Here is a 56,046-nt window from a genome sequence, read left to right on the forward strand (position 1 = left end):
CGTACGGCGAGTCGTTGGCGATCGCGACCGCCTCCTCCAGCGAGTCGTAGCCGATCACCGCCATGACCGGTCCGAAGATCTCCTCCCGGGCGATGGTCATGTCCGGGCGGACGTCGGTGAACACGGTCGGGCGCACGTAAGAGCCGGTGTCGAGCCCGTCCGGCCGTCCGGTACCACCGGCAGCCAGGGTCGCGCCTTCGTCGATGCCGACCTGGATGTAGTGCTGCACGTCCTTCCACTGCCGCGGGCTGGCGACCGGGCCGATCTGCGCGCCGCCGTCGGGTGCCCCGACCGTGAGGGCGTTGACCTCGGCGACGATCTTCTCGACGATCTCCGCCTGCCGCGCCCGCGGCACCAGGGTGCGGGTGGCGGCGGCGCAGGTCTGGCCGCTGTTGCGCATCACCGACTCCACCGCGGTGTGCACCGCGGCGTCCACGTCGGCGTCCTCCAGGATGATGTGCGGCGACTTGCCGCCCAGCTCGAGACCGACCCGCTTGACCGAAGGCGCCGCGGCGCGGCTGACCTCGACCCCGCCCGCGGTGGATCCGGTGAACGTGACGATATCGACATCCGGGTGGCTGGCCATCGCGCTGCCGGCCACCGTGCCGGCGCCGTTGATCACGTTGACGACGCCCTGCGGCACGCCGGCGGCGTGCAGGATCTCGGTGAACACGATCCCGGAGAAGGGGGTCAGCCCAGCGATCTTCAGGACCGAGGTGCAGCCGGCGGCGAGCGCGGGTGCCACCTTCTCCGCGAGCTGCAGAGCCGGGTAGTTCCACGGTGCGATCAGAGCGGCGACACCGATCGGCTCGCGCACGACGGTGGTCCTTCCGCGCTGCTCGGTGAACGGGAACGAGCTCAGCTGCTGGGCGGCGATGGAGAACGTCGCGATGCCGCCCGGGACGGCGAGCTCCCGGCTGACGGCCTCCGGCGCGCCGATGTCCGCGACCATCGCGTCCACCATGTCCTCGGAGCGGCGCTGGTACTCGGCGGCGATCGCCTCGAGGAGTTCGATACGCTCGGCGATCGTCGTCTGCGAGTACGTGTCGAAGGCCCGCCTGGCGGCGGCCACGGCCCGATCGACATCGGCCGGCCCGGCGAGGGCGAACTGGCCGTTGGGCTGGTCGGTCACGGGGTCGATGTGCTCAAGTACCGCGGTGTTCTCGGGGGCGATCCACTGCCCGTCGATGTAGATGTGCGGGAACGTACGCATGTGCGGTTCTCCTGGGATAGGAACTCACTGGAACAGGAACTGAGGTGGGAGAGTGGTCAGAGCAGCGTCATGACGGCCTTGGCCTCGAGGTATGCCTCAAGGCCCTCGGCACCGAGCTCGCGTCCCCAGCCGGACTGCTTGTAGCCGCCGGTCGGCATCGCGACATCCGGGCTGGCGGCGCGGATGCGGTCGGCCGGGTCGGCATCGACGTCTCTCCTGGTGGTGAGGGGTATGCCTGGGGCCGGATCGCACGCGGGGCTGCTCTCGGCGGCCCTTCCCCGGGGAGTCAGCGAGGAAGACCCATGGACCGGGCCATCATGGTGTCGAAGGCGCGGTCGGGGAGGAGGCGCCGCAGGCCGATGAGGGGGCGTGCGCTGAAGCCGGTGGCGTAGCGGGTCTTGGGCCGGCGGGCCGTGACGGCCTTGGCGATGGCGTCGGCGATGACGGTGGGCGGGGACATGCGCTTGGCCATGGTCTCGGAGCGCATGGAGGTGGCGACGGCCTCGGCCTGGTCGGAGTAGGCGCCCGCGGCGGAGTACTTCTCCAGCTGGTCGGCGGCGATGCCGCTCCACTCGGTGCGGATGCCGCCGGGTTCGATGACGACGACGTCGATACCGAAGGGCTTGACCTCCATCCGAAGGCAGTCGCTGAGCGCTTCGAGGGCGAACTTGGTGCCGTGGTACCAGCCGCCGAGAGGGGTGTAGATCTTCCCGCCCATCGAGGTGATGTTGACGACCGTCCCGCTGCGCTGGGCACGCATGTGGGGCAGGGCCATCTGGATCAGGCGGACGGCGCCGAAGACGTTGACGTCGAACTGGCGGCGGGCCTCTTCCTGCGAGACGTCCTCCAGGGCGCCGTACGAGCCGTATCCGGCGTTGTTGACCAGGACGTCGATGCGGCCGGTCTCGGAGATGACGCGGTCGACTCCGCTGCGCATGGAGTCGTCGTCGGTGACGTCCATCGCCAGCGGGCGCACGCCGTGTTCGGCGAGCTTGTGCAGGCGGTCGGTGCGGCGGGCTGCTCCGTAGACGGTGTAGCCGAGGTCGATCAGCTTGAGGGCGGTCGCTTCGCCGATGCCGGAGGAGGCGCCGGTCACGAGGGCGGTCTTGGTGGTCATGGAGTCCTCACAACTAGGGGGGTGTGGTTCGTCGGTACCGGCCGGTCAGATTCCGAACTGGGCCTTGATGCCGCCGATGAAGGTGGCGTCGTCGGCGGCGGCGCGGTTGGCGATCAGTTCGGCTGCGGACGAGCCCGCGGGGTAGCGCAGCTGGTCGGTGCCGTCGGTTGCCGCTCGGTAGATGGTCTCGGCGATGACTTCGGGTGCGTCGCCGCCGACGGCGAGCTGCGCCTGCCCTGCGAGGACCGCTTCGACGAGCTTCTGGTACTCGGCGAGGGTCTCGTCGTTGCTGAAGTCGAACGAGCGGCCGCCGAAGTCGGTGTCGACGATGCCCGGCTCGACGATCTTGACGTTGACGCCGATCGCGGCGAGTTCGTAGTGAAGGGCCTCGCTCAGTCCTTCGACGGCGAACTTGCTGCCGTGGTACAGGGTGCCGAGCGGGAAGGTGACCTTGCCGCCGATGGAGGAGACGTTGATGACAGTGCCGCTGCCGTTGGCACGCAGGTGCGGCAGGACGGCCTTGGTCGTCTCCAGCAGGCCCATGACGTTCACGTCGAACTGTCGGCGGACCTTCTCCATCGGAGTCGCCTCCAGCAGACCGTAGGCGCCGTATCCCGCGTTGTTGAGCAGCACGTCGATCCGGCCGAACCGCTCCAGGCCGGCGTCGACGGCCGAGGTGATCGAGTCGGAGTCCTGCACGTCGAGCCGGGTGACGAGCACGTTCTCCAGCGCGGTGAGCTCGGTCTCCTGCTCGGGGCTGCGCATCGTGGCGATCACGTTCCATCCGTGCTCATGGAAGTGCTTCGCGGTCGCCCTGCCGATACCGCTTGAGCTGCCGGTGATGAGGATGGTCCTGGTCACAGTCGTCTCCGTTCCTTCGTCGTGCCCACCGCTGTAGTGGTTCGTGGCTTCCACGCTAGGCGGACAAACCCGACGAAGAACTAGCGAATGACGCCTGCTTTCTTGCTGTTCACGCCACCGGGAGGTGGCGTCTTCTGCGTGTCGAATGGCGCATGTGGCATCCCCGCCGCTGCATGCGGGAACTACCCTGAAGGGATGACATCAGAACGGTTCACCCTGGACCCGGGTACTCGTGCGCTCCTGTACGACCTCGGAATCTCCGTCGCCCATGTGCTGCGGCGGGCGCAGCTTCCGGCCGGCGTCTTCGCGCACGGCCCGGTCATGATGACGGCCGAGGAGTACTACCGGTTCTGGGACGCGCTGGACACCGAGGCGGCAGATCCCGACCTGGCGGTGAGGATCGGGCGCGCACTGTCGGCCGAGGCGTTCAACCCGCCGATCTTCGCGGCGCTGTGCAGCGCGAATCTGCGCACCGCGGCTGAGCGCATCGCCGCGTTCAAGCCGCTCATCGGCCCAGTGAACCTCGGCGTCACCGTCGACCACACCGGGCTGACGATCGCACTCCACTGGCCCGGGGGGCCGACGCCGCCCCCGCTGCTGGTCGCCGCCGAACTCGCCTTCTGGGCAGCACTGGCACGCATGGGCACACGGCGCGATGTGAACCCGACCCGCGTCGCAATGCGCCGGGCTCCGCAGCCTTCACCCGCGACGACCTCCTACTTCGGCACGCAGATCCGCGAAGGGAAGACCGACGCCGTCACCTTCTCCGCCGAGGACGCCTCGCTGCCGTTCCTCACCGAGGACGAGTCCATGTGGAACTTCTTCGCACCAGAACTGCGCCGCCGCCTGTCCGAGCTCGAAACGTCCGCCACCACGGCCGATCGGGTGCGTGCCGCACTCCACGAGCGCCTGCCCGCCGGCGAGAGCTCGATCAACGCCATCGCCGGCCAGCTCATGCTCAGCCCCCGCACGCTCCAGCGACAACTTCAGGCAGAAGACACCAGCTACCAGGCCGTCCTCAGCGACACCAGGGAAAAGCTCGCCCGCCGCTACCTGGCAGACCGATCCCTCCCCACCTCCCAAGTCGCCTACCTCCTCGCCTACGACGACACCAACTCCTTCTACCGGGCCTTCCGCCGCTGGACCGGACTCACCCCGGAAGCCGCACGCGCCGGCGGCCACCTCACCGCTGCGTGATCGGTGTACTGCCACTCAGAAGCTGTTGTCCTTCCGGACGTGATCGACGCGTTTCCGCTGGTCGGAGATGTGGGCGGCGGTTGGTGGACGCCGTCGACCAGCCCGATGAAGTCGCGTTCGCCCGCGCCCTGCCTTCCGTTGTGCCGGGGTGTGTAAAGACAGTGCGCTGGTGCCGGGTCCGGGTCCGGGTCCGGGTGCCGATGACGCGGGCGAAGTCGTTCGATCGGTAGCCGGTGCCGGTGATGATCCGGTCGATGTGAGTGATGCCATGCGCGGCGAACCACACCTTGGCGCGGGCCAGGAATGCGGCGGCGGTCTTGCCCTTCTCGTCGGGGAGTGGCTCGGTGCAGGCCAGCCGGGAGAACCCGTCGATGGCCGAGTGCAGGTAGACGTGGCCGGCCCTCGCGCCAGCGTCCTTGGCCCTGCTCGCGGCCCGGTTCAGGGCGCTGTCGCGGCCGTGGACGCACCATCCGCCGCCCTCGGGGATCCGGCCGACCTTCTTCACGTCCAGATGGACCATGTGGCCGGGCCAGTGGGCGGTGATCTTGCCCGGCACACGGTTCGACTCACTGGGGTCGAGGAAGCGCCGGTGTCCCAGCCGGAGCCGGGTCAGGTGCCGGGCCCACGGTCCGGCGGTTGATGCTGATGCCGTGGGCGGCGAGCTCGTGAGTGATCCGGGAGGCCGACCACTTCTTCTCCCGACGCCAGGTCTCGATCAGGGTGATCCCCTCGGCCGGTGTCGCTCGGGGGCTGCGGTGCTGGGTCGAGGACCGGTCGAGCAGACCGAGATCGCCCTAGCGACGCCACCGGTTGACCCACTTCGAGGCACAGGCGCACCAGATCCCCATCTCGGCGGCCACGTGGGCGATCGGCCTGGCCTGGAGGGCCTGCCCCTCCTGCTACCCCGGTCCTACCGGCCGGTCTTTCAACGTCCTGCCCCGCAACAACAGGCCGGACATCAGACGACGAACACGCATGACGTCTCGTGACCAAACGGTTGGCGGTTGCGGCACTGGTCTGAGAAGCCAACCACAGACAAGGGGGGCTTCCGTAGAAACCCCCATCAGCGCCGCCGAATCGGCGGTGCAGCGGATCCCATTTCACCAAGCGATCGGTTGGTAGGCTGCCCTCATGCAAATGGACTCATCGATCGGCCGGGGCGTGACCGTGGCCCGGACCCCCGACGGCGTCGCCACGATCACCATCGATAATCCGCCGGCGAACACGCTGACCGACGAAGTGATCACGCAGTTGAGTAGCGAGCTCGCCGCGATCGCGGTCGACGCGGAAGTGCGAGCGGTCGTGATCCGCGCCGTCGGTGCCAGAACGTTCGTCGCAGGAGGCGATGTGGGCGAACTGCTTGCCACGGCGGGCGACGCGGAGGCAGCTCGCCAGCACGTGGCCAAGACTCGGAACCTGTTCGATTCACTGGAAGCGCTCCCTCAGCCGGTCGTCGCCGCCGTCAGTGGTCATGCCGTGGGCGGGGGCCTTGAGCTCGTGCTCTGCTGTGATCTGGCGATCGCTTCCGCGCGGGCCCGGTTCGGCCTGCCCGAGGTCGGTCTCGGGCTCATCCCCGGTGCGGGAGGGACCCAGCGTCTACCTCGCGCGATCGGACTCCAAGCGGCGATGGGGATGGTCCTCACCGGAACGCTGATCACCGCCGATGAGGCACTGGCCAGAGGTCTGGTGACGCAGGTTGTCCCTGTTGACGAAGTCCAAGAGGCCGCGCACCTGCTGGCTGCCCGACTGGCAGCCGCTCCCCCGGCCGCGCTGCGCGCCGCCAAGCTGGCGATTCGAAGCACGACGCGGCTTCCCCTTGACGAAGGCCTCGACGGCGAGGCCGATCTCTTCCTGCCTCTGCTGCGGGATCCGGCCACGACAAAGACGCTGCGAGCCTTCTTCGACCGGCGCTAGCGGAGCATGGCCAAGGAGAGGAGGAGAGGTGACCCAGTCCGGGGCCGGTCACAACGTCGTGCGGTCCAGCACCTCCACCACAGACTTCGACAAGTGGCGCGACCTTATCGCCAAGGCTGTTGTCCCGATGTCGAGCGAGCTGACGTCACCGACGCCGTTCAGCGGCGCCATCGCCGCTCTGCGGGTCGGCGACGCAGCGGTCATGCGTGTCCAGTCGGTGGGGCAGGTGGTCGGTCGGGACGCAGCCACGTGCCGACGCCATCCGAGTGGGCTGGTGAAGGTACTCATTCAACGACACGGTCGCGTCGCCACGAACCAGGGCGATCAACGGTCTCTCAGTACGCCGTGCAACATGACGCTCTACGACGTGGACACGCCGTACACGGTGATCGAGTCCGAACACTTCATCGTCGACGTCCTCTTGGTGCCGCGAGCACGCCTGGGCGCCGACGCGCGGATACTCGCGGCGACGCAGGCTCGTCCGATCTCCCTCGAAACCGGGCCCGCCGCCATCTTCGCGTCACACGTCGATCAGTTGCTCACCCGCATCGATGACTGCCATACGGACGTGGCGCTCCGCTTGGCCGATATCGCCATCGACATGCTCGACGTCGCGTTGGGCGCTGCCGTCGGCGTGGGGGTTCCCGGCGAATCGATGCGGAGAACGGCGATCGACTGGATTCGTGCCCACCTGAGTGATGAGGATCTGGATCCCAGTGCTGTCGCGGCCGCGACGGGTCTCTCGCTACGTCACCTGCACCGCGTGTTCGGATTCGCCGGCCTCAGGGTCTCCTCGGTCATCCGGCAGGAGCGGTTGCGTCGCATTCGTGCCGATCTCAGGGATCCGTTGCTCAGCAACCAGACGATCGGAGCCATCGGCGCGCGATGGGGATTCACCGACCAGGCGCAGCTGAGCCGACTCTTCCACCAGGAGTACGGCCTCACTCCACGTGCGTTCCGCAGCATCCTGGCCGACGAAAGGCGCTGAGAGACAAATACGCGGCACTGACGAGCAAACAGTGTGTGACACCGGCCACTTACCGTCGAGGGGTCCTGCTCGCTCCGCACGAGCGCCGATCGCCAAGAGGAGAATTCATGACAGCGACCTCTCTGTCCGGTGCACTCCAGAGTGCCGAGATTCCCAGCTTCGACCGCATCTACATCGGGGGCCAGTGGGTCGATTCGCATGGTGCCGGCCGCATCGAGGTGGTCTCTCCGAGCACCGAGCAGGTCATTGGACACGTGCCCGACCCCGTGACGGCGGATATCGACGACGCGGTGCAGGCGGCCCGCACGGCTTTCGAGTCGACGGCCTGGCGTGAGACCACGCCGGCGGACCGCGCGGCCCTCATCGATCGGATCGCCGACGAGGTGGAACGGCGCATCCCCGCGTTCGCCCACACCTTCGCGGCCGAGATAGGCGCCCCGATCCCAGTCGGAACCGACTTCCACCAGAAGGCGGTCGACATGCTCCGCCAGTACGCCGACCTGGCTCGCTCGACCTCCTATATCGAGGACCGCGACGACCACGGCTCCGCGGTTCGCGTGATCCGCGAGCCCGTCGGGGTGGTCGCGGCGATCATCCCGTGGAACGGCCCCATCGCGGCGGCTGCGTTCAAGATCGGGCCCGCGCTCGCTGCCGGATGCACCGTGGTCTTGAAGCCCTCGCCCGAGGGGCCGCTGACCAGCTACCTGTTCGCGCAGTGCCTGGAAGCCGCCGGCGTTCCGGCTGGTGTCGTCAACGTGGTGGCCGGCGGCCGCGAGATCGGCGAGCATCTCGTGGCCCATGAGGGGATCGACAAGATCGCCTTCACCGGGAGCACCGCCGCCGGACGACAGATCATGCGTCAGGCGAGCGAGCGCATCGCCCGGGTCACACTCGAGCTGGGCGGTAAGTCCGCAGCAATCGTGGCAGAGGACGCCGACGTCGCCGAGGTCCTTCCTGCGTTGCTGCCGGCCGGCATCGGCCACACGGGCCAGGTCTGTGCCGCTATCACGCGCGTCCTTCTGCCCCGCGGCCGCTACGACGAGTTCGTCGGCGCCATGGCCGCCGCGCTGGACTCCATACCGGTCGGCGACCCTTTCGAGCCGACGACCATGCTCGGCCCGATCGCGATGAAGCGCCAGCGCGACAGCATCGAGGAGTACATCCGCGTCGGCGTGGCCGAGGGCGCACGCATCGCCGCCGGCGGTAGCCGTCCCGAAGGGCTCGAGCTGGGCTACTACCTGAGGCCGACGCTGTTCGCCGACGTTCGCAACGACATGCGGATCGCGCGCGAGGAGATCTTCGGCCCGGTGATCGTCGCGATCGCCTACGACGACATCGATGACGCCATCCAGATCGCCAACGACTCGCCCTACGGTCTCTCCGGCGCCGTCTTCACCAAGGACCCCGCCATCGCCGAGAAGGTTGTGCACGGTGTCCGCACCGGGCAGATCTTCGTGAACGGCGCCGGCATGTCCGTGACGCAGCCGTTCGGCGGCTTCAAGCAATCTGGGCTGGGACGCGAGGGCGGCCCTGAGGGACTCGAGGGCTACCTGGAGACCAAGTTCGTCTCGCTCGGGACGGCAGGTGCCGTCTGATGGCCACGAAGACGACCGGCGCCCTGCTGTAAGAACCCGGGACGGGCTCCGGTCGGAGCGTCGAGGAGATCGAGCTCGACCCGCCCAAGCCCGACGAGGTTCTCATCAAGCCGGCCGCCTCGGGGCTGTGTCACTCCCCCGACCATCTCGACCCCGGCGACATCTCGCTGCCGTTCGCACCGGTCCTGGGCGGCCACGAGGGCGCCGGGGTCGTCGTCGAGGTCGGAGACGGCGTCGTGGGCGTCGCCGGGGCGATCATGTCGTGCCGACGTTCCTGCCCTCGTGCGGTCAGTGCCGGTGGTACGCTCTCGGCCTCTCGAACCTGAGCGACGTCGGAGCGGGAGTGCTCGGCGGCAAGGCACCCGACAGGACCAACCGGATCCACGCCCGTGCACAGGCCGTCGGCGCGATGTCGTTCTTCGGCGCCTTCTCGCCCTACGTCGCCCTCTATGAACGGAGCCAGCGGGCCCCGACATTTGCCACCAACGGCCCGGCGCCTCCAGGGTCGGCATCCGTCCCTGGAGCGCGGTCGAGCACGCTGTCCCTCACCGACTCCCGTCGGTGAGGGAGTCGTCAGGCCATCCGGTCCGCTCCGGTACGGACCGCGTCACGAATCCTGGAGTACGTGCCGCACCGGCAGACGTTGCGGATGGAGTCCAGGTCGTCTTCGGTGATGGCGCGACCCTCCGCACGCACCCGATTGACCAAGGCGACCGCGGCCATGATCTGGCCGGGCTGGCAGTAGCCGCACTGGGCGACGTCGCGCTCGATCCAGGCCTCCTGCATCGGGTGCAGTCCGTCCCCTTCGACGGTATCGGCCAGGCCCTCGATCGTGGTGATCTCATCGTCGGGACTGATCGCCCCGATCGGCACGGAGCACGGGTTGAACGCCTTGCCGTTGATGTGCGACGTACAGGCCTTGCACACGTTGATCCCGCAGCCGTACTTGGGGCCGGTGACGCCGAGCAAGTCGCGCAGCACCCACAGGATTCGCACGTCGTCCTCGACGTCGACGGTGACGCGTTCGCCGTTGAGCTGGAAGGTGTGAGTGGGCATGGAGCACCTCAGGAGACGTAGTCGAGACCGTTGGTCGGCGACGCGGGGACGGACGGGATGAACGGCTTCGGCTCGAAATGGAGCGGGGCTGCGAAGTTGATGGGGAACTCGGTCGGCATCTTCCCGGTCGCCCTCGTGTAGGCACAGGCCACCGCGGACATGGACGCAGCGACCCCGGCCTCACCGACGCCGCCGGGCTCCTCCCGGTCGGAATCGACGACCTCGCACACGAAGTCCAGGGGTACGTTCCACTGCCGCGTGTAGGCCGAGTTGTCCCAGCTGGCCTCGAGGAAGTGTCCGTCGACGAGGTGGTTGCTGTACGTCAGGGCCTGCGCAACGCCGTCCATCAGGCCGCCCATCATCTGGGCCTCCACGCCGCGCGGGTTGACCACCAGCCCACAGTCGACGACGACCACTGCCTTGGTGACGCGCGGGCCCGTCACCGCGTCGCGGACCTTGCGGTTCATGGTCTCCGGCCTGCAGTCGATCTCGACGAGCACCGCGGTTGCCCCCTTGTACTCCTTGTGGATGGCGATGCCCTGAGCGGTGCCCGCCGGCATGGGCCGTCCCCAGTTACCCAGGGCGGCGGCGCGGCGGAGCACGTGCTTGACTCTCTCGTGCTTGAGGTGCCGCAGCCGGAACTCGAGGGGGTCCTCCTTGAACCGCTTGGCGAGCTGGTCGATCATCAACTCGTTCGCGCAGCGGACCTCGGGAGAGAAGACGTTGCGCACCGAGCTGGTGTTGAACCGGTGGACGTCGAGGCTGCTCTCGTTGAGAAGCTGGGTGACGATGCCGAAGTTGTAGGGCAGCTCCTGACTGAGCGTGAAAACCGCCTCGGAGAACGTGAGTCCCGCCAGACCGGGGGGTAGGGCGGACGCCTGTGCGGTGAGCCGCTCGCCGAGACCGTGCGTGAAGTCGGTCGGAACGGCGGTGTGTCGCTGCTCGAAGGTGACCACACTGCCGAGCAGCACGGTGGCGCGAATCCGCGAGGTGATCATCGGGTGGACCCGGCCCTGGCGGGGCTCGTCGGCGCGGTGCCACATCAGCTTGACCGGTGCGCCGAACGCCTTGGACGCGCGGGCGGCCTCGATGGCCGCGTCGCTGAACAGCTTGCGTCCGAAGGAGCCGCCGCCCTGGACGACGTTGACGGTGACCTTCGACTGTGGAAGGCCGAGCTCGTCGGCAACCTTCGACTGCGTGTCGATCGGTGACTTCAAGCCCGCCCAGATGGTGGCGGCGTCGGCGCGCACGTCGGCGACCGCACAGTTCGGTTCGAGTGCCGACCCGCTGCGGAAGTGGAAGACGAAGTTGCCCTCGACAGTGGTCGAACCCAGCGGCGCGGGTGCGGCCAGCGGCAGCTCCGCACGGCGCAGCTCGGCGAGGACATCGGTGGATGACTTGCCTGGCACCGTGCCCGGCGCCCAGGAGACGTCGAGGGCGCGGACCGCGTCGATGCACTGCCCGAAGGTCCGTGCCCGTACGGCGACGCCGGTCGCGATGATGGCGACGTGGGTAACACCGGGCATCGCCTCGACGGCTGCCTGGTTGCGGATCTCCCGGGGCTTTCCGTTGAGATCCGGGGCGCGACAGACCATCGTCGGCAGCGCGTCCGGGACGTCGAGGTCCATCGCGAACTGCTTGCGGCCGGTCACGGCGTCTCGTGCGTCGATCCGTCCTTGGGGGATTCCGACCAGTTCTCGGGCAGACAGCGGCTTGAGGGAGACGCTCACCTGGCGGTCGGTCGGGCTGGTCGCCAGGGCGGCGGCCTCGCCGTAGGACAGGGAGTTGCCCAGCGTGTCGAAGATGACGCCTCCCTTGACCACCAAAGTGCTGGCCAGCGCGCCGAGCTGGATCGCGGCGGCGTCGAGCAGCGCCTTGCGGGCCACGGCGGCTGCGACCCGGAACGGTGTGTAGGTGGAGATCGTCGTGTTCGACCCACCGGTGAGCTGGTTGAAGAGCAGCTCGGGCCGCGCCGGTGCCAGCGAGACATGGACGCGCTCCAGCGGCAGGTCGAGCTCTTCTGCGATCAACATCGCAGTCGACGTCGTGATGCCCTGGCCCACCTCCATCCGCGGCATCGCAAAGTGCGCATCCCCGGCCTCATCGATGTGAATGGTGATCAGGTGGGCCGTGGGCGTCCCCGCCTGCGTCACGAGGTCGTTGAGATCGTAGATCTCGGGGATTTGAGGGGCCGAGGAGATCGGAAGGGCCTGGGCCGGCGTGGCTCCGAGGCCGAGGTCGGCCGCCACCACGAGGGTGGCGCCGCCGAGGACGTAGCCGACGAAGGAGCGGCGGCTGAGGCGGCCCGACGGCTGCCCGGATGGATCCTGTGACGGGGAGGTTCCCATGAAAATCTTCTCCGCGCGAGACGACAGTCACGCAAGTGAACCACCAGACGGTTGGTTGGTAAATGATTTCCAACGACATGGCCTGCGGCCCTTTGGCCCCCGGAGCGAGCGGACGGCTACCCAGTCACCCCGGGGGGAGCCGAACCGAAGCACCACCGAAGGCCATGACGTCCACCTGATCCAGAACCTGACACCGACGACCGTGTTCCCGCACGAGTTCGAGCGCCTGCCGGAAGGCCGGCGGGCGGACCTCTCCGCCTCATTCGACTTCGCGCAGGAGATCCGGGACCTGATCGCCATCGGCCACGACCAGGGCGGCTTCCGCCAGGACGTAGATGCGGATTCCATCTCCATCGCGCTCCCCGTTCGCCAGATATGCTTACCAAACGGTTGATTGTTATGTATTCTGGTGCACATGACAACGACGGATGCCACCCTTCGTAACGACGCAGAGCCGAACTCCCCCTCCCTCGCGGAGGTCCTCTGGACGTATGCGTACGCGTATACCGCCGCTCACGACTTCGCGGTGAGCGACCGGATCATGGTGGATGACTACGTCTTGCGGATGGGGTTCCATGCTCTGCGGGGACGCAACGAGCAGTACCAGCCGGCAACCCAGCGCCAGTACAGGCAGTACCCGACTCTCGGGTTCACCGTGCACCGACTGGTGACCAACGGCGAGCGCGCCGCGCTTCACTTCACCGAGCACGGTCGCTCCATGCACGGCGGCGGTGCCGCGGCCTGGCAGGGCGTCAGCCTGTACCGCTGGGACGGCGAACGGCTGACCGAGTGCCGCGTCGAGCAGGACTACTGCTCACGGCGCCGGCAACTCGATTCCGGCGAGCCCCTCCCCGTCGCTTCGCCGGGGATCGACCCCTGGGCGACCGAGCCGATGGCGTCGGACGAGAGCGCCGTGGCCACGGTGAGCGAATGGCTCTCATCGGGGTCATGGCTCCACGACCGGGCGGTGAGCTGGGACGACGGATCGGGTCGGGCCCGCTGGGCCGGCCCGGAGACCGAGGTGCTCGACATCTTCAGCGCCGGGACCAGCGTGGCGTTCCACGCGGTCGTGACCGGGATCTACGCGGGCGGTGTCCCTGGCAGCGATGCCTGTCTCGGAGCCGACGCGGAGATGTTCACGACCGGGATCGTCGACGTGAGCGCTGATGACAGCACCGACTCCGGGAAGGTCGTCGCAGGTCAGCTCGTGACCGATCGTCACAGCATGTTGGCCCGACTGAACAGCTAGGGGTTGCCGCCGACCTGATACTCGTCGGCAACGAGGCCCCGCACGGCGATGTCGGCGAACTCTCGGCCGATCTCCTCCGGCGCCCGCGCGCCGGCGTGGTACCAGCGGTAGATCCAGTTCGTCGAGCCCAGTACCGACAGCGCAGCCAGCGCGGGGTCAAGATCTCGGCGGAAGCCGCCCTGATCCTGGCCGATCACGATGAGGTCGCGAACCTCCTTGACGTAGTCAAACTCCGCCAGCTTGGCCTTGGCTTCCTCAGAGAGTCGCTCGTATTCGTGCAGGTACACGGTCGTGGCGGCAAGGTGCTCGATGAGGTAGACGACATGGCCTTCGACGGCACGGCGCAGGCGTTCGACCGCGTCTCCCCCGCGCCCGGCAAGTGCCCGGAAGTTCTCGACACCGCGAACGTAGACCTCGCGGATGACCTCGTAGAGCAGGTCATCCTTGGAGGTGATGTAGTAGTAAAGACTCCCCTTGAGCAGTCCGAGATCGTCGGCGATCTGCTGCAGCGATGTCGCGGCGTAGCCCTTGTCGGCGAACATTCGGGTGGAGACCTCAAGGATCTCCTTCCAGCGTTCGTCGCTGGGTTTGCGCGAGACCTCCCGGCTACCCGCAACGGCCTTACGGCTGCGCTGGCGCGGAGAGCCAGCAGCCGTCACCTCTGCCTTTGCCACGGTCGACCACCATCCGTTCAGTAGAAGCCCAATCTACCCCAGGACGCCGACGGCCAGCACGGCTGGGGCACGGCACCACAGCATCAGGGGCCTGTTCTACCAAACGTTTGTCTGACAGGATGAGTGACCAGCGTCGCACTAACGCCCGGGGCGATCATTTCTCCGCCCCCCGGTCCGATGGGAGAACTGGCCATGGCTGCACCGACCGATGAGCTCACGATCGTGGGGTTGCTCTCGAAAGGAGCGCGGGAGTTCGCCGATCGCACCGCTTTGGTCGTTGACGAGGACCGTGAGACCTACGCAGGTCTTCTGGATTCTGCGCTGCACGTGGCACGCGCGCTGTCCGGGCTCGGGATCCAGCCGGGCGACCGGGTCGGCATTGTCATGCACAACTCGCTGGACCTTCTTCATGTCCTCTTCGGCTGTTCACTGGCTCGAGCGATCGCGGTCCCGGTCAACAACCGTCTCTCGGCGCGCGAACTCGCCTACATCGTCAACGACTCCGGCATGAGCGCTCTGTTCGTCGGCGACCACGCCCGTGAGGCGGTCGACCTCGCCGGCCGTGTCGCCGAGGCTCTGCCGGGGCTGAGTGACGCCCCTGCCGGGGCGCAGGGTTCCAGCGCGGCAGTGCCCGGCCTCAAGCACGTCTTCCTGCTCGGTGAGCGCGAACTCCCGGGATTCTCCACCCGCTCGGCCCTGCTGGAGTGCGCCACCGGCATCAACGCCGCCGAACTCCTTGACGACGCGAAGACGGCGGGTCCTGAAGACCCGTACATGATGCTGTACACCTCGGGTACCACCGCGAACCCCAAGGGCTGCGTCCTGCCGTTCCGATCGATTGTGAAGACCGGCATCGCCGTCGGCCGCCTCAACTTCGAGGTCACTACCGAGGACCGGCTCTGGAACCCGCTGCCGATGTTCCATGTCAGCGCGCAGGCGCCCCTGACCGGAGTGCTGGATGCCGGCGGCTGTTACATCTCCACCGTCCACTTCGACGGCGACGCGGCACTCGCCCAGATCGAGGCCGAACGCGCGACGGTCCTCTTCCCGGCGTACCCGGCGATCATGCAGCCACTGATCAACGATCCAGCCAAGTCCGCCGCGGCGCTCGCCAAGGTGCGCGCCGTCCTCAACGTAGGGCCGCCCGACCTGCTGGAGAAGTTCCAGGCCGCGCTGCCCGATCACGCTGTTCATGTGAGTTGCTACGGCTCCACCGAGTGCGGCGGCATCGCGGTCATGGGTCGGGTCACCGATCCGCTGGCTGACCGCCTGACCTCGGGCAAGCCTCTGGAAGGTGTGGAGCTGGAGATTCGCGAGCTCTACACCGACGAGCCGATGCCGACCGGCGAGAAGGGCGCGATCTGGATCAAGGGCTACAACCTGTTCCAGCGCTATTGGAACGACGAGGCGAAGACCGCCGAGGTGTACGACACGGACGGCTGGTTCAACACCGGCGACCTCGGCAAGGTCGACGCGAACGGCAACATGACCTTCATGGGCCGCGCCAAGGACATGCTCAAGGTCGGCGGCGAGAACGTTGCCGCGGTCGAGATCGAGAGCTACCTGGTGACGCACCCCGACGTGGTGATGGCCGCTGTCGTCGGCAAGGACGACGCGCGGCTGGACGAGGTGCCGGTCGCGTTCGTCGAGCTCGCCTCCGGGGCCGCGACGTCGCAGGACGAGCTCATCGACTACTGCCGCGCCGGCCTGGCGAAGTTCAAGGTCCCACGGGAGGTGCACGCGATCACAAAGTGGCCGATGTCGACCACCAAGATCCAGAAGTTCAAACTCAAGGAGATGCTCGACGCGGGTAAGTTCGACGCCTGACGCGCCGTCCGCGCACACGAGGCCGCTGCCCGCGAGGGCAGCGGCCTCGTTGCTTGGTCCTGCGACGCGGACATGGCCGGGGAAGGATCCCTCAGAGGAGTTCGAGGATGGTCGCGTTGGCCATGCCGCCGCCCTCGCAGATGGTCTGAAGACCGTAGCGGAGGCCGTTGTCCCGCATGTGGTGGACCAGCGTCGTCATGACCCGCGCGCCGGAGCATCCGAGCGGGTGGCCGAGCGCGATGGCGCCACCGTTGGGGTTGACCCGGTCCGTGTCCGGACCCAGCTCGTCCTCCCAGGCCCCGATCACCGACGCGAACGCCTCGTTGACCTCGAACGCGCCGATGTCGGAGACGCCCAGCCCGGTCTTGCCGAGGATCTTGCGGGTGGCCGGAATGGGCCCGGTCAGCATGGTGACCGGGTCGGCGCCGACCACGACCGAGGAGACGATCCGGGCCATCGGCCGCAGCCCGAGTTCGCGCGCCTTGGTGTCGCTCATGATCAGGACGGCTGACGCGCCGTCGGAGATCTGGGAGGCGTTGCCGGCGGTGACCTTGCCGTTCTCCTTGAACGGGGTCTTCAGGGTGCTCAAGGCCTCCAGCGACGTGCCGCGTCGCACCCCCTCGTCGGTGTCGACGACGGTGCCGTCCGGCGTGGTCACGGGAACGATCTGCTCCTTGAACGCCCCGCTGTCGATCGCGGCGGCGGCACGCTCGTGAGAACGCACCGCGATCGAGTCCAAGCGCTCCTTGGTCAGTCCCCACTTGTCCGCGATCATCTCGGCCCCGACGCCCTGCGGGACGAGTCGGTCACCGTACCGGGCCTTGACCATCGCGCCCTCGGGGTGGCCGCCCTGAACGGTGGAGAACATCGGGACGCGGCTCATCGACTCGACGCCGCCGGCGACGACGATGTCGTAGTGCCCGGCGACGACGGCTGCGTGCGCGAAGGCGGTCGCCTGCTGGGAGGAGCCGCACTGCCGGTCGATCGTCGTTGCCGGCACCGACTCCGGCCAGCCGGCGCCGAGGACGCCGTAGCGGCCGATGTTCATGGCCTGGTCCCCGACCTGGCTGACGCAGCCCCACAGGACGTCGTCAACGGTGGCGGGGTCGAGCTGGTTGCGCTCGGCGAGCGCCTGCAGGACGAGCGCGGACAGGTCGGCCGGATGCACCCCGGAGAGGGCTCCGTTGCGGCGCCCGATCGGTGTACGGACGGCGTCGACGATTACCGCTTCGGTCATGATGTTGTTCCTTCGCTGGGCTGAGTTCGGGTCAGTGGGCGCCAGGGAGCATCGAGTTGTCGGGACCGCCGCCATCGATCCGGATGCGATCGCCGGTCACGTACGAGGCGCCGGGACCGCACAGGAACGAGACCACCGAGGCGACTTCCTCGGGTCGGCAGACGTGACCGAGGGGTGCCGCCGCATCGAGGTCGGAGGCATTGCCGCCGTTGTTGAGCGCGGCGGCGAGCCGATCTCCCATGTCGGTGGCGACCAGGCCAGGGGCAACCAGGTTGATGCGCACGCCGTGGCTTCGTTCTTCGCGCGCCATCACCACGGCTGCGGCTTCGAGCGCCGCCTTCGCGGCCGCATACGGCGCCGTGCGTGGCGGGAGAAGTTCGACGACGGCGCTGGAGACGAACACGATCGAGCCGCGGTTGCGTCGCAACGAGGGCAGCGCCGCCGCGGCGAGCTCGATGTTCGCCAGCGCATGCAGCTGGAACATCCGCGAGTACTCCTCCGCGGCAGTCTCGGCCGCGAGCAGTCCGCGGGACGCGGCCCCGGCATTACCAACCAAGGCCGAGACCTCCCCCCACTCTTCGACCTCGGCGAGCAGACCGGCAGCGGCGCCCGGTTCAGCCAGATCCGCCACGAGGGACCGGGCTTCGCCGCCTGCGGCCTCGACGGCGCCAACCACGTGGGCAGCGGCCTCGACGTCACGCCTGCAGGAGAACGCGACGCGGTGGGTGCGCGCCAACTCGAGCACGATGCCGCGGCCGACGCCACGCGATCCACCGGTCACCAGGGCGATGGGGCGGCTCATGAGCGGTCCACCAGGCGTGCGGTGCCGGAGATCTTCATGCCCTCGGGTGTGCCGACCGTGACGTCGTACTCGTCGGGCTCGGTGGCCGTGGCGGTGACGGTGACGGCATCGCCTTCCAGGACGTTGCCCAGCAGCCGTACCGACAGTGACCGCACCCGCTTGCCAGGCACCTGTGCCGCGAACAGGTTGTAGATCAGCGCGATGGTCGAGGGCCCCTGGTTGACCAGGCGGCCGCCGGTTCCGAGCTTGTCGGCCTCGGCCGGGTCGAAGTGGATCGGGTTCGGGTCGGTGAGAATGAGCGCGAGGGTCTTCATGCGGCTCGCGTGGACGTGGTCGAGGTTCCAGGTCAGTGTGGTCATGCCGGCCGCCTTATGGCGTAGACGTTCGTCACCGTCCCGACCGGCTGGTCCTGGTCGTCGCTCATCGCGAAAGTGCAGGTGGCGAGGTCGAACTCGCCGAGTGCCGCGCCGGACTTGCGGACCAGGCCGGTCACCTCGCCGGTGACGGCGTAGGTGCGGTTGGTCTGGAGTTCGCGTTCGATGTCGATCGTGGTGCTGGCCAGCAGCGGCCCGTCGGCGATGTCGGCTTCGAGAAGCTCGAAGAGCTCATCGACGCTGCAGCCCATGCCGCGTTGCGCTGCGATGAAGGCCATCACCGGATGGGGCGCCGCGTCGGGAACCGAGTAGAGCGCGTCGTGCGCCAGCCAGTTCTCGTAGTCGGCGAGCTTGAAGGTGCCGCCGGGCACCCGCCGGCCGATCAGGTGGCCGAGCGGATGACTGGCGGTCTCGGCGCCGGACTTGCCGGCCGCGTTCGAGGGAGTCTCGGTCATCAGAAGGACCTCGGAAGACCGAACGACTCGGCGATGCCGTTGCGGGCCATCTCGTTGGTGACCGGGCCGATGCGGAAGAGGCGGACGTCGCGCCAGTACCGCTGCATGTTGGTCTCGGCCGAGTAGCCCATGCCGCCGAGGATCTGGAGTCCGAGGTCAGCGCCCTGGCCGGCGAGCTCCGACGCGACGACCTTGGCCATGTTGGAGGCGACACCCGCGTTCTGTCCGGTCGCCTGCAGCCAGGCGGCGCGGAACACCATGAGTTCGGCCTGGTCGCGCCACATCGCGATGTTGGCGACGTGGTGCTGCAGGGCCTGGAAGCGGCCGATCTTGCCGCCGAACGCCTCGCGCTCGTTCATGTACTGGATGGCGTCCTCGAGGACGCCGTCGAGGATGCCGACGCAGAACGAGGAGAGCATGACGCGCTCGTTGTTGAGGGTGGGCAGCAGCATGTACCAGGCGCGACCGGGCTCACCGAGGACGTTCTCGTCCGGCACGAAGACCTCGTCGAGGAACACGTCGCACGAGCCGAGGGAGCGCATGCCGAGCTTGGGAATCTCCCTGATGGTCACGCCCTTGGACTTGGTCGGGAGGATGAACAGGGTCAGGCCCTCGGTGCGCTTGTTGACGTAGTCCTCCGAGCGCGCGAGGAGCAGGATGTAGTCGGCGACGTGAGCCATCGAGCTCCACGTCTTCTGCCCGTTGATGACCCAGCCGCCGTCGACCTTGGTGGCGCGGGTGCGCATCGCACCGAGCACGTCGGTGCCGCCGCCGGGCTCGGTGAACCCGATCGCCCACTTCTCCTGTCCGGCCGCGATCCGCGGCAGGTGCTTCTTCTTCTGGGCGTCGTTGCCGTAGAGGCCGACCGACTTGCTGCCGGCGAAGGAGGTGATGCCCCAGACCCAGGTGAGGCCGGCCAGCGAGCGCGAGAGGCCGCGGGCCAGCAGCATCTGGGTGAGGATGTCGCCGCCCTGGCCGCCGTACTCCTCGTCGATGCCGACGCCGTGGAAGCCGGCGGCCGCCATCTTGTCGAAGAGCTCGTTGGGGAAGTCGTGCTCGTGCTTCTCCCACTCCAGTGCCGCCGACTTCGGCGCTTCGCGCTCGACCCAGTCGTGAATGAAGTTGACGAAGTCCTGCTGTTCTTCGGTGAGGCTGAAGTCCATGATGTTTCTCCTGTGCTGGTGCTGAGATGGGTTCGAGGGCGATGCGCGGGCCGACTGGTCGGTTCGGCCCGGATCAGGGGCGGATCAGCACCTTGCCGACGGCTTGGCCGCCGGCAAGGCGGGCAACCGCCTCAGCGGTCGCGTCGAGCGGGTGGACCGAGTCGACAGCCGGCTCGATTCCGGCGGAGGCGATGAGTGCGACGAGGTCGCGCAGGTCGCTGATGGTGCCCATGGAGGACCCGAGGATCCGCACGTGCGGGATGAAGACGCGGAACAGGTCGACGGTGACCGATCCGCCGGTGGTCGCGCCGGAGACCACGACGGCGCCTCCGGGCTTGACCGAGCGCAGTGAGTGCTCCCACGTGGCTTGACCGACGGTCTCGATGACCAGGTCGACGCGCTGGGGCAGTCGTCCGCCGCTCTCGAGCACGACGTGCGCGCCCATTGCCTCTGCAACGGCGCGGCCGTCCTCGGTCCGGGCCGTGACGTGGACCTGGAGCCCGCCGGCGATCGCGAGGCTGATGGCCGCCTGTGCGACGCCGCCGGTGGCGCCTTGGACGAGCACGGACTGACCGGGGCGGGCCTCACCGACGCCGTAGAGCATCCGGTAGGCGGTCAGCCAGGCGGTCGGCAAGCATGCTGCGGTCTCGAAGCTCATCGAGGAGGGCTTGTCGACGAGGTTGCGTGTCGGAACCCAGATTGCGTCGGCGGCGCCGCCGGTCGTGCGTTCGGCGAGCATGGCCCGCGCCGGGTCCAGCAGTTCGCTGCCGGTCGGGTTGGCGGGGTCGGTAACGAGGCTGTGGACGAGGACCTCGCGTCCCTCGGCGGTCACCCCGGCGACGTCGGAACCGACACCGAGGGGGAACTGCTCGGGTTTGACTCCGACTCCGCGAATCGACCACAGGTCGTGCTGGTTCAGCGCGGTCGCCTTGACGTCGACGCGCACCCAGCCCGGACGCTCCTCGGGGGCCGGCAGGTCGACGATGTCGATGACGTCGGCGGGACGCTTGGACACCTGCGTTGCGATGGCTCGCTTCATCGGGTCTCCTGACCGGGTTGAGGGGGTACATCGGGGGTGAGGTCCCGGAAGGGTGAGGCGACCTGGGGAAGCGGCCCGGCCGGCGACGGGTGGTCGAGGAGGGCTCCGCGAGCAGCGTGCTGCGCGTCCTTGGGCAAGTCCCTGACGGAGTTCACGGCCGTCACACATGTGTCGGGCCGTTCCAGGAGGCTGGTCCAGTATTCGAGCGTGTTGGTGGCGAACAGGTCCTGCATGTCGGCGACCAGCGCCGGGTCGGTCTGCCGCGCGGCCCATTCGGGATGTCCGAGGAGTTCGACGGTGGTGAGCCAGAACTTCGGTTCGACGGCGGCGACCGCAATGCGGCCGTCGTCGGAGGTGCGGTAGACCGCGTAACAGGGTGAGAAGCCGTCCAGCGGCGTTCGCACTTCCTCGGCGAGTGTCGCGGCGCCGAGTTCCTGCGCGATCGACATTCCGCCGATGACCATCGCCGCGTCGGCCAGCGCGAGGTCGACGACGCCACCGCGGCCCTCGACGCGCGCACGGGCGACGCCGGCGGCGATCGCGAGAGCGGCGAGCAGGCCGCCGCCGAGATCGGCTGCGAAGACCTCAGGGATCTTGGTTCCCGGCGAGAGCAGCCCGGCTCGTCCGACGAAGTTGAGGTCGTGACCGGCGAAGTCGGCCCTCGGTCCGTTCTGGCCGTAGCCGCTCAGGGAAACTGCGGTGATCTCGGGGTTGGCCGTCAGGAGGACGTCGGGGCCGAGGCCGAGTCGGGCCATGACTCCGGGACGGAAGCTGTCGATGATCGCGTCGGCTCCGGCGACCAGCTCAAGAAGCCGAGCCCGATCGCCGTCGTCGCGCAGGTCGAGTTCGACCGACTCCTTGCCCCGATCCAGGTATTGGTGCTGCACCGATGAGTCGGGGCCGACGCGCGGCGCGAGATAGCGGGTGGCGTCGAGGTCACCGGGGCGTTCGACCTTGATCACGCGAGCGCCGAGGTCAGCCAGCAGCATCGTCGCCGTGCCACCGGGCAGCATTCTGGTGAGATCGATGACCGTCGTTCCGACCAGGGGGCGCCAGTTGCTCATCGCAGCATCCCCCGCCCGACGATGTCCTTCATGATCTCGTTGGCGCCGCCGTAGATCCGCTGGATGCGCGCATCACGCCACATACGCGCGATCGGGTATTCCTCCATGAATCCGCTGCCGCCGAAGAACTGGAGGCCCTGATCGAGGACTTCGCCTTCCAGGTCGGTTGCCCAATATTTGGCTCCGGCGGCATCTTCGGCCGAAAGCTCGCCCTCGACCAACGCGGTGACACAGGCGTCGATGTGGCTGCGCGCGACCTGGACGGCGGTGTGCATCTCGGCGAGCCGGTGCAGCACTGCCTGGTGTCGGGCGATCGGGCGGCCGAACGAGGTGCGCAGCGAGGTGTGCTCAAGGGTGAGCCGCAGTGCCCGCGCGGCATTCTCGACCGCGTAGACCGCGATGGAAAGGCGTTCGCGCGCCAGGTTGCGCTTGACCAGGTCGAACGCACGTCCGCGTTCACCGAGGAGGTTGGCGGCCGGGACCCGGACGCCTTCGAGGAACACCTCGGCGGTGTCCTGACCATGGCGCCCGATCTTCTCCAACGGTGTGCCGCGACTGAGACCGGGAGTCCCCTGCTCGACCACGACCAGGCTCATCCCGTCGACGTCCTTGGCGAGGACGATGACCAGATCGGCAACGGATCCGTTGGTGATGAACGTCTTGGATCCGTCGAGCACGAGCTCGTCATCGTCGTGCCGGACGGTCGTGCGGATGGCGGCCAGGTCGGATCCGGCGTACGGCTCGGTCATCGCGATGGCCGTGATCGTCTCGCCGGAGGTGAATCCGGGCAGCCACCTGGCCCGCTGCTCGTCTGTGGCGAACTCGATCAGGTAGGGGGCGACGATGTCGTTGTGCAGGGAGAAGCCATCGGTGACGACGCCGGCCGCCGCGACCTCTTCAGCGATGACCGCGTTGTAGCGGAAGTCGTCGATACCGAGGCCCCCGTGCTGCTCGGGCGCCTCGAAACCGAGGAATCCAGCCTTTCCGGCAGCGCGCCAGAAATCCCGCGAATGTGTGCCGGCAGCCGTCCATTCCTCGCTGTTCGGCAATGCTTCGGCCGCGAGGAACTGCCGGAAACCTGCCCGGAAGTCCTCATGGTCGGCGGTGTAGAGAGTGCGTCGCATCGTCCTCAGCCCAGTCGGGTCGCGGCGTCGAGTCGCACCAGTTCGCCGTTGAGGAGCGTGATCTCCATGAAGCAGCGCACCAGGCGGGCGAAGTCCTCGGCCGAGCCGAGACGCTTGGGGAATACGTGCAGGTCGACGAGCTCGCTCTTGCGCTTGTCGTCGAGGCCCTGAAGCATCGGGGTGTCCATGATGCCGGGCGCCACGGTCATGACGCGGATGCCGTGGATCGCCAGATCGCGGGCCAGCTGCAAGGTGAGCTGAACCAGGGCACCCTTCGATGCGGTGTAGGCAGCCTGTCCGGCCTGGCCCTCGAGACCGGCGGCGGAGGCGACGTTGACGATCAGACCGCGCTCGGCGTCCTGACCAGGGACGTTCTTGCTCATCGCCAGCGCGACGTTGCGGAGAACGTCGAACGCGCCGGTCAGGTTGATGTCGAGGGTCCGCTGCCACATGTCCATCGGGAACATCTCGCCCTTGCGGTCCACGACGCGGTGGGCAGGTGAGATTCCCGCGGCGTTGACCGCCAGGTCGACCTTGCCGAAGTGCGCAACCGCGGTCGTGACGGCTGCCTCGACCTGGTCCGCGTCGGAAACATCGGTGGGAACGAACAGTGCCGCGTCTGCGAGCTCGGCCGCCAGATCCTTGCCCCGGCTGCTGGGGAGGTCGAGGATGACGGCCTTTCCGCCGTTCTCGACAAGCATCCGAACCACGCCCGCGCCAAGCCCGCCGGCTCCGCCCGTGACGATCCCTACGCTGTCCTTGACCTGCATGTGGTGCTCCTGGCGTGAAGTGGTGAAAGAAACTCGGGTACGGCTCAGGTGCGCGCCGGGACGGCGGCTGAGTGAGCCTTGAGGTCGAAGTCGGGGTCGGTTGCCTGGTCGGCAGTGAGGTTGATGTGACGGCCGAGCATCGACCGGATCGCCAAGTGGTCGCGCACCGCGCCCACCGATTCGCCACCGACGAGCCGACCGCCGGCGAAGCCGAAAACGGTCCACGAGTCCGCACCGGGCTCTCCACGGACGACGCATTCGTCGGCCTCGTCGAGCAGGCCCGCGATCTGAACCCTGCGCCCGTGCTGCTCGGTCCAGAACCAGGGAACCGCGACGTACGGCCGGGGTCTGTTGACGATGCCTTCGGCCACGCAGCGGGCCTGGTCCGTCGCGTTCTGAACGGATTCGAGTCGGAGACGTCGCGGCCCAAGTGGGAAGTTCACGCCGTCACCGCAACCCCACACATGGGGCAGGCTCGTGCGCATCGCCGCGTCGACGAGCAGGGCACCGTCGAGCGCACCCGCCACGCCGACCTCGTCGGCACGCACCGCCGGGACCGACCCGATGCCGACCACGACGAGGTCGGCATCGATGACGCGGCCGTCATCGAGCTCGACTCCGGCGACGCGGCGTTGCCCCAGCACCTGGCGGACAGGCCGGCCGTAGACGATCTCGATGCCCGCCTGTCGGTGGATCCGGTCCATGGCCGCCGACGACACCGGGGTCAGGGCGCGGGCCATGAGACGTTCGCCGGCCTCGATGACGGTCACGCCGATGCCCCGCTTGCGCGCAGCGGAGGCGACCTCTAGGCCGATGAATCCCCCACCGACAACGCAGAGGTGCGATGCGCCCACGAGTCCTGCGCGTAGGGCGTCGGCGTCGGCCATGTCGTGCAGTCGGTGCACGCCTTCCAGGTCTGCACCGGGCGCCTGCCATGAACGAAGCCGGGAGCCCGTCGCAATCACGAGGTCGGTGTAGGGCAGGCGTGCGCCTGCGCTGAGGGTGACGGTGCGCCGTTCTGGGTCGACGGAGACGAGGCGTTCATCCAGCACGAGGTCGATCTGGTTCTGGGCGAAGAAGTCGGCCGGACGGAAGTGCGGCGAGGCGGGTTGGGCACCGTCGCCGAGGTGGGCCTTCGACAGCGGAGGGCGCTGGTAAGGCAGGTGGTCTTGGGCGTCGACGATGGTGATCGGCTCGCTGTAGCCCGCCCGCCGAAGGCTGTCGGCCGCGGTGAACCCGGCTTGGCCGCCACCGATGATGACCGTGGACTTGGTCATACCTGCTTCTCCGGCACGATGACTCGGAGCGAGGCGGGGTCGGAGCCGACGACGAGCTGGCATGAGAGCCTCGACTGCGCGGTGACGGGCGCGGCCGCCAGTTCGAGCATGTCGCCCTCGTCCGCGGAACGCTGGGGAAGGTGGTCGGCTCCGTCCTCGACGTAGACGTGACAGGTGGCGCACATCAGCTGGCCGCTGCACTCGGCGACGATTCCGCTGATGCCGTTGGAGACGGCGGCCTGCATCAGGCTCTGGCCCTCGTCCACCGCAATGGTCGTCTCGGTGCCGTCGGGCAGCTGATAGGTGACCTCAGCAGTCATCTTCATCCCACTTTCGCAGGGGTGGCCCTGCCGTCGTAGTCCACGTGCAGGCGGTCGACCGCACGCGAGGAGAGGCTGGGCTTCCAGGCGACGGGGTCAGCCAGTCGAAGCCCGGGAAGGGCCTGGAGGATCTTGGGCAACGCGATGCGCGCCTCGATGCGGGCCAACTGCGCGCCCAGGCAGGCGTGCGCGCCACGGCCGAAGGCGACGTGCGGCGCGGGGTCGGCGCGGGTGATATCGAAGCGGTCGGCGTCGGGGAACGTGCCCTCGTCACGGTTGGCGGAGTTGAGGAGCAGGTAGGCACGGTCGCCGGCCGGGATTCTCACTCCCCCGATCTCGAGGTCCTCGGTGACCCACCGAACGATCAGCTTGATCGGCCCCTCGTACCGCAGCACTTCCTCGACGGCCCCGTTGACCAGACTCGGGTCATTGCGCACCGCTTGGAGCTGCTCGGGGTTCGCGGTCAGAGCCACAGTCGCGTTGCAGAGCAGGTTCGTCGTGGTCTCGTGCCCGGCGAACAGGATGAGCGAGCACAGCGCGACGAGCTCGTCTCGCGAGAGTCGGTCATCGGGCGCCGGGTTGGCGATCAGGGCCGAGACCATGTCCTCTCCCGGCTCGCGTTCGACCTTGTCGATGAGGTCGTGGAGGTAGGCCTGCATCTCGGCGACGCCCGACAGGGCGCGGGTGTGCCGGTCATTGCGTGCCTCGCCGCCGGCGCCGAAAGCGACGAGTGCAAGCTCGTCGGACCACCGCTGAAAGAGGTCCTTGTCAGCTTCAGGGGCACCGAGCATCTTGGCGATCACGGTCGCCGGCATCGGATAGGCCAGCCCGTTGACGAAGTCGGTCGAGCCGCTGGCGAGGAACTCGTCGAGGAGGTTGTCGACGATCTCGCCGATCCATTCGCCCATCTTGACGATCCGCTGGGCGCGGAATGCGCCGTTGGCGAGGCTGCGAAGACGGGTGTGGGCCGGTGCGTCGCTGACGACCATCCAGTCGCTCATCACGCCGAGCATGGGCGTGAGTTCTGCGCGGCGTCGCTCCGGGACGAGTTCGAGCAGCGGCTTGATGCGGTCGGAGGAGAGTCGCGGGTCACTCAGGCCGGCGACGACGTCGTCGTACTTGGTGATCAGCCATGCCTTCTGGCGCGGATCCCAGTGAACAGGGTCCGAGACGCGCAGCTGCGACAGGTAGCCGTAAGGGTCGGCCGTGTTCTCCGCGTCCAGCAGGTCGCGATCGAGCGGTGCCAATGTCACTCCTCCTTCTTCACCAAACGATTGGTAGGTTACGGGTCAGGGGACATCGGACGCAAGTGGCTGCCCCTGCGGTGGAGGTACGAATACCAACCGGTTGGTCGTATTAGGGTTCTCATCATGAACGCACACCTGTCGAGCGATCGACCGAGCCCCCTCCATGTGAGCCGTGACGACGCCGTCGCAACCATCGAGATCGACAACCCGCCGGCGAACACGCCGGCCGAGCAGGCAGCTCGTTGACCAGTTACGCAGGACCGGTAAGCACTACGGTCTGCAGACGATGCGCGAGGGAGACGGCATGCCAACGCGGCCGTGCTCGAGGCGCTCTGGTGGCGAATGCCTACGGCACCCAACGCCCCTCGGCGGCGGACGATGATGTCCTCAGAACCGGCGCCTGCCATCCGCTCACCGGTTCCTTGACCTCCTTCGATATCCCGGAAAAGGCCGGCGTCGACGCGTACTTCAAGTCCGTCAACGCATACGGCGGCATCAACCGCGGGCAGGGGTGCATCGTGTCCCTCTGCCGCTGCCCAACGACGGGCTCCACGCCGTGAACGTCTACCTGCTGGAGAACCTGGCGGAGGACGACGGCATCGTCATGATCGATGGCGGCTGGACCGTCCCCGAGGCACGCAAGGCACTCGAGGAGGCCATGGCCGGCCTCGGCCGCGACCTCGGCGACATCAGCCACATCCTGGTCACGCACATCCACCGCGACCACTACACCAACGCCGTGGAACTGCGGCGACTGCTGGGATCGCAGGTCTATATGGGCGCGGGCGAGCAGCCGGGCCTGGAGATGCTCGACCGACTGCGCAACTACGTCCCCGACTCGTCCCTGCGGACACTGAGCGAGGCGGGGGCGGGAGAACTCGTCGACCGCATCCGGGCGATGGATCACGGCGCCTACGACCCTGACGTCTGGGAGGCACCCGACCGCTGGCTGCGGGCAGAGACCCTCCGCTTCGGCGGCCGCGAACTGCACGTCGTACCGACTCCAGGACACACCCAGGGGCACGTGGTCTACCTGGACGAACAGCGTGGGCTGCTCTTCTCGGGTGACCACGTCCTGCCGCACATCACCCCATCCATCGGCTTCGAACTCGCCGAACGCGGCGGCCGGCCTCTCGCCGACTACCTGGACTCGCTGCGGCTGATGACCCGGTACGCGGACACCCGGCTGCTGCCCGCGCACGGGCCGGTCGCCGACAGCTCCCACACTCGCGTCGCCGAGCTGCTCACCCATCACGACAACCGGCTGACCCAGACGCTGACTGCGTTGGGCGAGCACACCCGCGACGCCCACACGGTCGCGCTCAGGCTGGCCTGGACGCGGCGCGAGGTGCCGTTCGGCGACCTCAACGCCTTCAACCAGATGCTCGCCATCAACGAGACCGCCGCTCACCTGGAGGTCCTGGTGCTGCGGGGGCGGGTCGCGGTGGCGTTCGCGGACGGAGTGAACCAGTACACGCGCGTGCGCTGACATCTCTCCCCCCACTCACACGTCGTCCAGACACTTCGACCCACCGCGGCCGGGCTCGTTCAGCGGCTCCCGCATCGTCATGGGGGACGCGATCGGGCAATGGCCACGGACATTCCGAGCAGGCCGTGGGCGATGCGCCGACCGGACCGGCCCTCACGAGCCGACTCCACACCGGTGTGCACCGGATTGGCGTCCCGACGCCATCCCGCGATGGTGGCCACGCCCGCCTCGCTGATCGTCCGCCCCTGACTGGTGAAAACCTGACCGGCAGCGAAGTCCTCGAAGGAAGCGTCCACCCTCACCCTCCCCGTTCCCTGTGCTTCTCCTCACATCGACAATTTACTAGGACGTCCTAGTATCTCTTCGGTCAGCGTTCCCCTGACCTGTCTGGGAAGGCCCCCATGAGCGATCTGCACCGTCCCGTGCACCCCGTCCGCCTGGTCACCGCTTCAGCACTGTTCGACGGACACGATGCGTCGATCAACATCATGCGGAGGATCTTCCAGTCCCAGGGCGCCGAGGTGATCCACCTCGGACACAACCGGTCGGTGCAGGAAGTCGCGGACGCTGCTCTCGAGGAAGACGCACACGGCGTGGCGGTCTCCTCCTACCAGGGCGGCCATGTCGAGTACTTCGAGTACCTGGTCCAGTCGCTGCGCGAGCGGGGAGCTGAACACATTCGCGTGGTCGGCGGCGGAGGCGGAGTGATCGTGCCCGAGGAGATCGCCCGCCTGCGCGCGAACGGGGTGACCATCTTCTCCCCCGAGGACGGCCAGCGGATGGGCCTGGCCGGAATGGTCAACTCGGTGGTGAAAGACTGCGACTTCGACCTCTGGGACAGCAAGCCAGCCGACGCCGCCACCGTACTGGCCGGCGACCGGTTCGCGACCGCCCGCGCCGTCACAGGCGCCGAACTCGGCAAGCTCCCCGCCAACCTGCTGGAGCAGGTGCGTGCCGCCGCGACGGCACGCATCACCCCCGTGCTCGGCATCACCGGCACCGGCGGCTCGGGGAAGTCGTCACTGACCGATGAGCTGGTGCGCCGCTTCCGTGTCGACCAGCAGGACAAGCTGCGGATCGCGGTGATCGCGGTCGACCCGACCCGCCGCCGTGGCGGCGGTGCGCTGCTCGGTGACCGGATCCGGATGAACTCCCTCGACGGAGACCGCGTCTTCTTCCGCAGCCTCGCCACCCGCGGCAGCCACGAGCTGCCCGAGCACCTGTCCGATGTGATCGACGTGGTCAAGGCCGCCGGATTCGACCTGGTGATCGTGGAAACACCGGGCATCGGCCAGGGCGACGCGGCGATCGTGCCGTTCGTCGACACCTCGCTGTATGTGATGACACCCGAGTTCGGCGCCGCCTCCCAGCTGGAGAAGATCGACATGCTCGACTTCGCCGACGTCGTCGCGATCAACAAGTTCGAGCGGCGCGGCGCCAAGGACGCGCTGCGCGACGTGGGCCGCCAACTGATCCGCAACCGCGAGGCGTTCGCCAGCAGGCCCGAGGACATGCCGGTGTTCGGCACCTCGGCGGCCACGTTCAACGACGACGGCGTCACGGCGCTCTACCAGCACCTGAGGACCACCCTGGCCGAGAAGGGACTCCGGCTGTCCGAGGGCACACTGGCGCCGGTCGACATACGCCACTCCTCCGGCATCCGCCAGGTGGTCCCGGCCGACCGCGTGCGCTACCTCGCCGAGATCACCGAGACGGTTCGCACCTACCACGCCGAGACCGACCTGCTCGCCGCAGCGGCCCGCCGGGTCCAGCGTCTGGACTCCGTGAAGGGCGAACTCGTCGCGGCAGGCTCCGATGCCGACAACGTGGACGCGCTGCTCCAGGACGCCAGCCGGCGGCTCCCGCACGAGGTCACGGAGCAGCTCGCGAACTGGCCCGCCGTCGTGGAGTCGTACTCGGGCGACGAACAGGTCGTGAAGATCCGGGACCGGGAGATCCGCACCAAGCTGACCCGCGAGTCCCTGTCGGGCAACAAGGTCCCCCGCGTGGCGCTGCCCCGCTTCACCGACCACGGTGAGCTGGTGCGGTTCTGGCGCCGGGAGAATCTGCCCGGATACTTCCCGTTCACGGCCGGGGTGTTCCCCTTCAAGCGGGACGGCGAGGACCCGGCGCGCATGTTCGCCGGCGAGGGCGATCCGTTCCGCACCAACCGGCGCTTCAAGCTGCTCTCCGAGGGCCAGCCCGCCACCCGGCTGTCCACAGCCTTCGACTCGGTCACCCTCTACGGCCGTGACCCCGACAAGCGCCCCGACATTTACGGCAAGGTCGGCACCTCCGGCGTCTCGGTCGCGACCCTGGACGACATGAAGGCGCTCTACGGCGGATTCGACCTGCCCGCGCCGACGACCTCGGTCTCGATGACGATCAACGGTCCGGCGCCCACCGTGCTGGCGTGTTCGCGGTGCTGATGGATGCTGCCCGCGTGTGCAGCCTGCAGCAGATCACGGAGGCGTTCTTCGAGGTCGGCGGCCAATACCGCCGCAACGTCTGACGGGGCCGAGCCAACACCAGCCTCCGCACCCCACCGCACACGAGCGACATGCCGCCGGGCCCCGGCCTCAACGTGCTCAAGCCGGCAGACAGCCACTTGGACTCGCGCCTTCCGCGCCACCCCTACCGGCTCCCATGGGCGCCGGGCTCAAGGACGCCACCGCGTCCGTTCCCTTCAACACATCACCGAAAGACGGTTGCCGAAGGCCACTACCGCCGCAACGTCAGTAACTGACCCGGCCAAAAGCAACACCGCACCACAGATCAGATAGGACCTCACATGGATCCCGTTACCCGACTCGGCGTCATCGGCAGCGGCCTGATGGGCTCTGGCATCGCCGAAGTCGCCGCCCGCAAGGGCATCAACGTCCGCGTCGCCGAGGCCACCCATCACGCCGCCGAGACAGGCCGCCGCCGTATCACCGCCTCCCTCGACAGGGGCGTACGGCGCGGCAAGCTCAGCGAGGAACAGCGAGACCAGACCCTCGCCAGGCTTTCGTTCACCCACGACCTCGGCGACATGGCGGACCGCCAATTCGTCATCGAGGCCGTCGCCGAAAACCGCGACATCAAGACCGACGTCATCCGGGCCCTGGACAAGGCAGTCGAAGACCCCGCAGCGATCCTGGCCACCAACACCTCCTCCATTCCCATCACCGACCTCGCCGTCGTCACCGAGCGGCCCGCCCAGCTCATCGGCATGCACTTCTTCAACCCCGTGCCCGTGCAGCAGTTGGTCGAGCTCATCCCAGCCCTCACCACCAGCCAGGAGACCCTGCAACGCACCCGCGACCTCGCCCGGCAACTGGGCAAGCAGGCCATCCAGGCACCCGACCGCTCCGGCTTCGTGGTCAACGCCCTGCTGGTGCCCTACCTGCTCAGCGCCGTGCGGATGGTGGAATCAGGCGCCGCACGCCCCGACGACATCGACCAGGGCATGGAACTCGGCTGCGCCCACCCCATGGGGCCGCTGCGCCTGCTCGACCTCATCGGTCTCGACACCGCCCAAGCGGTGGCCGAGTCGATGTACGAAGAGTTCAAGGAACCCCTGTACGCGCCACCCGCCCTGCTGCGCCGCATGGTCGCCGCAGGCCACCTCGGCCGCAAGAACGGCCGCGGCTTCTACACCTACGACGCCTGAACACATGCGAGCCCCCGGAAAAAGACTGCGTGTGCCGGCAAGACTGACGTCGCGGACTCGGCGTGGCTGTGCCAGCTGGGCGAGTGCGGACTGTTGAAGGCCCCCTTCGTCCCTCCGGAGCCCATGCGGCACCTGCGTGACCTAACCCGCTACCGCTCCACCCTGGGCGCAGAGCTCAGCCGGGAGGCCCAGCGGCTGGCGAAGGAACTCGAGGACGCCGGCATCAAGCTCTCCACCGTGGCCACCGACATCCCCGGCGTCTCCGGGCGGACGCTGCTGGACGGAAAATCGATCTCCGTGAGGGCAGGCGGCCGCATCCGGGCCGCTCGCGGGAGTGCGCGAGCACGAGGACGCCGTCGAGATGGACCGTGACCTGTCCATCGGCGTCCGGGGCGTTCTTGTCCGCCAACGACCAGACGTGGGAGCGAACTTCGGACCGTGCGGACCGGACGGCCCGCAGAGCTCTCTCGCCGGAGGCGGCGAGGGAGTCGAGCGGACCGGCATGGCCTGGGACTGGTGCAGGGTCATGTACTCGGCCATGGTGCCGAGTCCGCTCGGCGCGGAGATGTCCCTCCCGTCGAACCGCCCGACCACGGCGCCGAGTTGGTCCTCCAAGCGTTCACACAGGTGGGTCCGCTGCCGGGCGCACTGCCAGCAGGACCCGCAGGCGGCGGTGAAGACGGCCACGACCCGGTCGCCCGGCTTGACGAGGGTCACGTCGGAACGGGCCTCGACCACGGTCCCGGCGCCTTCGTGGCCCAAGATGAGCGGGGTCGGCATGCCGAACATGCCGCGCTGCACGTTCTGGTCGTTGTGACAGCCGCCGCTGGCCCCGACCCTGACCCGGATCTGCTGCGGTTGCAGGGGGAGGAGTGCGACGTCCTCGACGAGGAACGGTTCGTTGATATTTCTCAGCACTGCGGCCTTCATCAGAGCACCATTGCTTTGGATGAGGGGGTTTGGTGGGGACTGGTCAACCCGCCACGACAAGGGCGTCGACGCCGGTGACCTCGTCACCGCGGACGATCAGGGGGTTGATGTCGACGGCCTCCAGACGCGGCCCGGCCGACCAGGCGAACGCGGCGAGCTTGACGACGACGTCCACGAAGGCGTCGAAGGCGTGCTGTGACTTCCGGCGGGGGCTGCGCAGCACGGCACCGAGCTTCGTCCCGGCCACGGCCGCCCTGATCTCCTCCCTACCAGCGTCGACCGGGACCATCGCGATGTCCGAGAGCGCCTCGGTGTAGACACCGCCGAGACCGAAGACCACGAAGTGGCCGCCACGCCGGCGGCGGTTGCGATCTCGTCCATGCCGACGTCGGGTCCGTGTGCGGCGATCTGCTCACGGGCGGCGTTGAGGACCGGTTGCGGACCGCGTCGGCGCGGGACGGCCGGGCCGTAGTCATGACGTGCTCCAGCGCTGGTCAGGGTGTGCATTTGCAGAAACGTGAACCGTGATTCATGATAGTTCGTGAACCATGGTTCATCTTAGTTTGGCTACGGAGGGCCGGTGCATGAACAAGACCAGGACCACCGAACGGTGGACGGCGCGTGCCGTGCCGGACCAGAGCGGCAGGGTCGCGGTGGTCACGGGCGGCAATACGGGCCTGGGGTTCGAGACCGCACGGGTCCTCGCCCGGCGCGGCGTCCGGACCGTTCTGGCCTGCCGGGACCTCGCCCGGGCCGATGAGGCCGCACGCCGCATCGTCGGCGCGGCACCCACGACGCAGGTGGAGACGGTGCGGCTGGACCTGTCGTCGCTGGCCTCGGTACGCGAGGCCGCAGACGAGCTGCGTGAGCGGTACAACCGGATCGATCTGCTGATCAACAACGCGGGCGTCATGTTCATCCAGAACCGCAGAACGTCGGCAGACGGCTTCGAGCAGCACCTGGCCGTCAATCACCTCGGGCACTTCGCCCTCACCGGCCTGCTCGCCGACCGGATCATCGCGACCCCCGGCGCTCGGGTGGTGACGGTATCCAGCCTCGCGCACCGATCGGGGCGGATCGACTTCGACGATCTGCAGTCAGCGCGCAACTACCGGCAGATGGCCGCCTACGGGCAGTCCAAGCTCGCGAACCTGATGTTCACCTATGAGCTGCAGCGCCGCATGGCCGCCGCCGGTCACCGTACGCTGGCGACGGCCGCGCATCCGGGCGGTGCGGCCACCGAGCTGGCCCGCGAGGCCCCGTCCATGATCCGGCTGGCCAGCCGGATCATGAAAGCGACCGGGCTGATGGTGCAGCCCGCCGCGATGGGCGCGCTGCCCACCCTCCGCGCCGCCACCGATCCCCGGGTGCCCGCGGGGGCGTTCTACGGGCCGGACGGCTGTTCCGGCATGACCGGCCATCCCACCCTCGTCGACTCCAGCCCGCGCTCGCACGACCGCACTGCCCAGGAACGGCTGTGGCGCACCTCCGAGGAGCTGACCGGGGTCAACTACCCCTTCTGACCTGGGTGGGCGGCATCCGACGCCCCCACCCGCGATTGGTACGACAGATTTAAGAGGCAATGACATGAGCAAGATCTGGTTCATCACCGGCGCATCCCGCGGCTTCGGCCGGGCCTTCACCGAGGCCGCCCTGTCCCGTGGTGAGCGGGTGGCCGCGACCGCCCGCGACACCAAGGCGCTGCAGGATCTGGTCGATGTCCACGGTGACGCGGTCCTGCCGCTGACGCTGGACGTCACCGACCGCCAGGCCGTGCAGGAGGCCGTCACGGCGGCGCACGAGCGTTTCGGCCGCCTGGACGTGGTCGTCAACAACGCCGGCTACGGCCTGTTCGGCATGGTCGAGGAGGTCACCGAGCAGCAGGCCCGCGCGCAGATGGACACCAACTTCTTCGGCGCGCTGAACGTCACCCAGGCCGTTCTGCCCATCCTGCGCGGCCAGGGCAGCGGGCATATCGTGCAGATCTCCTCCGTCAGCGGCGTCGTCGCCTTCCCGTCCGTGGGCCTGTACCACGCCTCGAAGTGGGCCCTGGAAGGGCTGACCGAGTCCCTCGCCAAGGAGGTCGCCCCCTTCGGCATCAAGGTCACGCTGGTCGAGCCGGGCGCCTTCAGCACCGACTGGCGCGGCTCCTCCGCCGCGCACGCCGCGCCGATCGACGTCTACCAGCCGGTCCGGGACGCGCTGGCCGCGATGGCTGCGCAGTCCAAGTCCGGCGACCCGAAGGCCGCCGCCGCGGCGCTGCTGAAGGTCGTCGACGCCGAACAGCCGCCGCTGCGAGTGCTGTTCGGCGCCGGTCCCATCCACCTGGTCAAGGACGTGTACACCCAGCGGCTGCAGACCTGGGCCGACTGGGAGCCCGTTTCCATCGCCGCCGACGGCGACTGACCCCACCGCCACCACGCCATCTGGCAGGGGAACACAAGAAAGCGAAGCAATCAGCTTCAGTTCTCATCCGTTCCTGGTCACCCACGCGTACAGCGCGACCATGCGGGCCCGGCTCGGCCCGGCCACGTTGATCGCACCGCACCAGGCCGTGGTTTTCGACGCGACCCAGGCTGTGCCCGTGCCATCGCCAGAGACAAGCTCGGCGCAGTCGTCGGCTTCCCGGCCTACCGTCGCAACCTGCGGCGCATCGGTTTCAACGATGCTGACCTGGTGCCGGCGGAAGCGATCGGCTCATCGACGCCCTCATTGCCCACGGCACCGCCGGCCACATCTCCGCCCGCATCCAGGCACATCCGGACGCCGGCGCGGACCACGTCGCCGTGCACGTCCTGACCGGTAACAGCGAACTGCCGACCCGGCAGCGGCGGGAGCTGGCCGAACTGGCACCAGCTCTCACCCGACCAGCCACCCCACCCTCAACCCCTTACCGACACAACCACATCACACAGGAGAAATGATCATGGGACAGCTCGAGGGCAAGACCACGCTGGTCACCGGCGGCACCTCCGGTATCGGCCTGGCGGCTGCCAAGCGCTTCGCGGCCGAAGGCGCGCACGTCTTCCTCACCGGCCGGCGCGAACCCGAACTCGACCAGGCGGTCAAGGCCGTCGGCGACAACGCCACCGGTATCCGCAGCGACGTCGCCGACCTCGACGACCTCGACCGCTTGATGAGCGTCATCGCCGACTACGGCCACGGCCTGGACGTGCTCTTCGCCAACGCGGGCGGCGGCAAGATGCAACCGCTGGGACAGATCACACCCGAGCAGTTCGACGAGACCTTCGGCATCAACGTCCGCGGCACCCTGTTCACCGTGCAGAAGGCGCTACCGCTCCTCAACAAGGGCGCCTCGGTCATCCTCTGCGGCTCCACCTCAGCCAGCAGCGGCGAGCCCCCGGCGGTCAGCGTCTACGCCGCTTCCAAGGCCGCGATCCGCTCGTTCGCCCGCACCTGGGCGGGCGAACTCGTCGCGCGAGGCATCCGCGTGAACGCCATCGCCCCCGGCCCGACCGAGACCACCGGCCTGCACGCCAACCTGGCCCCACTCGGCGACCAGGCCCCCGGAATCCTGGAGGCCATCGCCGCCACCGTCCCACTCGGCCGCCTCGCGAGCCCGGACGAGATCGCCAATGCCGTGCTCTTCCTCGCCTCCGACCAGAGCAGCTTCATCACAGGTACCGAACTGTTCGCCGACGGCGGCCAAAACCAGATCTAACCCAGCCGCCCCAAGGGCCGCCGCCGTCCGGACAGCCACCGGTCCGGACGGCGGCGGCCACTCCCCCGGAAAAGCCGCACCACGACAAAGACCGCCTCGGCTTTGGCAGCGGCTGCACGAGCAGGCCACGAGGCTGCCCCGGTGCAGACGCAGGCACAAGTCGCGACAAGCCGCAGCCGCGCTGCCCCGGGGCAGGCGGCCGGAGCGCATCGAACAGGCCCTCCCGACCTGGTCAGGCGGGAGTGTCATGCATCAGGTGTGGTCCCTCCCGAAGGAGAAACAGCAGCGAGGATTAAGATGCCCGCCTGGGGCTCAATCCCATTCGGCCTCACAGCAAAGAACCCCCGCTCAGAGATTCCCGTCATGACGGGATGCTTACCGTGCCCATGTTGCTGCGCAGCAGGTGGGCTCGTCTCATGCGTGGTCGGGAGCCCTCGATACATGCGGCGTATGCTGCCGCGCCCTCGGCGGGCGCGGACCGGATGCGACCGCCTGGACCGTGGACCGGGTGCCGGCGCGGACCCGCGGCGGGTGAACAGTGGTCACCGAAACAGCGCGTGCTCCGATCGGAGCACCTGTCCGGCCACCGCCTGCAGCCCGCACGTAGCGTGAATCCGTGCGACGCGAGTGAAAGGTGACGCAGGATGCGGATCGTTGTCGATCTCAACCGCTGTCAGGGCTATGCGCAGTGCGTGTTCTTCGCCCCCGATGTGTTCGCGTTGCACGGTGAGGAGGCGCTTCTGTACGACCCGGCCGTCCCCGAGGACCGGTTGGAAGCCGTTCGGCAGGCGGCGGCAGCCTGTCCGGTGCAGGCGATCCTCATTGGGGAGGAGGTGAGCAGCCGTGTCCGATGATCTGCGCGAAGGCCGGATCGTCATCGTCGGCGCGTCACTCGCCGGTCTGCGGGCCGCCGAGACGCTGCGTGAGGAGGGGTTCACCGGCTCGCTGACCATGGTCGGTGATGAGCCCCACCCGCCGTACGACCGGCCGCCGCTGTCCAAACAGGTGTTGCTGGGCAAGGCGGCGGCCACCGCCGTGGGGCTGCCGATGCGCCGTGACCCGGAGGCGGAGTGGCGGCTCGGGGTGGGCGCGACCGGTCTTGACGCGATGGAGAAGCGGGTGCTGCTGGCCGACGGCGAGTCCCTGCCTTACGACCGGCTGCTGATCGCCACCGGGACCCGGGCCCGGCCGTGGCCGGATGCGGAGCAGGGCGCCCTGGACGGGGTGTTCACCTTGCGGACCATCGACGACGCCGGGCGCCTGGCCGAGCGGCTGGACGCCGGAGCGAGCCGCGTGCTGGTGATCGGCGGCGGGTTCACCGGCTCCGAGATCGCCTCCGCCTGTCGGGAGCGGGGCATCGAGGTCACCCTCGCCGAGCGCGGTGCGGCGCCCCTGGTGGGCGCGCTCGGCGGGACGCTGGGGATACTCGCCGACAGGCTGCAGCGCCACCACGGTGTGGACCTGCGCTGTGGGGTGACGGTCACCGCTCTGCGTGGGGACGGCAATGGTCGATTCACCGGCGCGGACCTGTCCGACGGCAGCCAGGTCGAGGCCGACGTCGCCGTGGTAGCTCTGGGAGCGGTGCGCAACACCGAGTGGTTGACGGACTCCGGTCTTGCCGCGGGCCCCCGCGGGCTCGCGTGCGACGCGGGGTGCCGCGCCTTCGACATGTACGGGATCGTCACCGACGACGTCTTCGTGGCCGGCGATGTGGCCCGCTTCCCGCACCCGCTGTACGAGTACCAGATGATGTCCCTGGAACACTGGGGCAACGCGGTGGCGCAAGCGGAGGTGGCGGCCCACAACATGGTCACCCCGGGGCCGCGGCGGCGCCCACACCTGTCGGTCCCGGCCTTCTGGTCGAGCCAGTTCGGGCTCAACATCAAGTCCGTCGGCGTACCCACCTTCTCCGACCATCTGGTCATCGCCCAGGGCTCGCTCGAACAGGGCCGCCTGGTGGCGGTGTACGGCTACCGGGGCCGCGTCACGGCGGCGGTCACCATCAACATGGCCAAGTGGCTGGAGTACTACCAGCACTTGATCGAGACGGCCGCCGCGTTCCCGCCCGCACCTGACGCGGCCGACCGCTCGGCGGCGGCGAGCTTCCCGATCCACTCCGACGTGCCCGACCCGCGGGTGCTCTCGCACGGCCCCACCGTCACCCTCACCGGACACCTGCCGGACCGCCGGCTGACCGCGGTGTGGCCCACCGGCTGATCCCGCCATCCGTCACGAGGAGCCCCACGCATGACCACGGAAACCCTGCTGGAAAGGATCACCGACTACGCCAGCCGGCCCAACCCCTTCCCGCTGTACGAGGAACTGCGCGAGGCGGGCGGTGTGGCGCGACAGACGGATGGCAGCTATCTGGTCGGCACCTACCACGAGATCAACGCCCTGCTGCACAACCCGCGAATCAGCTCCGATCGTCGCAACCTCGCGGTGCCCTACGGCGGTGCCGTGGAGGAGGAGCTATCGACGTCCTTCATCCGGTTCGACGACCCCGAGCACCACCGGCTGCGCAGCATCGCGATGCGGCCCTTCGGCCCGCCGCACAGCTCCGGCCGGGTCGTCGGCATGCGGGACGAGATCGCCGAGATCACCGAGGAGCTGATCGACGCCTTCGGGGACCGCAGGCAGATCGACATCGTGGACGACTTCGCCTACCCGCTCCCCGTCACAGTCATCTGCCGACTGCTGGGCGTGCCGCCCGAGGACGAACCCCGCTTCCACCAGTGGTCGCAGAGCATCATCAACGGCGTCGACGTCAGGGTCGGCGAGGACCCCACCGAGCGCGTCCGGGCGGGCGAGCAGGCCCGGAAGGCGATGGGCAGCTACCTGCTGGACCTCGCCGAGCAACGCCGCGGCCACCCGGCCGACGACATGCTCTCCGCGTTCGTCAACGAGAAGGATCCGGCCGCCCGCCTCACTCCCGAGGAACTGATGGGCACAGCCGCGATCCTGCTGGTCGCCGGACACGAGACCACCGTCAACCTGATCACCAATGGTGTGCTGACCCTGCTGCGTCACCCCGAGCAGCTGGAACGCCTACGCCGCGAGCCCGACCTGATGCCCAAGGCGGTGGAGGAGCTGCTGCGCTACGAATCGCCGGTCCAGATGCTGCCGCAGCGCACCCCCCTCGCCGATGTAGAGGTCGCGGGCACCACCATCCCCAAGGGAGCACGCCTGTTGCTGGTGCTGGCCTCCGGCAACCGGGACCCCCAGCGCTTCCGCGACCCTGACCGGTTCGACCCGGCACGGGAGGAGAACCAGCACTTCGGCTTCGGCGGTGGCGTCCACATCTGCTACGGCGCGGCGCTGGCCCGGCTGGAGGCTCAGATCGCGCTGGGCGCCCTGGTCCGCCGCCTCGGCAGCCCGCGCCTGATCGAGGACCCGCCCCCGTACAGGAACAGCGCCGTCCTGCGCGGCCCTCGCCATCTTCCCGTGGAACTGTAAGAGGGCTCAGATCTGACCCCGGGGTTGCTGTACCGACGCCGACCCGGGGCGCGCTGGCGTAGCCGACCAGAGGGACCGGCTACACGGCATATGGACAACGGATACGGTTCAGCGCACAGTAGCTCGGGGGCACCCTCGACAGGTGCCGGGTGCCGTCCGGATCTGCCACATCGAGCGGCGCCGACGCCGCCCCCGCGACTGCGTTGTTGATCAGGACGTTCAACCTGCCGTAGGAGCGGTCGACGAAGTCGATCAGTTCGGCCGTCGAGGCGTAGTCCGTCACGTCCACGTGATGCGCGACGGCCGAACCGCCGGTTGCGGTGATCGCCTCGACGGTCTGCAGGCCGTCCGTGACGTCCGCGACAACGACCGTCGCGCCGCGCGCCGCCGCCCCGACCGCAAGTGCGCGGCCGACTCCCGTCGCGGCGCCGGTGACGACCACGATGTCGCTGTCCGGATCGCCCTTGGGCCTTCCTTTCCTCGGGGCCCCGGCCGGGTCACCGGCCGGGTCACCGGCCGGGGCCGACTGGTGGTCAGACACGGGCCACGGGAAGTTCCAGCAGTTGGTTGACCATCGTGGAGCCTCCACGACGGGGCAGCCCGTTCAGACGCAGGCGAAGTCCACGATTGCGGATCTCCGTCCAGAGGATCCGCAGTTCGAGCTTGGCGAGGGAGGAGCCGATACAACGGTGCACCCCGCTGCCGAAGGCAAGCGTGTCCGTCTCCGCACGCCACGGATCGAAGCGGTCCGGATCGGAGAAGACCGACGGGTCACGGTTCGCGGCGATGAAGTACATCACCATGACGTCACCCTTGCGAATCTGCTGGCCGGCGAACTCCACATCCCGCGTGGCGGTGCGGGCCATCTGCATGGGCGGGCTGATCAGCCGCAAGTACTCGTCGACCGCCCGGTCGGTCTTCCCTTCCGCCACCGCGCGATCGGTGGCGGAAGCGACCTCCTGATCCTCCAGGTACATCCGCATGGACTGACCGATCACCGTGTGTGTGGTCTCGAAGCCGGCGACCATCATGAGGAACATCCACTGCCCGAACTCGGCCTGCGAGATTTCCCCGCGCTCGACACAACCACTCAGCTCGGTGAACATGTCCTCGCCGGGTTCGACGAGCTTGGCCTTCTGAATCCGCTCGGAGTACGCGACGATCTCGGCCACCACATCGCGCATGGCGTCGGCGCTTCCTTCCCCCGCGGACAGCCCGTCGACCTGCTGCTGCGCTTCGAAGGTCGCGTTCGCCCAGCCCACCAGCTTGGCACTGTCGCTGCGCGGCATTCCCAGGACACGGGCGACCACCAGCGCCGGAATGGTCTGGGCGAACTCCGCGACGTAGTCGAACTCCCGCATGCCCTCGACATGGTCGAGAACTTCGCCCACGATCTCCTGGATCCACGGCTCGAAATTCGCGACGACCCGGGGAGCGAAGCCCTTCGCCGCGGCCCGCCGCAGGTAGCTGTGCTCAGGCGGGTCCTTCAGCATCAGATTGGACTTGGTGGGGTGGTCCGGCGGGACGTTCGTCATGGGATAGGCCGCACCCTGCGTCGAGGTGAACGTCGCCGGGTCCTTCTCCAGAGCCACGATGTCGGCGAACCGGGTGACCGCCCAGAATCCGCCGTTCGCCGTCCCCACATCCGTCGGCTGCCAGTAGAGTCCCGGCCGCCGGAGAATCTCCCTGAAGGCCGCGTGTGGCACGTCGTCGAGGAAACTCCGACGATCGGTAAGATCGGGCATCGTGCCCCCGTCCTTTGCCTCCTGCATCTCCGATATCACTGCCCCTCCTCGCTTATGGCAACGTCCGGCACATGACGGGCCGCACGATCGCAGCGGATGTTCGATGGGTGGGCCGCGCTCCGACGAGAACGCAGTCCGGTTCGGGTCGGCCTGGGGTCGACCGGGATCACGACCTCGCGCCTGCCAGAGCGAGCAGACCCCGCAGTGGCCGACCGTGGTCGGCCAGCATGTCCGGTTCCACAACCGCCTGTTGGGCAACCAGCTTCTTCGCGACTGCGAAATCGCGTGGACTCGACGCGACATCGGCCGCACGTATCACGCGGTCCTTGAGGTAGAACACCGCAAGCTGCCGCGGCACGGCCGGATCGCTGCGCACAACCAGTTGGTCGAACCCGTCCGACAAGCCCACGACCTGCAATTTGACGTCGTACTGGTCCGACCAGAACCACGGGACGGCGGTGTACGGCCTGGGTGTGCCGGTGAGGGTGTCGGCCACGGCGCGCGCCTGCTCGGATGCGTTCGGCACCGACTCGAGCCGCCGCGTCACTCCTGACGTAATGTCGGGATGCCGTGACACGTCGCCGATCGCGTAGATATCAGGGTCGCCGGTACGCAGGAACTCGTCCACGAGGACGCCGTTGTCGACCGCCAGGCCGCACGCCTCGGCCAGTTCACTGTTGGGCTGCAGCCCGATCCCGACCAGGACAAGATCGACGGAGACGCGGCTGCCGTCACCGAGCCGGATCTCCCCGACGTTCCCCGCGGCATCGAGTGTGTAATCGTCGATCGTCGCCCCAAGCCGGATGTCGACACCTTCTTCGGCGTGGATCTCCTGGAAGAACCGGGAGACCGGCTCGGCCGTGACCCGTGCCAGCACCCGCGGCATCGCCTCGATCACCGTCACCTCAAGGCCGCGGCGACGGGCAACCGAGGCGACCTCGAGGCCGATGTATCCCCCGCCGATGATCGCCAACCGGGTGCCCGGCCGCAGCCGTCCGCGCAGACGGTCGGCGTCGGCCAGCGTCCGCAGGCACAACAGGTTGTCCGCGGCGGCCAGCGCGGGAACGGGCAGGGTGCGCGGCCGGCCACCCGTCGCGAACACCAAGGTGGTGTAGCGCAGGCGTGACCCGTCATCAAGCAGTACCTCGTTGCGCTCACGGTCGACGGCCACCACGGCAGCCCCCGGGCGCACCTCGATCTCCTGCTGGGCGTACATCGCCGCATCGCGCAAAAGCAGCTCCCCGGCGCCCAACTCGCCCAGGAGATACGCCTTTGACAACGCCGGCCTGCTGTACGGACAGGATTCTTCGGCCCCGACAAGAACGATCTCACCATCGAAACTGCGGCTGCGGAGCGCGGCGGCCAGTTCACCACCCGCCTGACCCGCACCGATGATCACCACACGTCGCCCGGACCTCACCGCTGCGCCTCGGGCACATGCACGGTGATACCGTCCAACTCGGGCCCGCATCTGATCTGGCAGCTCAGGCGGCTGAACTTCGTCGGTTCGACGGCCGTGACATCGAGCATCGACTCCTCGTCGTCACTGCACTCCGGGAGCGCCGACGCCCAGGCCTCGTCAACGAACACATGACAGGTCGCGCAGGACAGGTCTCCTCCGCACTCACCGATGATCCCGTCGATCAAAGCGCTGGTCGCCGCTTTCATGACCGACTGCCCGACCTCGGCCTCGACCTCCTGTCGACGGCCGTCGGGTTGTACGAAAACCACCTTCGGCAAAGCAGCCTCCCAGGGGTGCCAGCACTGAAGAAACGGGTTGTTCAACCAACCGTTTGGTGGACAGTAACAGACCGGTCGGCCTGGCGAAACGGACCTGCACCACCGAATATCCGCCCCTCGTGCCCCTCATCTTCTGGTTGGCCGCCTGGTCCGCCTTCTCTGGGTTCACCGCCTTGAGCTTCCGGCTCCGCAGGTGGGCACGGTTGACTCGGGAGGAATGCACCTAATAGGCATGTGAGTTCAAAGAAGTAGCGGGGTTGAGGCGGGCGAGCGAGATCCTCAAAGCCAGTTGGTCGTGGATGCGGTGGGCTGGCCGAATCTCACTGCCCGACCCAGCGGCCGAGGGGGACGCCCCCTTCGACGACCTGATCACGCAGCCACCCACCGCCGAGGCCTACGACCCCTCTCGGCTGGAGAACCGCTTCGACCTGGCCGTCCCCGGGACCAACGGCGACCGCACACCAGCCGCCGTCGGCGGAGTGGTCCAGCCGAACAGCAACCGGGATGGCGATCGGGTTGACCGTACTCGCTGCGGACTAGCAGATCGCGTCCACGGCCGGCGCGACCAGAGTGAACGCCTCGTCGAACAGGTCGGCCAGGATCTCGGTGCCGTCGCCGTCGGCCCAGCGGGTCAGGGCGGTGTGGAACGCGACCAGGGTCATACCAGCCGCGAGCTGGAGCCCCATGTCGGTCGCGGCCCGGCCGGTGCGCTGGGCCAGCACGGAGGTCAGGGCGGTCTTCCATTGCGCCTGGCGCTCCAGGTAACGGCCGTGCAGAGCGGGGGTGCGCAGGATGAGCTGGGTCAGACGCAGCATCCGCTCCGGGTCCGCCGGGTCCTGGTTCACGAGCGGGGTCAGGGCGTGATGCAGGGCCGCGGATGCCGCCTCGTCCGCGGGGCGCGCCTCGAAGTCCGCGGCCAGGACCGCCCCCTTATCGGTCACGGCCTGGACGATGACGTCTTCCTTCGACTGGAAGTACCGGAAGAACGTCCGGCGAGAGACGCCGACGGCGTCCGTGACCTGCTCGACCGTGGTCGCCTCGTACCCCTGCGTGGCCAGCAGTCGCAGCGTCTCCCGGGCCAGTTCGTCGCGGACGAACTGACGCTTGCGCTGAGCGAGTCCGGGTGCGTTGGTCATCCGCTCAGCATAGACACCGTGCCGACAATGACGCAAGTGCACTCGATGGCTCAAAAGACATCAAAGTCTCAAGAGGCAACCTTGACACTGTGTGACACCAGACGCAGTGTTGACGCAATGGCACGCACCACCCGCCTCACCGGGGGTGCGTCTGCCCGTCACTCCGTTCGAGGAGGAATTCCCCCCATGAAGATCACGATCGACGAAGGCAAGTGCTGCGCCGGCGGCCAGTGCGTCCTGGCCGCCCCCGAAGTCTTCGACCAGCGCGACGAGGACGGCATCGTCGTCCTCCTGGACGCCGAGCCCCCGGCCGAGCAGCACGCCGCCGCCCGCGAGGCCGCCCAGCTGTGCCCGGCCGCCGCGATCCTCGTCCAGGAGGCATGAGGTGGCCTCCGTCCCGCATCGGCTGGTCGTGGTCGGCGCCTCGGCCGCCGGGCTCGCAGTCGTCGAGGAGGCGCGACGGCGCGGCTACGACGGAGAGGTGACCCTTGTCGGCGACGAGCCCGGGCTGCCGTACGACCGTCCGCCGCTGTCGAAGCAGCTGCTCGCCGGAGAGTGGGAGCCTGAGCGGCTGCTGTTGCGCTCGAAGGAGCAGTGGGAGGCGCTGAACGTCGTCCACCGGCCGAACGCGGCGGCGGTCGGCGTCGACACCAGGACTCGCCAGGTCCGGCTGGCCGACGGCGGGGTGTGCGCGTACGACGCCCTGGTGATCGCCACCGGTGCCCGGGCCGTGCATCCGCCCTCGCTGGGCGCGGCTTTGGCGGGCGTGCAGGTGCTGCACGACCTGCCGGATGCGCTGCGGCTGCGTGGAGCACTCGCCCGCGGCGGCCGGCTGGTCGTCGTCGGCGCGGGCTTCGTCGGGGCCGAAGCCGCCGCCGTGGCCCGCGGGATGGGCGTACCGGTGACGATGGTCGACCCGCAGGTCCTGCCCATGGTGGGCGTGCTGGGCGAGGAGGTCGCTTATCTCCTGGCCGTCCGCCACCGGGAAGCGGGCGTCGACATGCGTCTCGGTACCGGCGTCACCGAAGTGCTCGCCGAGAAGGGGTGCGCCACGGGCGTCGTACTCGACGACGGCTCCACCGTCGAGGCGTCCACGGTCCTGGTCGCGGTCGGCGCCCGCCCGGCGGTCGACTGGCTCGCCGGATCCGGCGTACCGCTCGGTGACCGGGAGCGCGACGGCGTCGAGGGCGTGCTGTGCGACGCGTACGGCCGCGCCGCCGAGGACGTGTGGGCGGCGGGCGATGTCGCCGCCTGGCTCGACCCGGCGACCGGCCGCCACCACCGCGGCGAACACCGCCTGGGCGCCACCGAACAGGGACGAGCGGTGGCCGCCGCGCTCCTGGGCGACGTTCCCGCCGGATCCACGCTGCCCTACTTCTGGTCCGACCAGTACGACCTGAAGCTCCAGTCCTACGGGACCACCGGCCGGGGCATGGCCTTCGCAGTCGTGGACGGCTGCTTGCCGGAGGGCCGCTTCGTCGGCGTCTACGGCCATCGCGGCGCCGACGGCCGACCCGTCCGTGTGGACGGCGCGATCGGCAGCGGCATGGTCCGCTCCCTGCGCACCTGGCGCCAGGCCGTGCTCGACGGCGCCCCCTGGCCGGCCGCCGTGCCGGTGCCGGCCTCCTGATGTGACAGACCGTCAACTCACCTGAAGAGCCACCAGAGAAGAAGGCGACATGTCGACCAGCACTCCCCCCACCGTCGTATCGTCCTACGACGCCCCGTTCTACCCCGCCCCCCGCACCTGCCCGTTCAGCGCGCCCGAACAGCACACTGCTTTTCGTGAAGCCGGCGGGCTGCACAAGGTCACCATCTGGGACGGCTCGCAGCACTGGCTCGCCACCCGGCACGAGGACATCCGCGCCCTCCTGGCCAGCCCGGCCCTGAGCTCCAACATCCGCAAGCCGGGATATCCGGAGTTCGTCCCCCACCACAGTGAGCGCGCGCCCCGCAACATCATCAACATGGACGAGCCCGAGCACGGCCGACTTCGGCAGATGCTCACCCGGGAGTTCAGTGTCAAGCGAACCCGGGCGATGCACGACGACCTCCTGAAGATCACCGACGAGTTGATCGACGACATGCTCGCCAAGGGCGGGCCTGTCGACTTCATCCAGGACTTCGCGCTGCCCCTGCCGTCCATGGCCATCTGCCTCGTCCTCGGCATCCCCTACGAGGACCATGCCCTCTTCCAGCGGATGGCGAATGCCACCACCGACCTGACCTTCAGCCCTGAGGAACGGCTGCGGTTGCAGGAACAGGCGCTGGCGTACTACGCGGATCTCGTCGAGCGCAAGCGGCGCGAGCCCGGGGACGACCTGGTCAGCCGTCTGGTGACCGAGCACGGTGGAACCGACGGCTTCCCCGCCGAACTGCTGCCCCAGCAGCTCAACCTGCTGGTGATCGCCGGCCACGAGACCACCGCCAACATGCTCGGCCTCGGCCTCCTGGCGCTGCTTCGCGAACCCGGACAGCGCGAGAACCTGCTCGCCCATCCCGAGCTGGCCGCCTCCGCCACGGAGGAGATGCTGCGCTACTGGAGCATCGTCGCCGCCGCTCCGCGCCGAGTGGCCGTCGAGGACGTCGAGATCGGCGGACAGCTGATACGCGCGGGCGAAGGAGTCGTCTTCTCGCTCATCTCCGGCAACCACGACCCGAGCGTCTTCGGTACCGGCGAGGACGAGTGCCCGGCCGACAAGTTGGACATCGCCCGCGGCGCCCGCAACCACCTGGCCTTCGGCTTCGGCGTCCACCAGTGCCTGGGTCAGAACCTGGCTCGCGTGGAGATGCAGATCGCCTGGCCCCGCCTGTTCGAACGCATCCCCGGCCTGCGCCTGGCCGTGCCCGAGCAGGAACTCCCCTTCAAGCTCGACTCCGTCGTCCACGGCCTGAAGTCCCTGCCCGTCACCTGGTGACCGCCCGCTGGTGAACGACCACGCCACAACGCGCCGAGGGCACCCGGGACCACACCCGGACCACCACGCCCAGCTGTGCTGACCGGACAGGTTGGTGACGCGGCCGGCCGGCGTCTGGCCGCCGATGCCGGTATGGGGTCGTAGGTGTCACCTCCGCCGAAGATGAACGCCTGAAGACCCACCCCGTATCCGCTCCGATCAGGGCCCATGCCCGGCCGTTCTCCGGGGGTGGTCACATCGCCGCTTCACTATCATGGGCAGACGGGGGCGAGGCCAAGGATGGGCTGGTGCCAATGAGTGTGCCTAAGGATTCCGGGGGCCTCGGCGCAGGATCAGGAGATCCGCCGCAAAGGCCGTACACGGCCACGGCAGTGGTGGACGCCAAGGGCGGGATCCTTCTGTGGAGCTCGCAGGCAGAAGCGCTGCTCGGATATTCGGCGGAAGAGGTCTGTGGCACGCCCGCAGTGGATTTGCTGACCACCGCGAAGGACCGGGAAGCGGCGCTGGTCGCTCGCGAGTGGCAGGCGACCGGGCAGGACTGGGGAGGCGTTCGGGGCCTGAGACACCGCGACGGGCATGAGGTGCAGGTCGCGCTGCGCGTGCGCCCGGTGCTCGGCCGAGAGGGCCGGGGCGGCTGGTCGGTCAGCGCCGGTGACGCGCGGCAGGTGGAGCGGGAGGAGGTCGACCGGGCGATCCTTCAGGCGCTGTTCAGCCAGTCCCCGATCCCGATCACCGTCATGGACAGTGAGCTGCGGCACCGGTGGGTGAACGCCGCGGCCGAGCGCGCGGCCGCCACCCCCGCCGAGCGGCTCCTCGGCCGGCGCATCGGCGAGGTCGCGCCGGAGCTCGACGTCCCGGCGATCGAGCGGGTACTGCGCCACGTGCGGGACACCGGCGAGCCGGTGGTCGACTTCCCGGTGCACGGCCGCCTCCCGGAGGACCCGGCCCGCGAGGGCGCGTGGTCCGGGTCCTCCTTCCGGCTGACCGACCCGGCCGGCCGCCTCCTGGGAATGTGCCAGACCTACGTCGATGTCACCGACGGCTGGCGGGCCCAGCGGCGGCTGACCCTGCTGAACGAGGCCGCCGCGCGTATCGGCACCACGCTGGATGTGGTGCGCACCGCCCAGGAACTGGCCGACGCGGCCGTTCCCGGGCTCGCGGACGTCGCCGCCGTCGACCTGCTGGAGACCACGGTGCTGGGTGATGAACCGGACCCCGGGCCGATAGGCGGGCAGGTGCTGGCCCGCCGATCGGGAATCCTCTCGATCCGGGCGGGCGTCCCGGAGGTCACGTACACGGCGGGCGAGGCCAGGGTCTCCCGTCCCGGCACTCCCCAGAACCGGTGCCTGACTACTGGGCGACCGGTCCTGATACCGAGGCTCGATGTCGACGAGTGGTACACCTCCGCTCCAGAAACCGCCAAGAAGATCCGCGAGTTCAAGATCCACTCGGTCATGGTCGTGCCGCTGCGGGCCCGCGGGACCACCCTCGGATTGGCCAGCTTCGGTCGCCACCGGGATCCCGAACCGTACGACGAGGAGGACCTGGTCCTGGCCGAGGACTTCTGCTCCCGCGCCGCGGTGTGCGTGGACAACGCCCGCCGCTACACCCGCGAGCACAACACGGCTCTGACCCTGCAACGCAGCCTGCTGCCGCACGATCTGCCCGACTATCCCGCCGTCGAGACCGCCTACCGCTACATGCCCGCCGACGCTCACGCCGGAGCGGGCGGGGACTGGTTCGACGTCCTGCCGCTGTCCGGGGCCCGTGTAGCCCTGGTCGTCGGCGACGTCACCGGCCACGGCCTGCACGCGGCGGCCGTGATGGGACGGTTGCGCACCGCGGTCCACACCCTGGCCGACCTTGACCTGGACCCCGACGAGGTCCTCACCCAACTTGACGACCTGGTCGTCCGCCTCACCGAGGAGGACCCCGACTGCGAGGGTGCCACCTGCCTGTACGCCGTCTACGACCCCATCTCCCGCAGCTGCACCTTCGCCCGCGCCGGCCACCCTCCGCCGGCCCTGGTGTCGCCCGATGGGGCGGTGGAGTTTCTTGACGCCATTCCACCCGGCCCGCCCCTGGGGCTGGGTGGCCTGCCCTTCGAGACCGCCGAGCGCCAGCTCGCCGAGGGCAGTGTTCTCGCGTTCTACACCGATGGCCTCATCGAGGCCCCGAACCGGGACATCGACATCGGGCTCGACCGGCTGGCCCGCACCATCGCCCAACCGGGCCGGCCGCTGGACCAGCTCGGTGAGGCCGTGCTGGCCTCCCTGGTTCCCGAGCACCGATGTGACGACGCGGCGCTGCTCCTGGCCCGCACCCGCGCCCTGCCGGCCGACCGGGTCGCCTCCTGGGAGCTGCCGGTCGACCCCGCACTGGTCGCCCAGTCCCGCGGCCTCACCGACCGTCAGCTCGCCGACTGGGGTCTGGAACCGCTCGCCTTCACCACCGAACTCATCGTCAGCGAGCTGGTCACCAATGCCATTCGGCACGCCCGCGGTCCCGTCGCGCTGCGCCTGATCCACGCCGGATCCCTGATCTGCGAGGTCTCCGACGGCAGCCTCAGCGCCCCCCACCTGCGCCGGGCGCGCCTCAGCGACGAGGGCGGCCGTGGCCTGTTCCTGGTGGCCCAGCTCGCCTCGCGCTGGGGCACCCGCTACAGCCGCGACGGCAAGACCATCTGGGCCGAACAGCCCCTTCCCGTCGCAGCGCCGAGCCCGGCGACGTGAGGTCGATTCGAGGGTCTGCTCTCCGCGGTCTCACCCGGCCCCGATGAGCCCGAACAGGGCCTTGCGGCCCTGCGGCGCAGGGGGCAGCTCGGGCGCAGGCAGCGGATCACCGTCCCCACGGAGAACGAGGATGCCCTGGTGAAACGCGCACCTTGCTCACAGGGGGCTCAGGAGACGACGCGTGGCCGGGAGCCGGTCAGCTTGCGGTAAGTCCGGTGAACACAAGGGCGAGCCAGCGTTCGCGGGCGGCGGGGGGCTGGTCGGCGGGGAACGTGGAGAACAGCAGGTACACGTCGTCGACGGTGAAGTCGGCGCGCAGGCCGCGCTGCTCCTGCGCCGCGCGCACGAGCCGAGTGAGGGCCTCAGCGGCGCGGGCCTCGACCTCCCGCATGGCGGGATGAGCATCATGGTCGGCGTGGAGGTCCCGAGCGGCTGCCTTGACCGCGTGGTTGTGCGCGGCGACGTCCATCAGGCGGGTGAGGAACCCGGTGAACTCCGTGATAGCGGGCGAGCCCTGGTCAGCGCGTTGCAGCGAGGCCTCGGCGTCCTCGGCGACGGCGGTGAACGCGGCGGCGACCACAGCGGCGACGAGGTCGGTCTTGTTCGGGAAGTGCTTGTAGAGGGTGCCGACCGCCACTCCTGATGCGGCGGCGATCTGCTCCATCGATACCCCGGGTCCGTGCTCGGTGATCTGCTCGTGCGCCGCCGTCATGATCCGGGCGCGATTGCGGGCCGCGTCGGCGCGCAGCGGGCGTGGAGAGGTCATGAGGTACTCCGGGAAGGACTTGGCATAACGTGAACGATGCCTCAGGATATACGGTGAAGCATCATTCACGTTATGGAGGCATGATCATGGCCAGCCGGAATGCCAGCCGCTGGAGCGAGAGCGACATTCCCCGTCAGGACGGCCGGGTAGCCGTCGTCACCGGAGCCAACAGCGGACTCGGCCTGCAGACCGCACGGGCCTTGGCCGAGCACGGCGCGCACGTCGTCCTCGCGGTGCGCAACCTCGACAAGGGCCGGCAGGCCATCGCCCGCGTCGCCGACCGCGCCCCTGGTGCCAAGCTCAGCCTTCAGCGCCTGGACCTGGCCTCCCTGGAATCCGTGCGCACCGCCGCCGACGAGCTGCACGCCGCCTACCCGAAGATCGACCTGCTGATCAACAACGCCGGCGTGATGTACACGCCCCGTCAGAAGACGCAGGACGGCTTCGACATGCAGTTCGGGGTCAACCACCTCGGGCACTTCGCGCTGACCGGTCTCCTGCTGGACCTGCTGCTGCCAGTGCCTGGCTCCCGGGTGGTGACCGTCAGCAGCCAGGGCCACCGCATCCAGGCCGACATCCACTTCGACGACCTGCAGTTCGACCGCTCATACAAGCGCATCGCCGCCTACGGCCAGGCCAAGCTCGCCAACCTGATGTTCACCTACGAACTCCAGCGCCGCCTCGCCTCGCACGACACCACCATCGCCACCGCCGCGCACCCCGGTGGCGCCGCGACCGAACTCGGGCGGAACATGCCCGCCCCGCTGCGCGCGATCACGACCCTGCTCATGCCGCTCATCAGCCAGTCCGCCGCCATGGGGGCCCTGCCCACCCTGCGCGCGGCCACCGACCCCGCCGTCACCGGCGGCCAGTACTACGGCCCCTCCGGCATCGGCGAGACCCAGGGACACCCCAAGGTGGTGGCGTCCAGCGCCAAGTCCCACGACGCGGCCGTCCAGCAGCGCCTGTGGACCGTGTCCGAGGAGCTCACCGACGTCAAGTTCCCCGTCTGAGGGCACGCCGCCCCTCACGCCCGACCCGGTTCCACGGACCCACGAGCACCACAGAACAGGAACACCGTGCGCATCGTCATCTTCGGAGCCACCGGCATGGTGGGTCAGGCAGTGCTGGACACCTGCCTGCGCGACCAGCAGGTCACCGATGTCCTCGTCATCGGCCGCACGCCCACCGGGCGCGTCCACCCCAAGCTCCGCGAGCTCCACCACACGGACTTCACCGACTTCACCGCCATCCAGGACCAGCTGGCCGGCTACGACGCCTGCTTCTTCTGCCTGGGCATCTCGGCCGTCGGCATGAGCGAAGCCGACTACCGCGTGGTCACCTACGACTTCACGCTGGCCGCCGCGCGCGCCCTGCTGGACGCCAACCCCGATCTCACCTTCACCTACGTCTCCGGGGCCGGCACCGACGGGAGCGGCAAGTCCCGCATGATGTGGGCGCGCGTGAAGGGCGAGACGGAGAACGCCCTGCTGGAACTGACCCCGCGGGCATTCATGTTCCGTCCCGCGTTCATCCTCCCCCTGCCGGGCACGAAGGCGAAGACCAAGTCCTACGCGCTGCTGTATCGAGTCTTGACTCCCCTGTACCCGGTGTTGCGGCGTATCGCTCCGCGGTACGTCACCACGAGCGTGCAGTTCGGACACGCCATGCTCCGAACCGCTCGCGGCGGCGTGAAGCGCGGCGTCCTGGACACGGCCGACATCAACGAATTGGCAGCGTCCGCGACGCCGTGACCGCCAAGGACAGACCTGCCGGCCCCGCTTCGGTGACGTCGCGGGCTGCTGGAGCGAGTTGAGGGCATCTCCAGCGCGGTGGCGGGCCGGCTACTGCGGAACGGGGATCTCCGTCCCCGCGGTCGCCGGGCGCCGGGAGGCGCCCGGCGACCGGTCAACGGCGAGACGGTCACCGTCGGCCGGCTCGGAGGTCATGACTTCGGTTCGGAGACCGTTTCGGAGGTGACGGTCGCCGTCGTGCGCGCGTCGACGGGCACACGTCGGCGTGGAAGGAAGGCAGCGATGGTGAACGCCACGAGAGCCGAGCCGGAGGCGATGGCCATGGCTGTCTTGAAGGCGTTCTCGGACGGCAGGGCGGTCGCACCGAACGAGACGGTCACATGAGCGAAGATCACTCCTGCCACCGCGCTGGAGGTGGAGTTGCCGATGGACCGCATGAGCGTGTTGAGGCTGTTGGCCGCCCCTGTCTCCGACGCCGGCACGGCGCCCATGACCAGGGAGGGGATCGCTCCGTAGGCGAGTCCGACGCCGGCTCCGATGACGCAGGTGATCAGTATCAGGTGCCAGATCTCGGACATCAGCAAGGTGTTGAGCGCGTAGGCGGCAGAGACCGTGGCGGCGCCGACCATGAGCGTCACCTTCGGTCCCTTCGCTCTGGACAGTGCGGCCGAAGCGCCCGCCATCGACATCATGACCAGACCCTGCGGCGCCATACTCAGGCCCACGGTCAGCAGTGACTTGCCCATACCGTAACCGGTCGCCGAGGGCAGCTGCATCAGCCGCGGGACGAGCATCTGCATCGTGAACATCGCGAACGAGAACGTCGTGGATGCCAGGTTGGTCAGCAGCACCTGGCGGCGTGCGGTGACGCGCAGGTTCACCAGGGGCGTGGTGGCGCGCAGTTCGAAGCGGCCCCACAGGAGCAGGACGACGACGGCGGTGGCGAACAGGCCGAGCGTGGTGAAACTGCTCCAGCCCCAGTCGGCGCCCCGGGAGATCGCCAGGAGCAGGGACACCAGCGCCACGGAGAGACCGAGGGCACCCACCAGATCGAACCGTCCGCCGGTGCGCGCCTGCGACTCCGGCACGAGCAACGCCACGAGCATGATGACGAGGGCGCTGAGGGCGGAGGAGGTCCAGAAGAGGGCGTGCCATGAGGCGTTGTCGGCGATGAGCGCGGCAATGGGCAGGCCGAGCGCGCTGCCGACACCCATGGAGGCGCTCATCACGGCGGCGGCGGACCCGACGCGTTCCTTGGGCAGTTCGTCGCGCATGATGCTGATGCCGAGCGGAATCACTCCACTCGCCGCGCCCTGCAGGGCGCGGCCCACGATCAGAGGTCCCAGGGAGTCGCTCAGCGCGGCGACCAGCGACCCGGCCAGCATCACGACCAGGCTGGTCAGCATCATGCGGCGCTTGCCGAACATGTCTCCCAGGCGTCCGGACACGGGAGTGGCGACGGCGGCCGTGAGCAGGGTGGCGGTGACGGCCCAGGTGGTGTCCGATGGTGATGCGTTCAGCAGTCGCGGTAGCTGGGGGACGATCGGGAAAACCAGGGTCTGCATCAGCGCGACCACGGTCCCGGTGACTGCCAGGACGGGCACGATGACGTTCGACCGCGCAGCGGCGTGCCTTTTCGTGCCGTTGGTGGGATGGGCAGGGGAATCGGACATGGCGGGACTCGCAGTCTGAACAGGCAAGTGGGGACGGTGGTTGAACAGACATCACCGGCTTGGCAGAGAGGTACCGCGCAGGCGGGCCGGCTCGGCGATCGGCGTCAGATCGTCGCGGAGTCGATCACGAACCGGTACTGCGCGTCGCTGTTGCCGGCCCGTGTCACCGCTCGGTGGGTGCATGGCGATCCGGACCTCCCCCTGCGCGCCACGTGGCTGCGAGTGCTCCACGAAGTCTGCTTCCGCGGTGCGCAGGGGGAAGGTCTACAGCGTCGGTCGGTGGGGCAGGGGCGCGGGCAGGAAGCGGAGGCGTCCCGTCACTCCGCACCGTGGTCCGGCAGGCCGACGCTGACCGTCTTGAGCTGGGTGTACTCGTAGAGGCCCTCGATGCCCTTCTCCCGGCCGATGCCGCTCATCTTGTAGCCGCCGAACGGGGTCTCATTGCTCATGAGGCCGCCGTTCACGGCGACCTGCCCGGACTCGATGCGATGGGCCACGGCGATCGCGCGACCGGTGTCACCGCTCCACACGGCTCCGCCCAGGCCGTAGTCGGTGTCGTTGGCCAGGGCGACGGCTTCTTCCTCGGTGTCGAACGGCATGGTGGCCAGCACCGGTCCGAAGAACTCCTTACGGGCCGCTTCCATGTCGGGCTTGACGTCGGTGAGCACGGTCGGCTGGATGTAGAGCCCCCGCTCGGGGACCCCTTCCTCGTACTTGTGCCCACCGACGGCGACGTGGGCGCCCTCCTGCCGTGCGGTGTCGAGCATCTCGAGCACCTTGTCGAACTGGGGGGCAGTGATGATCGGACCGAAATCCTGAGCGGGCTGCTTGCCGGCCAGGATCGCGCCGATACGACGTACCAGCTCGTCCTGCACGCTGCGCTCGACCAGCAGCCGGGTGGTCGCGAAGCAGACCTGCCCGGAGTTGAGCAGGATGGCCGTCGCCGCCGCCTTCGCGGCACCGTCGAGATCGGCGTCGGCGAAGACCACGATCGGGCTCTTGCCGCCCAGCTCCAGGGCGACCGGTATGACGCGGTCGGCGGCGATCCGGCCGATGGCCTGGCCGGTGGCGACCGAGCCGGTGAAGCTGACCCGGCGGACGAGCGGGTGCGAGACCAGCGGGACACCGACGGTGGGGCCGAGTCCGGTGACGACGTTGAGGACACCGTCGGGCAGTCCGGCCTCGGTGGCGATCCGTCCCAGCTCCAGGGAGCCGGCCGAGGTGAATTCGCTCGGCTTGAGCACGACCGTGTTGCCGGCCGCCAGCGCGGGGGCGATGCCGCGGGCACCCTGGTTGACGGCGCCGTTCCACGGAGTGATGACGGCGACGACGCCGTAGGGCTCGTGCCGCGTGTAGGTCAGGTTCCGCGGGCCCTGGTCGATCGTGTCGCCGGCGAGGGTGCGAACGATGGAGCCGTAGTAGTCGAAGTAGTCGGCGGCGGCGAGCATCTCCATACGGGCGG

Annotated in this window: 53 protein-coding genes and 6 pseudogenes (1 of these 59 only partly in view); 26 read left to right on the forward strand and 33 right to left on the reverse strand. The window is 68.8% G+C overall.

The features are described from left to right. The 4 genes from ABZ910_RS06110 to ABZ910_RS06125 form a co-directional block, all read right to left on the reverse strand. A partial coding sequence (locus tag ABZ910_RS06110; protein ID WP_361360001.1) for an aldehyde dehydrogenase family protein occupies window positions 1–1,213 on the reverse strand: 1,213 nt, incomplete at its 3' end. Between the two features lie 56 nt (window positions 1,214–1,269). Beyond that, on the reverse strand, window positions 1,270–1,371 hold the full coding sequence (locus tag ABZ910_RS06115; RefSeq protein WP_361360003.1) for an aldehyde dehydrogenase family protein: 102 nt from the start codon (window positions 1,369–1,371) through the stop codon (window positions 1,270–1,272). Between the two features lie 128 nt (window positions 1,372–1,499). Further along, window positions 1,500–2,330, reverse strand: coding sequence for an oxidoreductase (locus tag ABZ910_RS06120; RefSeq protein ID WP_361360006.1), 831 nt, complete (start codon window positions 2,328–2,330; stop codon window positions 1,500–1,502). A gap of 45 nt (window positions 2,331–2,375) precedes the next feature. Then, complete coding sequence (locus tag ABZ910_RS06125; RefSeq protein WP_361360009.1) at window positions 2,376–3,191, reverse strand: SDR family oxidoreductase; 816 nt, start codon at window positions 3,189–3,191, stop codon at window positions 2,376–2,378. A 195-nt stretch (window positions 3,192–3,386) separates the two neighbouring features. On the opposite strand from ABZ910_RS06125, the gene ABZ910_RS06130 reads away from it, so the two are divergent. Beyond that, window positions 3,387–4,388, forward strand: coding sequence for an AraC family transcriptional regulator ligand-binding domain-containing protein (locus ABZ910_RS06130; protein ID WP_361360012.1), 1,002 nt, complete (start codon window positions 3,387–3,389; stop codon window positions 4,386–4,388). Here ABZ910_RS06130 and ABZ910_RS06135 read toward each other — a convergent pair. After that, window positions 4,375–5,269, reverse strand: a pseudogene (locus ABZ910_RS06135) (leucine zipper domain-containing protein); the annotation flags it as partial. The gene ABZ910_RS06130 and the pseudogene ABZ910_RS06135 overlap by 14 nt on opposite strands. 256 nt (window positions 5,270–5,525) lie before the next feature. On the opposite strand from ABZ910_RS06135, the gene ABZ910_RS06140 reads away from it, so the two are divergent. From ABZ910_RS06140 to ABZ910_RS06155, 4 genes are all read left to right on the forward strand, one after another. Further along, window positions 5,526–6,302: an enoyl-CoA hydratase/isomerase family protein gene (locus ABZ910_RS06140; RefSeq protein ID WP_361360015.1), complete on the forward strand. Its 777-nt coding sequence runs from the start codon at window positions 5,526–5,528 to the stop codon at window positions 6,300–6,302. Between the two features lie 28 nt (window positions 6,303–6,330). Beyond that, on the forward strand, window positions 6,331–7,290 hold the full coding sequence (locus ABZ910_RS06145) for a helix-turn-helix domain-containing protein (protein WP_361360017.1): 960 nt from the start codon (window positions 6,331–6,333) through the stop codon (window positions 7,288–7,290). 107 nt (window positions 7,291–7,397) lie between these two features. Beyond that, window positions 7,398–8,885, forward strand: coding sequence for an aldehyde dehydrogenase (locus tag ABZ910_RS06150; RefSeq protein WP_361360615.1), 1,488 nt, complete (start codon window positions 7,398–7,400; stop codon window positions 8,883–8,885). Between the two features lie 68 nt (window positions 8,886–8,953). Next, window positions 8,954–9,211, forward strand: coding sequence for an alcohol dehydrogenase catalytic domain-containing protein (locus tag ABZ910_RS06155; protein WP_361360617.1), 258 nt, complete (start codon window positions 8,954–8,956; stop codon window positions 9,209–9,211). A gap of 247 nt (window positions 9,212–9,458) precedes the next feature. On the opposite strand, the gene ABZ910_RS06160 is transcribed toward ABZ910_RS06155, so the two are convergent. Beyond that, window positions 9,459–9,941, reverse strand: a complete 483-nt coding sequence (locus ABZ910_RS06160) for a (2Fe-2S)-binding protein (RefSeq protein WP_361360020.1) — start codon at window positions 9,939–9,941, stop codon at window positions 9,459–9,461. Window positions 9,942–9,949: 8 nt separating this feature from the next. Then, complete coding sequence (locus ABZ910_RS06165) at window positions 9,950–12,289, reverse strand: molybdopterin cofactor-binding domain-containing protein (RefSeq protein WP_361360023.1); 2,340 nt, start codon at window positions 12,287–12,289, stop codon at window positions 9,950–9,952. On the opposite strand from ABZ910_RS06165, the gene ABZ910_RS06170 reads away from it, so the two are divergent. Both ABZ910_RS06170 and ABZ910_RS06175 read left to right on the forward strand, forming a co-directional pair. After that, window positions 12,288–12,683 (forward strand): hypothetical protein, encoded by a 396-nt coding sequence (locus ABZ910_RS06170; RefSeq protein WP_361360026.1) that lies wholly within the window; start codon window positions 12,288–12,290, stop codon window positions 12,681–12,683. The genes ABZ910_RS06165 and ABZ910_RS06170 overlap by 2 nt on opposite strands. Window positions 12,684–12,704: 21 nt before the next feature. Further along, window positions 12,705–13,538: a nuclear transport factor 2 family protein gene (locus tag ABZ910_RS06175; protein WP_361360029.1), complete on the forward strand. Its 834-nt coding sequence runs from the start codon at window positions 12,705–12,707 to the stop codon at window positions 13,536–13,538. Here the strand turns inward: ABZ910_RS06175 and ABZ910_RS06180 are convergent. Next, window positions 13,535–14,212, reverse strand: a complete 678-nt coding sequence (locus tag ABZ910_RS06180) for a TetR/AcrR family transcriptional regulator (RefSeq protein ID WP_361360032.1) — start codon at window positions 14,210–14,212, stop codon at window positions 13,535–13,537. The two genes, ABZ910_RS06175 and ABZ910_RS06180, sit on opposite strands and share 4 nt — an antisense overlap. 192 nt (window positions 14,213–14,404) lie before the next feature. Here ABZ910_RS06180 and ABZ910_RS06185 point away from each other — a divergent pair, with 192 nt between their 5' ends. After that, entirely contained in the window at window positions 14,405–16,039 is a 1,635-nt protein-coding gene (locus ABZ910_RS06185; RefSeq protein WP_361360035.1) for a class I adenylate-forming enzyme family protein, read from the forward strand. A 91-nt stretch (window positions 16,040–16,130) separates the two neighbouring features. Here ABZ910_RS06185 and ABZ910_RS06190 read toward each other — a convergent pair whose 3' ends face one another. The 12 genes from ABZ910_RS06190 to ABZ910_RS06245 all read right to left on the reverse strand — a co-directional run bounded on the left by ABZ910_RS06190 (window position 16,131) and on the right by ABZ910_RS06245 (window position 26,911). Further along, the gene (locus tag ABZ910_RS06190; protein WP_361360038.1) at window positions 16,131–17,276 is read right to left on the reverse strand and encodes a thiolase family protein; all 1,146 of its coding nucleotides are present in this window, start codon (window positions 17,274–17,276) and stop codon (window positions 16,131–16,133) included. A gap of 31 nt (window positions 17,277–17,307) precedes the next feature. Then, a complete protein-coding gene (locus ABZ910_RS06195; RefSeq protein WP_361360041.1) occupies window positions 17,308–18,078 on the reverse strand; it encodes an SDR family oxidoreductase in 771 nt (256 codons plus the stop codon). After that, window positions 18,075–18,437, reverse strand: a complete 363-nt coding sequence (locus ABZ910_RS06200) for a MaoC family dehydratase (protein WP_361360044.1) — start codon at window positions 18,435–18,437, stop codon at window positions 18,075–18,077. The genes ABZ910_RS06195 and ABZ910_RS06200 overlap by 4 nt, the downstream gene beginning before the upstream one ends. After that, a complete protein-coding gene (locus ABZ910_RS06205) occupies window positions 18,434–18,907 on the reverse strand; it encodes a hypothetical protein (protein ID WP_361360047.1) in 474 nt (157 codons plus the stop codon). The genes ABZ910_RS06200 and ABZ910_RS06205 overlap by 4 nt, the downstream gene beginning before the upstream one ends. Then, window positions 18,907–20,070, reverse strand: a complete 1,164-nt coding sequence (locus ABZ910_RS06210) for an acyl-CoA dehydrogenase family protein (protein WP_361360050.1) — start codon at window positions 20,068–20,070, stop codon at window positions 18,907–18,909. The genes ABZ910_RS06205 and ABZ910_RS06210 overlap by 1 nt, the downstream gene beginning before the upstream one ends. Window positions 20,071–20,143: 73 nt before the next feature. Continuing rightward, on the reverse strand, window positions 20,144–21,109 hold the full coding sequence (locus ABZ910_RS06215) for a zinc-binding dehydrogenase (RefSeq protein ID WP_361360053.1): 966 nt from the start codon (window positions 21,107–21,109) through the stop codon (window positions 20,144–20,146). Then, complete coding sequence (locus ABZ910_RS06220) at window positions 21,106–22,173, reverse strand: CaiB/BaiF CoA-transferase family protein (protein WP_361360056.1); 1,068 nt, start codon at window positions 22,171–22,173, stop codon at window positions 21,106–21,108. The genes ABZ910_RS06215 and ABZ910_RS06220 overlap by 4 nt, the downstream gene beginning before the upstream one ends. Beyond that, the gene (locus ABZ910_RS06225; protein WP_361360059.1) at window positions 22,170–23,297 is read right to left on the reverse strand and encodes an acyl-CoA dehydrogenase family protein; all 1,128 of its coding nucleotides are present in this window, start codon (window positions 23,295–23,297) and stop codon (window positions 22,170–22,172) included. The genes ABZ910_RS06220 and ABZ910_RS06225 overlap by 4 nt, the downstream gene beginning before the upstream one ends. A 5-nt stretch (window positions 23,298–23,302) precedes the next feature. Further along, window positions 23,303–24,067: an SDR family NAD(P)-dependent oxidoreductase gene (locus tag ABZ910_RS06230; protein WP_361360062.1), complete on the reverse strand. Its 765-nt coding sequence runs from the start codon at window positions 24,065–24,067 to the stop codon at window positions 23,303–23,305. A 44-nt stretch (window positions 24,068–24,111) separates the two neighbouring features. Continuing rightward, window positions 24,112–25,344, reverse strand: coding sequence for an FAD-dependent oxidoreductase (locus ABZ910_RS06235; protein WP_361360065.1), 1,233 nt, complete (start codon window positions 25,342–25,344; stop codon window positions 24,112–24,114). Beyond that, window positions 25,341–25,664, reverse strand: a complete 324-nt coding sequence (locus ABZ910_RS06240) for a 2Fe-2S iron-sulfur cluster-binding protein (protein WP_361360068.1) — start codon at window positions 25,662–25,664, stop codon at window positions 25,341–25,343. Before ABZ910_RS06240 ends, ABZ910_RS06235 begins: the two co-directional genes overlap by 4 nt. A 2-nt stretch (window positions 25,665–25,666) precedes the next feature. Then, the gene (locus ABZ910_RS06245; RefSeq protein WP_361360071.1) at window positions 25,667–26,911 is read right to left on the reverse strand and encodes a cytochrome P450; all 1,245 of its coding nucleotides are present in this window, start codon (window positions 26,909–26,911) and stop codon (window positions 25,667–25,669) included. A gap of 123 nt (window positions 26,912–27,034) precedes the next feature. Here ABZ910_RS06245 and ABZ910_RS06250 point away from each other — a divergent pair, with 123 nt between their 5' ends. From ABZ910_RS06250 to ABZ910_RS06260, 3 genes are all read left to right on the forward strand, one after another. After that, entirely contained in the window at window positions 27,035–27,157 is a 123-nt protein-coding gene (locus ABZ910_RS06250) for a hypothetical protein (protein ID WP_361360074.1), read from the forward strand. Window positions 27,158–27,246: 89 nt separating this feature from the next. Continuing rightward, complete coding sequence (locus ABZ910_RS06255) at window positions 27,247–27,471, forward strand: hypothetical protein (protein WP_361360077.1); 225 nt, start codon at window positions 27,247–27,249, stop codon at window positions 27,469–27,471. Beyond that, on the forward strand, window positions 27,423–28,400 hold the full coding sequence (locus ABZ910_RS06260) for an MBL fold metallo-hydrolase (RefSeq protein WP_361360080.1): 978 nt from the start codon (window positions 27,423–27,425) through the stop codon (window positions 28,398–28,400). The genes ABZ910_RS06255 and ABZ910_RS06260 overlap by 49 nt, the downstream gene beginning before the upstream one ends. A 77-nt stretch (window positions 28,401–28,477) precedes the next feature. Here ABZ910_RS06260 and ABZ910_RS06265 read toward each other — a convergent pair whose 3' ends face one another. Further along, the gene (locus tag ABZ910_RS06265) at window positions 28,478–28,696 is read right to left on the reverse strand and encodes a MaoC/PaaZ C-terminal domain-containing protein (protein ID WP_361360083.1); all 219 of its coding nucleotides are present in this window, start codon (window positions 28,694–28,696) and stop codon (window positions 28,478–28,480) included. Window positions 28,697–28,801: 105 nt separating this feature from the next. Between ABZ910_RS06265 and ABZ910_RS06270 the strand changes: the two are divergent. The 3 genes and pseudogenes from ABZ910_RS06270 to ABZ910_RS06280 all read left to right on the forward strand — a co-directional run. Next, window positions 28,802–30,814: pseudogene (locus tag ABZ910_RS06270) on the forward strand (methylmalonyl-CoA mutase family protein); the annotation flags it as partial. 377 nt (window positions 30,815–31,191) lie between these two features. Then, entirely contained in the window at window positions 31,192–32,052 is an 861-nt protein-coding gene (locus ABZ910_RS06275) for a 3-hydroxybutyryl-CoA dehydrogenase (protein WP_361360086.1), read from the forward strand. 39 nt (window positions 32,053–32,091) lie between these two features. After that, window positions 32,092–32,331, forward strand: a pseudogene (locus ABZ910_RS06280) (transposase); the annotation flags it as partial. A gap of 52 nt (window positions 32,332–32,383) precedes the next feature. On the opposite strand, the pseudogene ABZ910_RS06285 reads toward ABZ910_RS06280, so the two are convergent. From ABZ910_RS06285 to ABZ910_RS06295, 3 genes and pseudogenes are all read right to left on the reverse strand, one after another. Next, window positions 32,384–32,545: pseudogene (locus ABZ910_RS06285) on the reverse strand (IS1380 family transposase); the annotation flags it as partial. A gap of 65 nt (window positions 32,546–32,610) precedes the next feature. Then, window positions 32,611–32,982: pseudogene (locus ABZ910_RS06290) on the reverse strand (alcohol dehydrogenase catalytic domain-containing protein); the annotation flags it as partial. Between the two features lie 43 nt (window positions 32,983–33,025). Next, window positions 33,026–33,322 (reverse strand): acetate--CoA ligase family protein, encoded by a 297-nt coding sequence (locus ABZ910_RS06295; RefSeq protein WP_361360089.1) that lies wholly within the window; start codon window positions 33,320–33,322, stop codon window positions 33,026–33,028. A gap of 244 nt (window positions 33,323–33,566) precedes the next feature. On the opposite strand from ABZ910_RS06295, the gene ABZ910_RS06300 reads away from it, so the two are divergent. The 6 genes from ABZ910_RS06300 to ABZ910_RS06325 all read left to right on the forward strand — a co-directional run bounded on the left by ABZ910_RS06300 (window position 33,567) and on the right by ABZ910_RS06325 (window position 40,120). Continuing rightward, window positions 33,567–34,505, forward strand: coding sequence for an oxidoreductase (locus ABZ910_RS06300; protein ID WP_361360092.1), 939 nt, complete (start codon window positions 33,567–33,569; stop codon window positions 34,503–34,505). 64 nt (window positions 34,506–34,569) lie between these two features. Continuing rightward, on the forward strand, window positions 34,570–35,388 hold the full coding sequence (locus tag ABZ910_RS06305; RefSeq protein ID WP_361360095.1) for an SDR family oxidoreductase: 819 nt from the start codon (window positions 34,570–34,572) through the stop codon (window positions 35,386–35,388). Window positions 35,389–35,908: 520 nt separating this feature from the next. Continuing rightward, window positions 35,909–36,664, forward strand: a complete 756-nt coding sequence (locus ABZ910_RS06310) for an SDR family oxidoreductase (protein ID WP_361360098.1) — start codon at window positions 35,909–35,911, stop codon at window positions 36,662–36,664. 644 nt (window positions 36,665–37,308) lie between these two features. Continuing rightward, window positions 37,309–37,518, forward strand: coding sequence for a ferredoxin (locus ABZ910_RS06315; protein WP_361360101.1), 210 nt, complete (start codon window positions 37,309–37,311; stop codon window positions 37,516–37,518). After that, window positions 37,508–38,881, forward strand: a complete 1,374-nt coding sequence (locus tag ABZ910_RS06320) for an FAD-dependent oxidoreductase (protein ID WP_361360104.1) — start codon at window positions 37,508–37,510, stop codon at window positions 38,879–38,881. The genes ABZ910_RS06315 and ABZ910_RS06320 overlap by 11 nt, the downstream gene beginning before the upstream one ends. A 30-nt stretch (window positions 38,882–38,911) precedes the next feature. Then, window positions 38,912–40,120 (forward strand): cytochrome P450, encoded by a 1,209-nt coding sequence (locus ABZ910_RS06325; protein ID WP_361360107.1) that lies wholly within the window; start codon window positions 38,912–38,914, stop codon window positions 40,118–40,120. 79 nt (window positions 40,121–40,199) lie between these two features. Here the strand turns inward: ABZ910_RS06325 and ABZ910_RS06330 are convergent, their stop codons facing one another. The 6 genes and pseudogenes from ABZ910_RS06330 to ABZ910_RS06355 all read right to left on the reverse strand — a co-directional run bounded on the left by ABZ910_RS06330 (window position 40,200) and on the right by ABZ910_RS06355 (window position 44,741). Next, window positions 40,200–40,661: an SDR family oxidoreductase gene (locus ABZ910_RS06330; RefSeq protein ID WP_361360110.1), complete on the reverse strand. Its 462-nt coding sequence runs from the start codon at window positions 40,659–40,661 to the stop codon at window positions 40,200–40,202. Beyond that, window positions 40,654–42,123 carry a cytochrome P450 gene (locus ABZ910_RS06335; protein WP_361360113.1) on the reverse strand — a complete coding sequence of 490 codons (1,470 nt, stop codon included), beginning with the start codon at window positions 42,121–42,123 and terminating at the stop codon, window positions 40,654–40,656. Before ABZ910_RS06335 ends, ABZ910_RS06330 begins: the two co-directional genes overlap by 8 nt. Continuing rightward, window positions 42,032–43,267, reverse strand: coding sequence for an FAD-dependent oxidoreductase (locus ABZ910_RS06340; RefSeq protein ID WP_361360116.1), 1,236 nt, complete (start codon window positions 43,265–43,267; stop codon window positions 42,032–42,034). Before ABZ910_RS06340 ends, ABZ910_RS06335 begins: the two co-directional genes overlap by 92 nt. Before the next feature lie 14 nt (window positions 43,268–43,281). Continuing rightward, the gene (locus tag ABZ910_RS06345) at window positions 43,282–43,596 is read right to left on the reverse strand and encodes a 2Fe-2S iron-sulfur cluster-binding protein (RefSeq protein ID WP_361360119.1); all 315 of its coding nucleotides are present in this window, start codon (window positions 43,594–43,596) and stop codon (window positions 43,282–43,284) included. A gap of 118 nt (window positions 43,597–43,714) precedes the next feature. Continuing rightward, window positions 43,715–43,822: pseudogene (locus ABZ910_RS06350) on the reverse strand (IS5/IS1182 family transposase); the annotation flags it as partial. A gap of 319 nt (window positions 43,823–44,141) precedes the next feature. Beyond that, the gene (locus ABZ910_RS06355) at window positions 44,142–44,741 is read right to left on the reverse strand and encodes a TetR family transcriptional regulator (RefSeq protein ID WP_361360122.1); all 600 of its coding nucleotides are present in this window, start codon (window positions 44,739–44,741) and stop codon (window positions 44,142–44,144) included. Between the two features lie 186 nt (window positions 44,742–44,927). On the opposite strand from ABZ910_RS06355, the gene ABZ910_RS06360 reads away from it, so the two are divergent. The 4 genes from ABZ910_RS06360 to ABZ910_RS06375 all read left to right on the forward strand — a co-directional run bounded on the left by ABZ910_RS06360 (window position 44,928) and on the right by ABZ910_RS06375 (window position 50,391). Then, on the forward strand, window positions 44,928–45,125 hold the full coding sequence (locus tag ABZ910_RS06360; RefSeq protein ID WP_361360125.1) for a ferredoxin: 198 nt from the start codon (window positions 44,928–44,930) through the stop codon (window positions 45,123–45,125). A gap of 1 nt (window position 45,126) precedes the next feature. After that, the gene (locus ABZ910_RS06365) at window positions 45,127–46,371 is read left to right on the forward strand and encodes an FAD/NAD(P)-binding oxidoreductase (protein WP_361360128.1); all 1,245 of its coding nucleotides are present in this window, start codon (window positions 45,127–45,129) and stop codon (window positions 46,369–46,371) included. 49 nt (window positions 46,372–46,420) lie between these two features. Beyond that, window positions 46,421–47,659 carry a cytochrome P450 gene (locus ABZ910_RS06370; protein ID WP_361360131.1) on the forward strand — a complete coding sequence of 413 codons (1,239 nt, stop codon included), beginning with the start codon at window positions 46,421–46,423 and terminating at the stop codon, window positions 47,657–47,659. Window positions 47,660–47,952: 293 nt separating this feature from the next. Beyond that, window positions 47,953–50,391, forward strand: a complete 2,439-nt coding sequence (locus tag ABZ910_RS06375) for a SpoIIE family protein phosphatase (protein WP_361360134.1) — start codon at window positions 47,953–47,955, stop codon at window positions 50,389–50,391. Window positions 50,392–50,587: 196 nt separating this feature from the next. Here the strand turns inward: ABZ910_RS06375 and ABZ910_RS06380 are convergent, their stop codons facing one another. After that, window positions 50,588–51,157, reverse strand: coding sequence for a helix-turn-helix domain-containing protein (locus tag ABZ910_RS06380; protein ID WP_361360137.1), 570 nt, complete (start codon window positions 51,155–51,157; stop codon window positions 50,588–50,590). Between the two features lie 86 nt (window positions 51,158–51,243). Here ABZ910_RS06380 and ABZ910_RS06385 point away from each other — a divergent pair, with 86 nt between their 5' ends. After that, on the forward strand, window positions 51,244–52,170 hold the full coding sequence (locus tag ABZ910_RS06385; RefSeq protein ID WP_361360140.1) for an SDR family NAD(P)-dependent oxidoreductase: 927 nt from the start codon (window positions 51,244–51,246) through the stop codon (window positions 52,168–52,170). A gap of 66 nt (window positions 52,171–52,236) precedes the next feature. Next, window positions 52,237–52,911, forward strand: a complete 675-nt coding sequence (locus tag ABZ910_RS06390; RefSeq protein WP_361360143.1) for an NAD-dependent epimerase/dehydratase family protein — start codon at window positions 52,237–52,239, stop codon at window positions 52,909–52,911. Between the two features lie 191 nt (window positions 52,912–53,102). Here the strand turns inward: ABZ910_RS06390 and ABZ910_RS06395 are convergent, their stop codons facing one another. Together ABZ910_RS06395 and ABZ910_RS06400 are read right to left on the reverse strand one after the other, a co-directional pair. Then, window positions 53,103–54,584, reverse strand: a complete 1,482-nt coding sequence (locus ABZ910_RS06395) for an MFS transporter (RefSeq protein ID WP_361360146.1) — start codon at window positions 54,582–54,584, stop codon at window positions 53,103–53,105. A gap of 317 nt (window positions 54,585–54,901) precedes the next feature. Next, window positions 54,902–56,046, reverse strand: partial view of an aldehyde dehydrogenase family protein gene (locus ABZ910_RS06400; RefSeq protein WP_361360149.1) — the 3' portion only. Its footprint extends 298 nt past the window's final position; only the last 1,145 of its 1,443 coding nucleotides appear in the window; its start codon lies beyond the right edge, outside the window — the gene reads right to left on this strand; its stop codon occupies window positions 54,902–54,904.

Source organism: Streptomyces sp. NPDC046805, from assembly GCF_040645355.1.
Taxonomy (GTDB): domain Bacteria; phylum Actinomycetota; class Actinomycetes; order Streptomycetales; family Streptomycetaceae; genus Streptomyces.

Excerpts from the sequence above, each read along its gene's own strand:
- ABZ910_RS06275 (WP_361360086.1), top strand. The coding sequence starts at position 31,192 with ATGGATCCCGTTACCCGACTCGGCGTCATCGGCAGCGGCCTGATGGGC.
- ABZ910_RS06140 (WP_361360015.1), top strand. The coding sequence starts at position 5,526 with ATGGACTCATCGATCGGCCGGGGCGTGACCGTGGCCCGGACCCCCGAC.
- ABZ910_RS06375 (WP_361360134.1), top strand. The coding sequence starts at position 47,953 with ATGAGTGTGCCTAAGGATTCCGGGGGCCTCGGCGCAGGATCAGGAGAT.
- ABZ910_RS06240 (WP_361360068.1), bottom strand. The coding sequence starts at position 25,664 with ATGACTGCTGAGGTCACCTATCAGCTGCCCGACGGCACCGAGACGACC.
- ABZ910_RS06385 (WP_361360140.1), top strand. The coding sequence starts at position 51,244 with ATGGCCAGCCGGAATGCCAGCCGCTGGAGCGAGAGCGACATTCCCCGT.
- ABZ910_RS06170 (WP_361360026.1), top strand. The coding sequence starts at position 12,288 with ATGAAAATCTTCTCCGCGCGAGACGACAGTCACGCAAGTGAACCACCA.
- ABZ910_RS06300 (WP_361360092.1), top strand. The coding sequence starts at position 33,567 with ATGAACAAGACCAGGACCACCGAACGGTGGACGGCGCGTGCCGTGCCG.
- ABZ910_RS06395 (WP_361360146.1), bottom strand. The coding sequence starts at position 54,584 with ATGTCCGATTCCCCTGCCCATCCCACCAACGGCACGAAAAGGCACGCC.
- ABZ910_RS06230 (WP_361360062.1), bottom strand. The coding sequence starts at position 24,067 with ATGCAGGTCAAGGACAGCGTAGGGATCGTCACGGGCGGAGCCGGCGGG.
- ABZ910_RS06220 (WP_361360056.1), bottom strand. The coding sequence starts at position 22,173 with ATGAGCAACTGGCGCCCCCTGGTCGGAACGACGGTCATCGATCTCACC.
- ABZ910_RS06310 (WP_361360098.1), top strand. The coding sequence starts at position 35,909 with ATGGGACAGCTCGAGGGCAAGACCACGCTGGTCACCGGCGGCACCTCC.
- ABZ910_RS06195 (WP_361360041.1), bottom strand. The coding sequence starts at position 18,078 with ATGAGCCGCCCCATCGCCCTGGTGACCGGTGGATCGCGTGGCGTCGGC.
- ABZ910_RS06165 (WP_361360023.1), bottom strand. The coding sequence starts at position 12,289 with ATGGGAACCTCCCCGTCACAGGATCCATCCGGGCAGCCGTCGGGCCGC.
- ABZ910_RS06305 (WP_361360095.1), top strand. The coding sequence starts at position 34,570 with ATGAGCAAGATCTGGTTCATCACCGGCGCATCCCGCGGCTTCGGCCGG.
- ABZ910_RS06325 (WP_361360107.1), top strand. The coding sequence starts at position 38,912 with ATGACCACGGAAACCCTGCTGGAAAGGATCACCGACTACGCCAGCCGG.
- ABZ910_RS06210 (WP_361360050.1), bottom strand. The coding sequence starts at position 20,070 with ATGGACTTCAGCCTCACCGAAGAACAGCAGGACTTCGTCAACTTCATT.
- ABZ910_RS06175 (WP_361360029.1), top strand. The coding sequence starts at position 12,705 with ATGACAACGACGGATGCCACCCTTCGTAACGACGCAGAGCCGAACTCC.
- ABZ910_RS06370 (WP_361360131.1), top strand. The coding sequence starts at position 46,421 with ATGTCGACCAGCACTCCCCCCACCGTCGTATCGTCCTACGACGCCCCG.
- ABZ910_RS06160 (WP_361360020.1), bottom strand. The coding sequence starts at position 9,941 with ATGCCCACTCACACCTTCCAGCTCAACGGCGAACGCGTCACCGTCGAC.
- ABZ910_RS06215 (WP_361360053.1), bottom strand. The coding sequence starts at position 21,109 with ATGAAGCGAGCCATCGCAACGCAGGTGTCCAAGCGTCCCGCCGACGTC.
- ABZ910_RS06315 (WP_361360101.1), top strand. The coding sequence starts at position 37,309 with ATGCGGATCGTTGTCGATCTCAACCGCTGTCAGGGCTATGCGCAGTGC.
- ABZ910_RS06150 (WP_361360615.1), top strand. The coding sequence starts at position 7,398 with ATGACAGCGACCTCTCTGTCCGGTGCACTCCAGAGTGCCGAGATTCCC.
- ABZ910_RS06380 (WP_361360137.1), bottom strand. The coding sequence starts at position 51,157 with ATGACCTCTCCACGCCCGCTGCGCGCCGACGCGGCCCGCAATCGCGCC.
- ABZ910_RS06130 (WP_361360012.1), top strand. The coding sequence starts at position 3,387 with ATGACATCAGAACGGTTCACCCTGGACCCGGGTACTCGTGCGCTCCTG.
- ABZ910_RS06360 (WP_361360125.1), top strand. The coding sequence starts at position 44,928 with ATGAAGATCACGATCGACGAAGGCAAGTGCTGCGCCGGCGGCCAGTGC.
- ABZ910_RS06235 (WP_361360065.1), bottom strand. The coding sequence starts at position 25,344 with ATGACCAAGTCCACGGTCATCATCGGTGGCGGCCAAGCCGGGTTCACC.
- ABZ910_RS06185 (WP_361360035.1), top strand. The coding sequence starts at position 14,405 with ATGGCTGCACCGACCGATGAGCTCACGATCGTGGGGTTGCTCTCGAAA.
- ABZ910_RS06205 (WP_361360047.1), bottom strand. The coding sequence starts at position 18,907 with ATGACCGAGACTCCCTCGAACGCGGCCGGCAAGTCCGGCGCCGAGACC.
- ABZ910_RS06225 (WP_361360059.1), bottom strand. The coding sequence starts at position 23,297 with ATGCGACGCACTCTCTACACCGCCGACCATGAGGACTTCCGGGCAGGT.
- ABZ910_RS06190 (WP_361360038.1), bottom strand. The coding sequence starts at position 17,276 with ATGACCGAAGCGGTAATCGTCGACGCCGTCCGTACACCGATCGGGCGC.
- ABZ910_RS06355 (WP_361360122.1), bottom strand. The coding sequence starts at position 44,741 with ATGACCAACGCACCCGGACTCGCTCAGCGCAAGCGTCAGTTCGTCCGC.
- ABZ910_RS06115 (WP_361360003.1), bottom strand. The coding sequence starts at position 1,371 with ATGCCGACCGGCGGCTACAAGCAGTCCGGCTGGGGACGCGAGCTCGGT.
- ABZ910_RS06120 (WP_361360006.1), bottom strand. The coding sequence starts at position 2,330 with ATGACCACCAAGACCGCCCTCGTGACCGGCGCCTCCTCCGGCATCGGC.
- ABZ910_RS06250 (WP_361360074.1), top strand. The coding sequence starts at position 27,035 with ATGAACGCACACCTGTCGAGCGATCGACCGAGCCCCCTCCATGTGAGC.
- ABZ910_RS06200 (WP_361360044.1), bottom strand. The coding sequence starts at position 18,437 with ATGACCACACTGACCTGGAACCTCGACCACGTCCACGCGAGCCGCATG.